Source organism: Ruegeria sp. CI1, from assembly GCF_056536925.1.
The window spans coordinates 1-52038 of the sequence record NZ_JBQFQP010000023.1 but is presented as its reverse complement, the minus strand read 5'-3'; the positions used below and the strand labels follow the sequence as shown (position 1 = coordinate 52038).

The 52038-nt window shown below is 61.4% G+C and carries 60 protein-coding genes and 1 pseudogene; 36 read left to right on the top strand and 25 right to left on the bottom strand.

The features are described 5' to 3' along the window. Positions 1–148 precede the first annotated feature (148 nt). From ACR0LZ_RS20605 to cobD, 3 genes are read right to left on the bottom strand one after another with little or no spacing between them, the layout of a single operon-like run. Positions 149–1315, bottom strand: coding sequence for a lytic murein transglycosylase (locus ACR0LZ_RS20605; protein WP_480752093.1), 1167 nt, complete (start codon positions 1313–1315; stop codon positions 149–151). A gap of 26 nt (positions 1316–1341) precedes the next feature. Continuing rightward, a complete protein-coding gene (gene cbiB / locus ACR0LZ_RS20600; RefSeq protein WP_480752091.1) occupies positions 1342–2262 on the bottom strand; it encodes an adenosylcobinamide-phosphate synthase CbiB in 921 nt (306 codons plus the stop codon). Next, positions 2259–3236, bottom strand: a complete 978-nt coding sequence (cobD, locus tag ACR0LZ_RS20595) for a threonine-phosphate decarboxylase CobD (protein ID WP_480752090.1) — start codon at positions 3234–3236, stop codon at positions 2259–2261. Before cobD ends, cbiB begins: the two co-directional genes overlap by 4 nt. Before the next feature lie 186 nt (positions 3237–3422). On the opposite strand from cobD, the gene ACR0LZ_RS20590 reads away from it, so the two are divergent. Then, a complete protein-coding gene (locus ACR0LZ_RS20590; protein WP_480752089.1) occupies positions 3423–3785 on the top strand; it encodes a response regulator transcription factor in 363 nt (120 codons plus the stop codon). Here ACR0LZ_RS20590 and ACR0LZ_RS20585 read toward each other — a convergent pair. Next, complete coding sequence (locus ACR0LZ_RS20585; RefSeq protein ID WP_480752087.1) at positions 3767–4756, bottom strand: glutathione S-transferase family protein; 990 nt, start codon at positions 4754–4756, stop codon at positions 3767–3769. The genes ACR0LZ_RS20590 and ACR0LZ_RS20585 overlap by 19 nt on opposite strands. A 212-nt stretch (positions 4757–4968) precedes the next feature. Between ACR0LZ_RS20585 and ACR0LZ_RS20580 the strand changes: the two genes are divergently transcribed. Further along, positions 4969–5322: a hypothetical protein gene (locus tag ACR0LZ_RS20580; protein WP_480752086.1), complete on the top strand. Its 354-nt coding sequence runs from the start codon at positions 4969–4971 to the stop codon at positions 5320–5322. A gap of 3 nt (positions 5323–5325) precedes the next feature. On the opposite strand, the gene ACR0LZ_RS20575 is transcribed toward ACR0LZ_RS20580, so the two are convergent. Together ACR0LZ_RS20575 and ACR0LZ_RS20570 are read right to left on the bottom strand one after the other, a co-directional pair. Then, positions 5326–5856, bottom strand: coding sequence for a L,D-transpeptidase family protein (locus ACR0LZ_RS20575; RefSeq protein WP_480752085.1), 531 nt, complete (start codon positions 5854–5856; stop codon positions 5326–5328). Between the two features lie 2 nt (positions 5857–5858). Continuing rightward, the gene (locus tag ACR0LZ_RS20570) at positions 5859–7031 is read right to left on the bottom strand and encodes a MalY/PatB family protein (protein ID WP_480752084.1); all 1173 of its coding nucleotides are present in this window, start codon (positions 7029–7031) and stop codon (positions 5859–5861) included. Positions 7032–7125: 94 nt separating this feature from the next. On the opposite strand from ACR0LZ_RS20570, the gene def (ACR0LZ_RS20565) reads away from it, so the two are divergent. From def (ACR0LZ_RS20565) to ACR0LZ_RS20535, 7 genes are all read left to right on the top strand, one after another. Further along, the gene (def, locus tag ACR0LZ_RS20565) at positions 7126–7644 is read left to right on the top strand and encodes a peptide deformylase (RefSeq protein WP_480752082.1); all 519 of its coding nucleotides are present in this window, start codon (positions 7126–7128) and stop codon (positions 7642–7644) included. After that, entirely contained in the window at positions 7641–8138 is a 498-nt protein-coding gene (def, locus tag ACR0LZ_RS20560) for a peptide deformylase (RefSeq protein WP_480752080.1), read from the top strand. The genes def (ACR0LZ_RS20565) and def (ACR0LZ_RS20560) overlap by 4 nt, the downstream gene beginning before the upstream one ends. Further along, complete coding sequence (def, locus tag ACR0LZ_RS20555) at positions 8135–8629, top strand: peptide deformylase (protein WP_480752078.1); 495 nt, start codon at positions 8135–8137, stop codon at positions 8627–8629. Before def (ACR0LZ_RS20560) ends, def (ACR0LZ_RS20555) begins: the two co-directional genes overlap by 4 nt. A 53-nt stretch (positions 8630–8682) precedes the next feature. Next, complete coding sequence (gene fmt / locus ACR0LZ_RS20550; RefSeq protein WP_480752076.1) at positions 8683–9588, top strand: methionyl-tRNA formyltransferase; 906 nt, start codon at positions 8683–8685, stop codon at positions 9586–9588. Positions 9589–9603: 15 nt separating this feature from the next. Beyond that, a complete protein-coding gene (locus tag ACR0LZ_RS20545; protein WP_480752075.1) occupies positions 9604–9840 on the top strand; it encodes a hypothetical protein in 237 nt (78 codons plus the stop codon). Between the two features lies 1 nt (position 9841). Then, positions 9842–10078, top strand: coding sequence for a GlsB/YeaQ/YmgE family stress response membrane protein (locus ACR0LZ_RS20540; RefSeq protein ID WP_480752074.1), 237 nt, complete (start codon positions 9842–9844; stop codon positions 10076–10078). A gap of 74 nt (positions 10079–10152) precedes the next feature. Beyond that, positions 10153–11727: a caspase family protein gene (locus tag ACR0LZ_RS20535; protein WP_480752072.1), complete on the top strand. Its 1575-nt coding sequence runs from the start codon at positions 10153–10155 to the stop codon at positions 11725–11727. On the opposite strand, the gene rnhA is transcribed toward ACR0LZ_RS20535, so the two are convergent. The 4 genes from rnhA to ACR0LZ_RS20515 form a co-directional block, all read right to left on the bottom strand. After that, positions 11712–12182, bottom strand: coding sequence for a ribonuclease HI (gene rnhA, locus ACR0LZ_RS20530; protein ID WP_480752070.1), 471 nt, complete (start codon positions 12180–12182; stop codon positions 11712–11714). The two genes, ACR0LZ_RS20535 and rnhA, sit on opposite strands and share 16 nt — an antisense overlap. Further along, on the bottom strand, positions 12175–12762 hold the full coding sequence (locus tag ACR0LZ_RS20525; RefSeq protein ID WP_480752069.1) for a class I SAM-dependent DNA methyltransferase: 588 nt from the start codon (positions 12760–12762) through the stop codon (positions 12175–12177). Before ACR0LZ_RS20525 ends, rnhA begins: the two co-directional genes overlap by 8 nt. 14 nt (positions 12763–12776) lie before the next feature. After that, positions 12777–13721: a 4-hydroxy-3-methylbut-2-enyl diphosphate reductase gene (ispH, locus tag ACR0LZ_RS20520; RefSeq protein WP_480752068.1), complete on the bottom strand. Its 945-nt coding sequence runs from the start codon at positions 13719–13721 to the stop codon at positions 12777–12779. 208 nt (positions 13722–13929) lie between these two features. Further along, the gene (locus tag ACR0LZ_RS20515) at positions 13930–14505 is read right to left on the bottom strand and encodes a LabA-like NYN domain-containing protein (protein WP_480752066.1); all 576 of its coding nucleotides are present in this window, start codon (positions 14503–14505) and stop codon (positions 13930–13932) included. A gap of 139 nt (positions 14506–14644) precedes the next feature. Between ACR0LZ_RS20515 and folK the strand changes: the two genes are divergently transcribed. The 7 genes from folK (at position 14645) to ACR0LZ_RS20480 (ending at position 20809) form a co-directional block, all read left to right on the top strand. Continuing rightward, positions 14645–15214 (top strand): 2-amino-4-hydroxy-6-hydroxymethyldihydropteridine diphosphokinase, encoded by a 570-nt coding sequence (folK, locus tag ACR0LZ_RS20510; protein ID WP_480752064.1) that lies wholly within the window; start codon positions 14645–14647, stop codon positions 15212–15214. 93 nt (positions 15215–15307) lie between these two features. Next, the gene (gene rpoZ / locus ACR0LZ_RS20505) at positions 15308–15661 is read left to right on the top strand and encodes a DNA-directed RNA polymerase subunit omega (RefSeq protein WP_480752063.1); all 354 of its coding nucleotides are present in this window, start codon (positions 15308–15310) and stop codon (positions 15659–15661) included. 26 nt (positions 15662–15687) lie between these two features. After that, complete coding sequence (locus ACR0LZ_RS20500; protein WP_480752061.1) at positions 15688–17820, top strand: RelA/SpoT family protein; 2133 nt, start codon at positions 15688–15690, stop codon at positions 17818–17820. 16 nt (positions 17821–17836) lie between these two features. Beyond that, the gene (locus ACR0LZ_RS20495; RefSeq protein WP_480752060.1) at positions 17837–18535 is read left to right on the top strand and encodes a DUF2062 domain-containing protein; all 699 of its coding nucleotides are present in this window, start codon (positions 17837–17839) and stop codon (positions 18533–18535) included. After that, entirely contained in the window at positions 18528–19274 is a 747-nt protein-coding gene (locus tag ACR0LZ_RS20490) for a pyridoxine 5'-phosphate synthase (RefSeq protein ID WP_480752058.1), read from the top strand. Before ACR0LZ_RS20495 ends, ACR0LZ_RS20490 begins: the two co-directional genes overlap by 8 nt. Beyond that, the gene (locus tag ACR0LZ_RS20485) at positions 19271–19891 is read left to right on the top strand and encodes a LysE family transporter (protein ID WP_480752056.1); all 621 of its coding nucleotides are present in this window, start codon (positions 19271–19273) and stop codon (positions 19889–19891) included. The genes ACR0LZ_RS20490 and ACR0LZ_RS20485 overlap by 4 nt, the downstream gene beginning before the upstream one ends. A 90-nt stretch (positions 19892–19981) precedes the next feature. Then, positions 19982–20809, top strand: coding sequence for an MBL fold metallo-hydrolase (locus ACR0LZ_RS20480; protein WP_480752055.1), 828 nt, complete (start codon positions 19982–19984; stop codon positions 20807–20809). Between the two features lie 9 nt (positions 20810–20818). On the opposite strand, the gene ACR0LZ_RS20475 is transcribed toward ACR0LZ_RS20480, so the two are convergent. After that, positions 20819–21694, bottom strand: a complete 876-nt coding sequence (locus tag ACR0LZ_RS20475) for a CE1 family esterase (protein ID WP_480752054.1) — start codon at positions 21692–21694, stop codon at positions 20819–20821. 97 nt (positions 21695–21791) lie between these two features. On the opposite strand from ACR0LZ_RS20475, the gene acpS reads away from it, so the two are divergent. The 5 genes from acpS to ACR0LZ_RS20450 all read left to right on the top strand — a co-directional run bounded on the left by acpS (position 21792) and on the right by ACR0LZ_RS20450 (position 25216). Then, positions 21792–22211 carry a holo-ACP synthase gene (gene acpS, locus ACR0LZ_RS20470; RefSeq protein WP_480752052.1) on the top strand — a complete coding sequence of 140 codons (420 nt, stop codon included), beginning with the start codon at positions 21792–21794 and terminating at the stop codon, positions 22209–22211. Between the two features lie 58 nt (positions 22212–22269). After that, positions 22270–23106, top strand: coding sequence for a signal peptidase I (gene lepB / locus ACR0LZ_RS20465; protein ID WP_480752051.1), 837 nt, complete (start codon positions 22270–22272; stop codon positions 23104–23106). Next, positions 23103–23786, top strand: coding sequence for a ribonuclease III (gene rnc, locus ACR0LZ_RS20460; RefSeq protein WP_480752049.1), 684 nt, complete (start codon positions 23103–23105; stop codon positions 23784–23786). The genes lepB and rnc overlap by 4 nt, the downstream gene beginning before the upstream one ends. 195 nt (positions 23787–23981) lie before the next feature. After that, positions 23982–24890, top strand: coding sequence for a GTPase Era (gene era / locus ACR0LZ_RS20455; protein WP_480752047.1), 909 nt, complete (start codon positions 23982–23984; stop codon positions 24888–24890). Beyond that, positions 24887–25216 carry a DUF1491 family protein gene (locus tag ACR0LZ_RS20450; RefSeq protein ID WP_480752045.1) on the top strand — a complete coding sequence of 110 codons (330 nt, stop codon included), beginning with the start codon at positions 24887–24889 and terminating at the stop codon, positions 25214–25216. The genes era and ACR0LZ_RS20450 overlap by 4 nt, the downstream gene beginning before the upstream one ends. Positions 25217–25307: 91 nt before the next feature. On the opposite strand, the gene ACR0LZ_RS20445 is transcribed toward ACR0LZ_RS20450, so the two are convergent. Then, positions 25308–26297 carry a nuclear transport factor 2 family protein gene (locus ACR0LZ_RS20445; RefSeq protein ID WP_480752044.1) on the bottom strand — a complete coding sequence of 330 codons (990 nt, stop codon included), beginning with the start codon at positions 26295–26297 and terminating at the stop codon, positions 25308–25310. Between the two features lie 298 nt (positions 26298–26595). On the opposite strand from ACR0LZ_RS20445, the pseudogene recO (ACR0LZ_RS20440) reads away from it, so the two are divergent. From recO (ACR0LZ_RS20440) to recO (ACR0LZ_RS20430), 3 genes and pseudogenes are all read left to right on the top strand, one after another. Next, positions 26596–26751: pseudogene (recO, locus tag ACR0LZ_RS20440) on the top strand (DNA repair protein RecO); the annotation flags it as partial. Between the two features lie 306 nt (positions 26752–27057). Beyond that, positions 27058–27537, top strand: coding sequence for a GNAT family N-acetyltransferase (locus tag ACR0LZ_RS20435; protein WP_480752097.1), 480 nt, complete (start codon positions 27058–27060; stop codon positions 27535–27537). A 68-nt stretch (positions 27538–27605) separates the two neighbouring features. Beyond that, a complete protein-coding gene (recO, locus tag ACR0LZ_RS20430; protein WP_480752096.1) occupies positions 27606–28331 on the top strand; it encodes a DNA repair protein RecO in 726 nt (241 codons plus the stop codon). Here recO (ACR0LZ_RS20430) and ACR0LZ_RS20425 read toward each other — a convergent pair. From ACR0LZ_RS20425 to ACR0LZ_RS20415, 3 genes are all read right to left on the bottom strand, one after another. After that, positions 28315–28707: an META domain-containing protein gene (locus ACR0LZ_RS20425; RefSeq protein ID WP_480752043.1), complete on the bottom strand. Its 393-nt coding sequence runs from the start codon at positions 28705–28707 to the stop codon at positions 28315–28317. The two genes, recO (ACR0LZ_RS20430) and ACR0LZ_RS20425, sit on opposite strands and share 17 nt — an antisense overlap. An 85-nt stretch (positions 28708–28792) precedes the next feature. Beyond that, on the bottom strand, positions 28793–31012 hold the full coding sequence (locus ACR0LZ_RS20420; protein ID WP_480752042.1) for an adenylate/guanylate cyclase domain-containing protein: 2220 nt from the start codon (positions 31010–31012) through the stop codon (positions 28793–28795). A 199-nt stretch (positions 31013–31211) separates the two neighbouring features. Next, the gene (locus tag ACR0LZ_RS20415) at positions 31212–32903 is read right to left on the bottom strand and encodes an acyl-CoA dehydrogenase family protein (protein WP_480752041.1); all 1692 of its coding nucleotides are present in this window, start codon (positions 32901–32903) and stop codon (positions 31212–31214) included. A 142-nt stretch (positions 32904–33045) separates the two neighbouring features. Between ACR0LZ_RS20415 and ACR0LZ_RS20410 the strand changes: the two genes are divergently transcribed. Then, positions 33046–33810 carry a sulfite exporter TauE/SafE family protein gene (locus ACR0LZ_RS20410; RefSeq protein WP_480752040.1) on the top strand — a complete coding sequence of 255 codons (765 nt, stop codon included), beginning with the start codon at positions 33046–33048 and terminating at the stop codon, positions 33808–33810. Between the two features lie 7 nt (positions 33811–33817). Here ACR0LZ_RS20410 and ACR0LZ_RS20405 read toward each other — a convergent pair whose 3' ends face one another. The 3 genes from ACR0LZ_RS20405 to ACR0LZ_RS20395 all read right to left on the bottom strand — a co-directional run bounded on the left by ACR0LZ_RS20405 (position 33818) and on the right by ACR0LZ_RS20395 (position 36646). Further along, positions 33818–34360 carry a hypothetical protein gene (locus tag ACR0LZ_RS20405; protein WP_480752039.1) on the bottom strand — a complete coding sequence of 181 codons (543 nt, stop codon included), beginning with the start codon at positions 34358–34360 and terminating at the stop codon, positions 33818–33820. Between the two features lie 18 nt (positions 34361–34378). Next, positions 34379–34672, bottom strand: a complete 294-nt coding sequence (locus ACR0LZ_RS20400) for a hypothetical protein (protein ID WP_480752037.1) — start codon at positions 34670–34672, stop codon at positions 34379–34381. 375 nt (positions 34673–35047) lie between these two features. Then, complete coding sequence (locus ACR0LZ_RS20395; protein ID WP_480752035.1) at positions 35048–36646, bottom strand: phosphoenolpyruvate carboxykinase; 1599 nt, start codon at positions 36644–36646, stop codon at positions 35048–35050. Positions 36647–36992: 346 nt separating this feature from the next. On the opposite strand from ACR0LZ_RS20395, the gene ACR0LZ_RS20390 reads away from it, so the two are divergent. From ACR0LZ_RS20390 to ACR0LZ_RS20360, 7 genes are read left to right on the top strand one after another with little or no spacing between them, the layout of a single operon-like run. Next, positions 36993–37697, top strand: a complete 705-nt coding sequence (locus ACR0LZ_RS20390) for a response regulator transcription factor (protein ID WP_480752033.1) — start codon at positions 36993–36995, stop codon at positions 37695–37697. Positions 37698–37731: 34 nt separating this feature from the next. Continuing rightward, on the top strand, positions 37732–39438 hold the full coding sequence (locus ACR0LZ_RS20385) for an ATP-binding protein (RefSeq protein WP_480752031.1): 1707 nt from the start codon (positions 37732–37734) through the stop codon (positions 39436–39438). A gap of 3 nt (positions 39439–39441) precedes the next feature. Beyond that, positions 39442–39912: an HPr kinase/phosphorylase gene (locus ACR0LZ_RS20380; protein ID WP_480752030.1), complete on the top strand. Its 471-nt coding sequence runs from the start codon at positions 39442–39444 to the stop codon at positions 39910–39912. Beyond that, complete coding sequence (gene rapZ, locus ACR0LZ_RS20375; RefSeq protein ID WP_480752028.1) at positions 39909–40790, top strand: RNase adapter RapZ; 882 nt, start codon at positions 39909–39911, stop codon at positions 40788–40790. Before ACR0LZ_RS20380 ends, rapZ begins: the two co-directional genes overlap by 4 nt. Continuing rightward, a complete protein-coding gene (locus ACR0LZ_RS20370; RefSeq protein ID WP_480752027.1) occupies positions 40787–41179 on the top strand; it encodes a PTS sugar transporter subunit IIA in 393 nt (130 codons plus the stop codon). The genes rapZ and ACR0LZ_RS20370 overlap by 4 nt, the downstream gene beginning before the upstream one ends. A gap of 16 nt (positions 41180–41195) precedes the next feature. Beyond that, positions 41196–41465, top strand: a complete 270-nt coding sequence (locus tag ACR0LZ_RS20365; RefSeq protein ID WP_480752026.1) for an HPr family phosphocarrier protein — start codon at positions 41196–41198, stop codon at positions 41463–41465. A 42-nt stretch (positions 41466–41507) separates the two neighbouring features. Next, on the top strand, positions 41508–42401 hold the full coding sequence (locus ACR0LZ_RS20360; RefSeq protein WP_480752024.1) for a lysophospholipid acyltransferase family protein: 894 nt from the start codon (positions 41508–41510) through the stop codon (positions 42399–42401). A gap of 10 nt (positions 42402–42411) precedes the next feature. On the opposite strand, the gene ACR0LZ_RS20355 is transcribed toward ACR0LZ_RS20360, so the two are convergent. Then, the gene (locus ACR0LZ_RS20355; RefSeq protein ID WP_480752022.1) at positions 42412–43287 is read right to left on the bottom strand and encodes a 3-hydroxybutyryl-CoA dehydrogenase; all 876 of its coding nucleotides are present in this window, start codon (positions 43285–43287) and stop codon (positions 42412–42414) included. Between the two features lie 165 nt (positions 43288–43452). On the opposite strand from ACR0LZ_RS20355, the gene ACR0LZ_RS20350 reads away from it, so the two are divergent. Continuing rightward, entirely contained in the window at positions 43453–44268 is an 816-nt protein-coding gene (locus ACR0LZ_RS20350; RefSeq protein ID WP_480752021.1) for a DUF6473 family protein, read from the top strand. 48 nt (positions 44269–44316) lie between these two features. Here the strand turns inward: ACR0LZ_RS20350 and ACR0LZ_RS20345 are convergent, their stop codons facing one another. From ACR0LZ_RS20345 to ACR0LZ_RS20320, 6 genes are all read right to left on the bottom strand, one after another. Beyond that, positions 44317–45246: an electron transfer flavoprotein subunit alpha/FixB family protein gene (locus ACR0LZ_RS20345; protein WP_480752020.1), complete on the bottom strand. Its 930-nt coding sequence runs from the start codon at positions 45244–45246 to the stop codon at positions 44317–44319. Then, positions 45246–46004, bottom strand: a complete 759-nt coding sequence (locus ACR0LZ_RS20340; RefSeq protein ID WP_480752019.1) for an electron transfer flavoprotein subunit beta/FixA family protein — start codon at positions 46002–46004, stop codon at positions 45246–45248. Before ACR0LZ_RS20340 ends, ACR0LZ_RS20345 begins: the two co-directional genes overlap by 1 nt. A 188-nt stretch (positions 46005–46192) precedes the next feature. Then, the gene (locus ACR0LZ_RS20335) at positions 46193–46765 is read right to left on the bottom strand and encodes a cob(I)yrinic acid a,c-diamide adenosyltransferase (protein WP_480752017.1); all 573 of its coding nucleotides are present in this window, start codon (positions 46763–46765) and stop codon (positions 46193–46195) included. A gap of 3 nt (positions 46766–46768) precedes the next feature. Next, positions 46769–46969, bottom strand: coding sequence for a twin transmembrane helix small protein (locus ACR0LZ_RS20330; protein ID WP_480752015.1), 201 nt, complete (start codon positions 46967–46969; stop codon positions 46769–46771). Positions 46970–47048: 79 nt separating this feature from the next. Continuing rightward, positions 47049–47876 carry an SDR family NAD(P)-dependent oxidoreductase gene (locus ACR0LZ_RS20325; RefSeq protein ID WP_480752094.1) on the bottom strand — a complete coding sequence of 276 codons (828 nt, stop codon included), beginning with the start codon at positions 47874–47876 and terminating at the stop codon, positions 47049–47051. Between the two features lie 68 nt (positions 47877–47944). Further along, positions 47945–48577, bottom strand: coding sequence for an SH3 domain-containing protein (locus ACR0LZ_RS20320; RefSeq protein WP_480752014.1), 633 nt, complete (start codon positions 48575–48577; stop codon positions 47945–47947). Between the two features lie 200 nt (positions 48578–48777). On the opposite strand from ACR0LZ_RS20320, the gene parC reads away from it, so the two are divergent. From parC to ACR0LZ_RS20305, 3 genes are all read left to right on the top strand, one after another. Next, the gene (gene parC, locus ACR0LZ_RS20315; protein WP_480752012.1) at positions 48778–51126 is read left to right on the top strand and encodes a DNA topoisomerase IV subunit A; all 2349 of its coding nucleotides are present in this window, start codon (positions 48778–48780) and stop codon (positions 51124–51126) included. Positions 51127–51225: 99 nt separating this feature from the next. Continuing rightward, positions 51226–51804 (top strand): hypothetical protein, encoded by a 579-nt coding sequence (locus tag ACR0LZ_RS20310; protein WP_480752011.1) that lies wholly within the window; start codon positions 51226–51228, stop codon positions 51802–51804. 124 nt (positions 51805–51928) lie between these two features. After that, the coding region (locus tag ACR0LZ_RS20305; protein WP_170611170.1) for a GTP-binding protein at positions 51929–52038 on the top strand (110 nt) is incomplete at its 3' end.

Here is a 52038-nt window from a genome sequence, read left to right as displayed (position 1 = left end):
ACACAAAGTCATCATCACAGCAGTCGCTAGAAAGCTCGTTACAATCGCGAACGCACTCCTAAAATCTCGGCAAAACTGGTCGGCTCAGACCGCCTGAGAAATACAGTTGCTAGAGACCGGCCCTCATCCGCCTGACACCACTTGTCCACTACAACCTGCGCAAAAGCTCTGCCGTCGGCCAGGCGTCAGCGGGCAAACCCACCCTTTCCTGCTCTGCCTGTACCGCCGCGCGGGTTCCGGCGCCCAGAATGCCGTCGATCTTGCCGACCTCGTGGCCGCGCGCCTGCAATTTCGCTTGCAGCTCTTTCATCTGCGGTCCTGACAATCCGGGCTCCGGATTACCGGCATCATAAATCGGACCACCCTCCAGCCGGGTGGCGAAATAGGCGGCGGTCAGGACATAGACGAAACTCTGGTTCCACTCGAAATAGACGTCGAAATTCGGATAGGCCAGAAAGGCTGGTCCTTTATGGCCCTGCGGCAGCAACAGCGACGCCTGCATTCCACCCGGCAACGACCCGCTCCGCGCGCGGACCCCCATCCGCTGCCACTCCGTGACCGCGCGGCCCTTGCCGGGCCCCGACAGCGACCAGTCCATATCCGCGGGCACGGTGACCTCCTGCAGCCATGGCTCACCCGCCCGCCAGCCCAGATGCGACAGCATCTTTGCCCCCGACATCAGCGCATCAGGGGCCGAGGTTTTCAGCGACACTTTGCCGTCGCCATCGGCATCGACGCCGTTGTCCAGAATGTCCTGCGGCAGCATCTGCACCATGCCGATCTCGCCTGCCCAGGCGCCGGTTGTGCGTTGCGGATCGAAGTTGCCACGGTCATACAGCGCGATGGCGGCAAATATCTGGGGCCGGAACAGATCGGGACGGCGGCAGTCATGCGCCAGCGTCACCAGCGCGTCGCGGGTGTTGAAATCTCCCTGAAAGCCGCCGTAGTCGGTTTCGAACGCCCAAAAGGCCAGCAGCACGCCGCGCGACACGCCGTATTCCGCCTCGATCCGGTCGAACACCGCATCGTGTTTCTGTGACATTGCCTGCCCCCGGTCGATCCGGTTCTGCGAAATCAGGTGCCGCGAGAAATCGATGAAGGGTTTCTGAAACACTCCCTGCGCCCGGTCGGCCTTCAGTACCTTGCCGTCCTGCCTGACGCCCTTGAAGAATGCGTTGACCCGGGCGCTGTCATGGCCTTTCGTCACCGCCTCCTGTTTCAGCGCCTGCACGAAGGCGTTGAAATCGCCTCCGCATTGGGCTTGGGCTGCGGTGGACAGCAGAAGGGCGAAAACGGCGGCAGAAAACAATCGCATCTTGCGGGTCAATCCCTCTTGTCGGGTCAGAATATCAATGTCAGCACAAACCACAGCAGAACGAGCGCAAAGACAAGGCCCCAAACGCGCCACAGCATGTCGACGGCGCGAGTGATCTCGAAAGCACCGATGGTTCTGCGCGCCGCGCCATTGACCCAGGCCAGATCGCGGATCTGACCGTGATAACTGCGCGGCCCGGCAAGGGCCACGTCCAGCGCGCGGGCCATCGCGGCCTCGGGCCAGCCCGCATTGGGCGAGACATGGCGTCGGGCGTCGGCAACGGTCTCGCGCCATTGGCCGAACCCACGGGCCAAGGCCACGATCATCAAACCGGTCAGCCGCGCAGGGATCAGGTTCAACAGGTCATCCAGCCGTGCCGAAGCCCAGCCGAATTCAAGATACTTCTCGGTGCGATAGCCGATCATGCTGTCCGCCGTGTTGATCGCCTTGTACACCAGCAGCCCCGGCAGACCGCCAACCAGAAACCAGAAGGCAGGCGCAATCACCCCATCGCTGAGGTTTTCTGACGCGCTTTCGATGGCCGACCGCGCGATCTGGCTTTCATCCATGGCCGAAGTGTCGCGCGATACGATCCGTGCCACCATCGCCCGCCCCTCGGGCAAGGACCGGCGCATGGCATCGGCCACGTCGGACACATGCGTCACAAGCGACTTCTGAGCCAGCAGAATGGCGCAGGCCAGGATTTCCACCACCGGCCCAAGCGCAGCCAGAACCTGACCCGCAATCACTGCCGCCGCGACCAGAAACAGGGCGACCGCAGCACCCTTGAGGCGCCGGTTGCCGCCCCGGTTCAGCCGCCTGTCCAGCGCTCCGATCAGATTGCCGATCAGCACCGCCGGATGCCGCACCCGCGACCACAGCCACTCGGGTTCTCCCAGCGCGGCGTCCAGCGCCATCGCCGCAGCCAGCAGAAACGCGGTGCTCACAGCGCAGCCTCCAGCCGGTCCCAACCCTGTGCAGGCGGCAGGCCCAGCCGCAGATAGGTCCGCGAATAGGGAAAGACGCGGCTCCAGATATGGGCACGCGCCAAACGGTCCTGCCATGCAGCAGCGTCATCGACCTCATAGAGCCGGAACAGGGTAGTGCCCCCGACAAGCTCGGCACCCTTTCCGGTGACAAGCGCATCCAGCTGGCTGGCCTCCTGCGCCAGGCGCGCGCGGGTGCGCGCCGCCCAGTCGGTATCGGTCAGGGCCTGCGCCCCGATCCGCAGCGCCGGCCCCGAAACCGCCCAGGGGCCGGTCAGGTCGTTGAGCCGGGCGATGGTGTCGGGTCGGGCGATGGCAAAGCCAAGCCGCAATCCGGCCAGCCCCCAGAACTTGCCAAAGCTCTTCAGAACCACCGTGCCGGGACGTTCGGCCAGATGGATCAGCGAGGTCGCAGGTGTCACATCGCAAAAGCTTTCGTCGATCACGGTCAAAGGCGCATCGGCTTCCGCTTCACGCCACAGGCGGCCATCGGGGTTGTTGGGATGCACGATGACCCGCGCCTGCGTAGGCCCAACGTCGCGGATGTCCCAGCCCTGCGCGGCAAAGGCGGCAGCATGTTCGTTATAGGTGGGGCGGGTGATCTGCACCGACCCGGCAGGAGCCAGCGCCGGAATTCGGGCAATCAGCGCCGACGCACCCGGCGCAGGCAGGATAGCGGCCTCAGCCGGCACCTGCCAGAATGTCCGCGCCGCCGACACCAGCGCCTCGAACGCGCCGTGATCGGGAAGCTCTGCCCAATCGGTCGCCTGCAAGCCGGACACCGGATAGGGTGACGGGTTGATACCTGTCGACAGGTCGATCCAATCCGCCCGCGCGCCGCCATAGCGCTTCATCGCGCCGTCCAGCCCGCCGCCATGGTCGCGTCGGGCGCGGGGGTCGATGGTGTTCTGGTCCATGTCCGGCGATTGCGCCATTGCGACTCTCTGCCTGAAAATGCTGCATTCTGCCCGCTTCAAGCGGATTCTTGCCGCCTGCACAAGCGAAACCGCCCGAAACAAGGGCCGCTTCGGGCATGTTAACATTTTGTTAAGCAATTGACCGGATCACGGGGCTAGGGGGACGGCACGAGATACATGCCAACCGTGCCAAGGGTGCCGCAAATGAAGGTTCTGATCGTTGAAAGCAACCCGGATCTTGGCCGGGTCTGGCAGCGTCACCTGCAACGGCAGGGGACCGAAGCCACCTTGGTTCTGACGCAGGAGGAGGCCATTCTGGCGCTCTATGGCACCGCCTTCGATATCATTGTCCTCGATCTCGTGCTGGAAAAGGGCAGCGCGCTTGCGGTGGCCGATTTCGCCAGCTATCGCCGCCCCGATGCGCGGGTGATCTTTGTCACCAACACCACCTTCTTTTCCGACGGATCAATCTTTGCCCACAGCTCAAACGCCTGCGCCTTTGTCCAAAGCGGCACCCCGCCCGAAGACCTGGCAGCCATGGTCGAGCATTACGCAGCCGGACGCTGATCGCGGCGATGCGGCTCCCGGTAATCCACAACCGGGTTGATCGGGATTATGCGGTGCGGATTGATGGTATTGTGGCTGAAATGATAGTGGCGCACGATATGCGCCATGTTCACCGTGTCCGCCACACCAGGCCATTGATATAACTCCCGCAGATAGGCCCAGAGGTCGGGATAATCGATTACCCTTTTGCGGTTGCACTTGAAATGCAGATGATACACCGGATCAAACCGCACCAGCGTGGTGAACAACCGCCAGTCGGCCTCGGTCAGGCGATCTCCCATCAGATAGCGCTTGGCTGACAACCTTTCCTCCAGCCACTCAAGCGTGTCGAACAGGGGATGCACGGCGGCGTCATAGGCCTCCTGCGTGGTGGCGAACCCGCATTTGTAGACGCCGTTGTTCAGCGTGTCATAGACGCGGGTGTTCACCGCCTCGATCTCGTCGCGCAGGGGCGCCGGCCAATAGTCATCCGTGTTCCCGGTGAGACCGTCAAAGGCGGAATTGAACATGCGGATGATTTCCGAACTTTCGTTCGACACGATGGTTTCCCGCTCGGTGTCCCACAGGATCGGAACCGTCACCCGCCCGGAATAGCCGGGATCGGCCTTGGTATATACCTGATGCGCGTGACTGAAACCATAAAGCGTGTCTCCGGTCGCGCCATGGGCGTCGGTCTCGAACGTCCAGCCCTGATCCAGCATGTCCGGATGCACCACCGACACCCCGACATGATCCGTCAGGCCCTTGAGGGCGCGAAAGATCAGTGTCCGGTGCGCCCATGGGCAGGCATAGCTGACGTAAAGATGATAACGTCCCGACGCCGCCTGAAATCCACCCTCGCCAGATAGGCCCGGCGCGCCGTCGGCGGTGATCCAGTTGCGGAACCGCGCCGCCGACCGCTTGAACGCGCCGCCGTTGGATTTCGTGTCATACCACTTGTCCTGCCATTTGCCGTCCACGAGCAGTCCCATGCGCTTACCTCCGGTTTCGAGAGACACTCCAAAAAATAGGGCCGCCCGCGCCGCCTGACCACCATCAGGCCCGCGCACGCTTTCTGCGCTCGCGCACATGGTGCGCATTCCTTGCGACACGATTGCAACGCAACGCCGTCACCGGAAATCTTTCATTGGATTTTTACAAAACCCATTGCAAACTTAAGGTTACGTGAGGGGGAAAGATTTTTATGACCACATACATTTCCGAGGAAATGCGCAAGGAATTGGATGCCGCGCGCATTGCAACACTCAAGAAAACAAGCCGTTTGCGGGTCGAAGCGGGGGAGGAATACTTTCGCGTCCTGCGTCTGTGGCAAAGCGGATTCGCGGTCGAGGCCGAAACGACTCCGCGTCTGCGCGGTCTCGTTGATCTCTACGATGGAACCAATCACCTTTATCAGTGCCTGATTGTTGCCGCAGAAGAAGAAGCCGGAGAGATGCGTTACGAGTTCAAACGCAACACTCTGGCCGCCGACAAGGCGCCTCTGGATTTCTATCGTTCGCCGGATGCGCCGATTGCGCTTCTGGGCAAGGACGACTGATCGTCAGGGCCGGATTTCGACGATCGTCCCGACGTCGGCAAGACGCCAAAGGCGCGTGATTTCGTCATTGGACACGGCGATGCAACCCAGGGTCCAGTCGCCCGGCAGGGTCATCCCGACGACACCGTTTGGTTGCCCGTGAATGAAGATATCGCCACCCGGATCGGTTCCGGCCTCGCGCGCCCGCGCGATGTCTTCAGGCTGCGGGTAGTCGATGCCCAGCGACAGGTGAAAGGCGCTTTGCGGGTTGCGGCGGTTGATCGTAAAGACGCCCTCGGGCGTGCGGCCATCGCCTTCGACCGCCTTGTCGCCTTCGGGGCTGAACCCCAGCGCAATATCGGCCTGCATCACCACAGCACCGTCCAGCGTCGCTGTCAGGCGGCGGGTGGATTTCTCGATCAGGATGCGATCGACCCGCTCGGCCTCGGGCGCCATCGGCGGCGCCACAGGGCGCGGGCCGAAACGCGCCCATCCGACCCAAAGCGCCCCGGCGACAAGGCACAACGCCAGCAGGACGGTCAGGCGCCGCAGCATGGCTATTGCAGATCGGCAAAGGCGCTGCGCAGCCGGGTGCAGGCCTCCTCGACACGCGCGCGCTGTGTTGCCAGGTTGAACCGCTCGAACGTCTCGCCCCCGGTTCCGAATCCGGGACCGGACGACGTGGCAATCCGCGCATCCTGCCGCAGGCGGCGGACGAACTCGTCATGGTTCATTCCGGTGCCCGAAAAATCGACCCAAGCCAGATAGGTGGCCTGCAACGGCATAGACCACAGGCCGGGGATTGATGCGATGGTGTCGTCGAACAGACGCCTGTTGCCGTCCAGATGCGCCATTTGGGCATCGACCCACGCGGCCCCGGCTGGCGAATAGGCGGCGGTGATCATTGCCACGCCAAGGGCGGCGGGCGCGTAATCCAGAGTCGCCAGCCGATGCCGCATCACCTTGCGCAATTCCGGGTCGGGAATGATCATGTTGCCGGTCCGCTGTCCGGCAATGTTGAATGTCTTGGACGCCGCCGTCAGGGTCACCGTCCACGCCCGCGCCTCGGGCGCGGCCACATCCATCGGTACGTATTTTTGACCAGCATAGACAAGATCGTGATGAATTTCGTCCGAGACCAGGATCAGCCCGTTTCGTTCCGCGAATGCCGCAACCGCGCGCAGCTCCTCGGGCGTCCAAACTCTACCCGACGGGTTCTGCGGCGAGCACCACAGCAGCAGCTTCTCCGAGCCGTCCAGCCGCGCCTGCGCGTCGTCCAGATCCAGCACATAGGTCTCGCCCTGCCGCACCAGCGGGCATTCCACCACCCGGCGACCCGACTTGTTCACCTTGTGCGCAAACTCGTGATAGACCGGGGTAAAGATCGCCACCCCGTCCCCCGGCGCGCTCCACACGTCCAGACACAGCGCAATCGCATTGCCCAGCCCCTGCGAGGTCAGCACCCAGTCGGTGTCGATGTCCCAGCCGTGCCGGGCCTTCATCCACCACTGCACCGCCTGCAGGTATTCGGGATGTTCCCAGGAATAACCGAACACGCCATGTTCCGCCGCCTTTTGCACCGCTTCGATCACGCAGGGCGCGGTCTTGTAATCGGAATCCGCCGTCCACATCGCCAGCCCGTCATCGGGCGAGACGCCATAGAGTTGCTCCATCTTGTCCCATTTTGAACTGTGGGTGCCGCGGCGGTCGGTAGGGTCGTTGAAAGTCATGTCTGCTCCGTTTGATCGCGGGAAAGCTAACCTCAATTCCGGCGGTTGCAAGGGGGGCGTTGCGGCGCGGCGCCGAATGACCTAAATCACCCTCATGAAACGCACTATTCTGATCCATCCCGACCCGCGCCTGAAGAAGGTCTGCGCGCCGGTGGCCGACATCACCGACGACCTGCGCAAGCTGGCCGACGACATGCTCGAAACGATGTATGACGCGCCGGGCATCGGGCTGGCCGCGCCTCAGATCGGCATGCTGGATCGGCTGATCGTGCTGGACTGCGTCAAGGAAGATGGCGAAGCGCCCCGCCCGCTGGTGATGTTCAACCCGCAGGTCATCGCGGCCTCGGATGAAACCAATGTCTACGAGGAAGGCTGCCTGTCGATCCCCGAGCAATATGCCGAGGTGACACGCCCCAAGGTGGTCGATGTGGCATGGATGGACCGGAACGGAAACCTGCAGCAGGAAACCTTTGACGGGTTGTGGGCCACCTGCGTCCAGCACGAGATCGATCATTTGGATGGCAAGCTGTTCATCGACTACCTCAAGCCGCTCAAGCGCCAGATGATCACCCGCAAGATGCAGAAGCTGAAGCGCGAGAAGGCCCGCGCGTGAGCGTCCTGCCGATCCTGACATGGCCCGACCCCCGACTGTCGCAGAAATGCGACCCGGTCGAAACCATCGTGCCGCAGGATCTGATCCGGTCCATGTTCGACACCATGTATGCCGCGCAGGGCCGTGGGCTGGCCGCGCCGCAGGTCGGGGTGATGCAACGGTTCTTTGTCATGGATTGCGGCTGGAAAGAGGGAGAGCCCGCGCCACTGGCAATGATCAATCCCGTCATCATGGCCGCCGAGCGTATCCCCGTGGTGATGGAAGAGGCCTGCCTGTCGATCCCCGGCATTGCGGTTGCGGTCGAAAGGCCAAAGGCTGTCACCGTGCAGTGGACCGCCCCCGAAGGCGATATCCACATGGCCGATTTCGACGGGTTTGAAGCGCGCTGCATCCAGCACGAGTTCGACCATCTGAACGGCACGGTCACGCTCGACCACCTGACCGGCGCGGACCGCGTGCGCGCCGAGGCCGAATACCTGGAGAAACATCAATGACCGTACGCCCCTGCCTGCCTTGGCCCGACAAGCGCCTGCGCAGCAAGGCCGCCGAAGTGCCCGAAATCACCGACGAGATCCGCGCGATCTGGGACGACATGATCGACACGATGGAGGCGATGCCGGGCGTCGGCCTTGCCGCGCCGCAGATCGGCGTGATGCTGCGACTGGCGGTGGTGGATGGTTCGGCCGAGCGGGGCCGGGCGGTGCGCCTTGCAAATCCGGAAATCCTGCACCGCTCGATCGAGCTGCGCGAGCATGAAGAGGCCAGCCCGAACCTGCCCGGCGTCGCGGCCACGATAAAGCGGCCCCGCGCGGTGACGGTCAAATACCTCAATGAACATGGCATCGTCGACCGCCGCGACTTCGTCGGCATCGAGGCGACCAGCGTGCAGCACCAGATCGACCATCTGAATGGCCGGATGTATTTCGACAACCTCAGCAAGGTCAAACGTGACATGCTGTTGCGCAAGGCGCGCAAACAAACCTAACGCCCGTAGGCCGGGCTTCAGCCCGGCACCCCGCCACAACCCCGGAGCAGATCATGCGCGTCATCTTCATGGGCACTCCCGATTTCTCTGTCCCGGTGCTCGACGCGCTGGTTGGTGCCGGTCACGACATCGCCGCCGTCTACTGCCAGCCCCCGCGCCCCGCCGGGCGCGGCAAGAAAGACCGCCCCACGCCGGTTCATGCCCGCGCCGAGGCGTTGGGCCTTGAGGTGCGTCACCCGGTTTCCCTCAAATCGCCCGACGAACAGGCCGCCTTTGCCGCGCTTCAGGCCGACGTGGCCGTCGTGGTGGCCTACGGCCTGATCCTGCCGCAAGCCATTCTGGATGCCCCCGCGCGGGGGTGCCTCAATATCCATGCCAGCCTGTTGCCGCGTTGGCGCGGGGCCGCGCCGATCCACCGGGCAATCATGGCCGGGGATGCCGAAACCGGCGTCTGCATCATGCAGATGGAGGCGGGGCTGGACACCGGCCCGGTGCTGCTGCGCAAAGCCACACCCATCGGCGCAGAGGAAACCACCGCCGAACTGCACGACCGCCTGTCGGCCATGGGTGCATCTCTGATCGTCGAGACATTGGCCAGCTTGCCCGAACTCGCCCCCGCCCCGCAACCGGATGCGGGCGTCACTTATGCCGCCAAGATCGACAAGGCCGAGGCACGGGTGGACTGGACCCGGCCCGCCGCCGAGATCGACCGTCAGATCAGGGGCCTGTCGCCGTTCCCCGGAGCCTGGACCGAAATCGAAGGCGAACGGGTCAAACTGCTGGCCTCGCGGCTGGCGCAGGGGCAGGGGGAACCGGGCGAGGTTCTCAACGACACCCTGCGCGTGGCCTGCGGGTCCGGCGCGGTCGATCTGCTGCGCTTGCAAAGAGCGGGCAAAGGCGCGCAGGATAATAAGACGTTCCTGCGCGGTTTCCCGGTTGGCGCGGGAACCCGGCTTTAGACGGAGGGCGCCCGCATGTTCATGATCCTGATGGGAACGGTCATCATTGCCGGGATCGTCGGATACCTGTCCGAGGCGACCGGCTTTACCCGCAACGGCTATGTGCAATCCATCATCATCTGTGTCGGCGGCGCGTTCATCTTCCATTTCTTCCGCATAATGTTCGGGATCGGCTTCGGCTCTCCGGGCCTGAACGCGGTGATTTCGTCCATAGGCGCGCTGATCATCGTGCCCACGCACTGGAGGAAATGACATGCCCGTCGTCGCCCTGATCGTCATCGGCGCCGCCGCCGGATTTCTCGCTACCCGCCTGATGCGGATCGAGGCCGACATTCCCACCACCATGGCCATCGGCATCGTCGGCGCGCTGCTCGGCGGCTTTGTCCTGCGCGGGCTTGCGACGATGATGGGCTGGCTTTCGGGCTTCGTCGGCGCGCTGCTGGGGGCCTTGCTGGTGATCTGGATCTGGCAAAAATACTTCCGCCGATAATCTGTGTGACCAGCATCCTTTGAGGCGGGCCAATTCTCGGATAAACTGTCCGTGACGTGTAACCCGAGGTGCCGATGAAGTTTCTGGCGGCCATTCTGATTATTCTGATCCTGCCGGTCTGCGCATGGGCCGACCGGGTGGCGCTGGTAATCGGAAACTCCGACTATCAGGCGGTCGCGCCGCTGGACAATCCCCGCAATGATTCCGCCGCCGTCTCTGTCCTGCTCGAAGATCAGGGGTTCGAGGTCGTCCGCGCCGACAACCTCAACCGCGTGCAGATGCGCGAAACGCTGCGCAATTTCCGCGCGATGGCGGATCGTTCGGAAATCGCCATGGTCTATTACGCCGGGCACGGGATCGAGATCGGCGGCACCAACTATCTGATGCCGGTCGATGCCCGCCTCGAAGATGTGCGCGACGCCGGTCTGGAAATGGTCGAGATGGATCTGATCCTGCGCCAGATCTCGGGCGCGCGGCGGATGAAGATGGTGGTGCTCGACGCGTGCCGCAACAACCCCTTCCTGGCCCGCATGAAACAGCAGGGCGGCACCCGCAGCGCCCGGCAGGGTCTCGCGGATGTCCAGACCAACGAATCCGACACGCTGATCGCCTACGCCGCCGCCGCTGGTGAAATCACGCCCGACGGACGAACCGGCGGCAACTCGCCCTTCACCGCCGCCTTCCTTGATGCGATGGCGGGGCCGCCGACGGATGTGCGCCAACTGCTGGGCCGTGTCCGCGACAGCATGCGCCAATCGGTGCCGGGGGCCGCGCCCTTCGTCTATTCCTCGCTCGGCGGCGGCGAATACGTGATCAACCCCGAAAGCGGCACGGGCCGGGCCGCGCCAGAACCACAACCAAGCGTGCCACCGCCCCCGACAGCGTCGATCTCGCAAGACTTCATCGAGGCCGACCGCGCGGGAAGTTTCGAAGCCTGGGATGCCTTCCTCATCAAGTTCGAGGATCAAAGCACGCATCCCCTCTATGCTTTCGCCCTGGAAAAACGCGAAGAACTCAGGCCTGCCAATCGTACGGCGATTTCTTCCGATGCCACCGCACCGGCGCCCCGATCCGAAGTGATCGCCGCGATGCCCGCCACCGAAGAACCGCAAACGCCGGCTTTGGCCAACCCGGAACCCGCAGCCGAACCGGAACCGGAGGCCGCGCAGAACCCAGAACCCGAGGTGAAACCGGAACCCGAGATGACCCTTGAAGAAGCGACGCGGCTGGCGCAGACGCGGTTGAAGGAAAGGGGATGTTACCTTGGGGCCATTGACGGCGATTTCGGGCGACGCTCACAGGCGGCCACGGCGGCGTTTCTCAAACAGGCGGGGATGCCGCTGACCGACAGCTATCAGGACGGCGTGCGCGGGTATCAGGAACTTGTCGCCGCGATCGAGGCCAAGCCGGGAATTGCCTGCCCCAAGGTGGCCCGTACATCGACACCGACCCGCACGACAAAGCCCAGGACACAGACGACCACACAGCGCACGACCCAGGCAGCCAAACCCGCCCAGACGGACGACAGTGATACAAACGAGGTCACAGGGGTTCCCGGATTCGTCACACGCAAGGACGCCACCAAGATGGTGCCCATCCGGCCATCCGACTGTATCGGCGGGCGCAAGAAATTCTATGACTGCGACTGAGCGGGCTTCTTGAACGGCTTCATGCCCGCGCGCGCCAGTTCATCGGCGCGCTCGTTTTCCGGATGTCCCGCATGGCCCTTGACCCATTCCCAGGTCACCTGATGACGGGCCTGCGCCTCGTCCAGCCGTTGCCACAGCTCGACATTCTTGACCGGCTTCTTGTTTGACGTGCGCCAGCCGTTTTTCTTCCACCCGAATATCCAGCCGGTGACCCCGTTCTTGACATAGGCGCTGTCGGTCACGACGGTGATTTGCGTGGGCCGCTCCAGCGTTTCCAGTGCGTTGATCGCGGCCAGCAGTTCCATCCGGTTGTTGGTGGTTTCTGCCTCGCCACCGCTCAGCTCGCGCTCCTTCAGGATACGCTCGCCGTCAACTGCGCGCAGCAGCACGCCCCAGCCCCCCGGGCCGGGATTGCCGGAGCACGCCCCGTCCGTATAGGCAAACAATTCAGGCATGAGCAGTGATTGCAATCCATTCCTCGACACGACCCGAAAACCCCGCGTCGGCCCCGGTCACATGCGAATGGACGGAAAAGCCCGCCTTGGCAAGCAGGTCTTCCAGCTCGGACCGCTCATAGTAGGCATAGAACCGGCCAAACTCGTCCACCTTCTCGCCTTGCCCCAGCTTCAGCACCAGATGCAGCCGCGCACCGGAACGCGCGGCCCGGTGCAGCGCCGCGAGATGCAGGGGTAACTTGGCCTTGGGCGCGTGCAACAGTGAAAAACTCGCCCAGATCCCGTCATAGATATCGACCCCGGCGATGTCGTCAAACACCTCCTGCCGCGCTTCGACACCCGGGTTTCGGGCCGCAAGCCGCACCATTTCGGCTGATCCGTCGGTCGCCGTCACGCGCAACCCCGCTTGGGCCATCATTGCCGCCGCATGGCCGGGACCGCAGCCCAGATCCAGCACATGCGCCCCCGCCGGTATCGCGGCGATGAAAGCGTCCAGACAGGGGTCGTTCCAGTCACTGACCATGTCCAGATAGGCCTGGCTTTTCGCGTCATAGACGGACAGGGTTCGGTCTTTGGTCATCGCGGCCCCCTTTCCTAAGCGCGCAACACGCGCGGAACCTTGAATTCGACACTCTCGGTGGCGGTTTCGATAATCTCGACCGTGACGGCATAGCGGTCCTGAAAGGCGTCGATCACTTCGTTGATCAGCTCCTCCGGCGCCGAGGCCCCGGCGGTGATGCCGACCGAGGCGATACCGTCCAGCGCCCGCCAGTCGATATCCGTGGCGCGCTGCACCAGCTGCGCATAGCGGCACCCGGCCTTCGAGGCGACCTCGACCAGACGGCGCGAATTGGACGAATTCGGCGCCCCCACCACCAGCAGCGCATCCGATTTCGGCGCGATGGCCTTGACCGCCTCCTGCCGGTTGGTGGTGGCGTAACAGATGTCTTCTTTGTGCGGCCCGACAATGGCGGGAAACCGCGCCTGCAGGGCCGCCACGATATCCTTGGTATCATCGACCGACAGGGTGGTCTGGGTGACAAAGGCCAGCCGTTCGGGATCGCGCACCGCAACCCGGTCCACATCCGCGACCGTTTCCACCAGCAGAACTTCGCCCTCGGGCAGCTGTCCCATGGTACCGACCGTCTCGGGATGACCCTTGTGGCCGATCATGATCATCTGCAACCCGGCCTCGGCATGGCGCTGCGCCTCGATATGCACCTTGGACACCAGCGGGCAGGTGGCATCGACATAAACCATGTTGCGCCGCTCGGCATCCGCGGGCACCGATTTCGGCACCCCATGCGCCGAAAAGATCACCGGGCGGTCGTCGGGACATTCTTCCAGTTCCTCGACAAACACCGCACCCTTTTCGCGCAGCCCGTCCACGACATACTTGTTGTGCACGATCTCGTGGCGCACATAGACCGGTGCGCCCCATTTCTCCAATGCCATCTCGACGATCTTGATGGCCCGGTCCACGCCCGCGCAAAATCCGCGCGGCGCGGCCAGATACAGGGAAAGCGGCGGTCTGGTCATGGTCGTCATCTCCTTGCCGCCGACACGTAGGAGATTTCGCCGGATACGACAAGTGACCAAGGTTTTGTCATCCTGCCGTCATCTTTGCGCGCTAGAACATGACTCGTTTCAGTACGAGTCATATTTAAAGCGACGCGGCCAGGCTCATCCGAACCTGGCCGCGCTTTTCCCTGACCGAACCCCCTGAATTCAGCCGATCGTGTGTCGCTCAGCGACCGCCTGCCGCGGCATAGTTCCGATCCTCGGCCGGAATGTCGCGCGGCGGGCGTCCGATCACGTCGCGCAGCTCTTCCAGCTCGATGAAGTTGTCGGCCTGGCGGCGCAGCTCGTCCGAGATCATCGGCGGCTGGCTGCGGATGGTCGACACCACCGAGACCCGCACGCCCTGGCGTTGCAGGCTGGCAATCAGCGGGCGGAAATCGCCATCGCCCGAGAACAGCACGATATGATCCACGCGCGGCGCCAGTTCCATGGCATCCACGGTCAGTTCGATATCCATGTTCCCCTTGACCTTGCGGCGGCCCATGCTGTCGGTGTATTCCTTCGCCGGTTTCGTGACCATGGTGAAACCGTTGTAATGCAGCCAGTCCACCAGCGGTCTGATCGGAGAATACTCATCGTTTTCAAGCAGCGCTGTATAGTAGAACGCCCTCAGAAGTTTCCCACGACGCATGAACTCCTGACGGAGCAATTTGTAGTCGATGTCAAATCCCAGAGCTTTTGCGGCGGCATATAGATTCGAGCCGTCGATGAACAGCGCTAGCCGTTCGTCTTTATAAAACATTAACTTTTTCCCTTCCGGTGCACCCTTTTCGCCGAGTATTTGCGTGAGTGAGTGGTGAGTGACCGGCGAAATGGTGATCTTAATGTAAGAATTTTGCGACTTATCGCAAGCATTCTGTGGGTCGAATATGGAGTATTTGATGAACAATAGCAGACAAGAAACCGTTATTGCACTGGGGGCGAACCTCAATTTCGACGGCTCCGACCCGCAGACGACCCTGCAACTTGCGCTGGACGTGCTTGCCGACGAAGGGGCGACGATTCGCGCCGCCAGCCGATTCTATGCCACGCCCTGCTTTCCGGCGGGGGCCGGACCCGATTACGTGAACGCGGCGGCGCTGCTGGAGACAGACCTTGCGCCCGAAGGATTGCTTGATCTTCTGCACCGGGTGGAACACCGCTTTGGGCGGGCACGCGAACAGCGCTGGGGCATGCGCACGCTCGACCTCGACATCGTCTGTTGGCAGGACAGTGTGCTGCCCGACGCGCGGGAATATGACCGCTGGTTCAACCTGCCACCCGAAGAGCAGGTCAGGGTCGCGCCCGAACAGCTGATTCTGCCCCATCCCCGCCTTCAGGACCGGGCCTTTGTCCTGGTGCCGATGGCCGATGTGGCCCCTGGCTGGCGGCATCCGGTTCTGGGCCGGACCGTCACAGAAATGCTGGCGGACCTGCCTCGGGGCGACGTGGCGGCGGTCAGACCGCTCTGATTGCCGATTTGTTGGTATTTCGCGCTTGTCAAGCCGGGGATTCCGCCTTAGATAAGCCCCTTCCTGACACGGTTTCTGATTGGAGAGTGCCTCATGGCCCGCGTGACGGTAGAAGACTGCGTAGACAAGGTTCCGAACCGGTTCGAGCTGGTGATGCTCGCCGCCCATCGCGCGCGCGAAATTTCCGCCGGCGCCGGGATCACCGTGGACCGTGACAACGACAAGAATCCCGTTGTGTCCCTGCGCGAAATCGCCGACGAAACCCAGACGGCCGACGAACTGCGTGAACGCCTGATCGAAGCCAACCAGACCCAGATCGAGGTCGACGAGCCCGAAGAGGACCAGATGGCCCTGCTGATGGGTGCCGAATCGGACAAGCCCGCCGCTGACGACATGTCCGAAGAAAAGCTCCTGCGCGCCCTCATGGAGGCTCAGGGCCAGGGGTAACCCGGATACGGGAAGGTGCGGACCGGATGATTTCTGCTGAAGACCTGATTGCGCTGGTCCGCAATTACAATCCAAAAACCAATTCCGATCGCCTGAAACGGGCCTACGAGTTCGGCGACAAGATGCACGAGGGGCAGTTCCGCCACTCGGGCGAGCCCTATTTCACCCATCCCGTCGCCGTTGCCGCCATTTTGACCGAACAGCGTCTGGATGACGCCACCATCATCACCGCCCTGCTGCATGACACCATCGAGGATACCAAGGCCAGCTATGGCCAGGTGGCCGAGATGTTCGGGGATGAGGTCGCCAAGCTGGTCGATGGCGTCACCAAGCTGACCAACCTGCAACTGTCCAGCCACGAGACCAAGCAGGCGGAAAACTTCCGCAAGCTGTTCATGGCCATGTCCAAGGACCTGCGGGTCATTCTGGTCAAGCTGGCCGACCGTCTGCACAACATGCGCACCATCAAGGCGATGCGCCCGGAAAAACAGGTGGTCAAGGCGCGCGAGACGATGGATATCTACGCGCCGCTGGCAGGCCGGATGGGCATGCAATGGATGCGCGAGGAACTCGAAGACCTCGCTTTCCGTGTCCTGAATCCCGAAGGCCGCCAGTCCATCATCCGTCGCTTCATCACCCTGCAACGTGAAACCGGCGACGTGATCCATCGCATCACCGGTGACATGCGGCACGAGCTGGAAAAGGCGGGCATCGAGGCCGAGGTGTTCGGCCGCGCCAAGAAACCCTATTCGATCTGGCGCAAGATGCAGGAAAAGGATCAGGGCTTCTCGCGTCTGTCCGATATCTACGGGTTCCGCATCATCACCCAGACCGAGGAAGACTGCTATCGCACGCTGGGCGCGATCCACCAGCGCTGGCGGGCGGTGCCGGGGCGGTTCAAGGATTACATCAGCCAGCCGAAATCGAACGGCTATCGCTCGATCCACACCACCGTGTCGGGCCGCGACGGCAAACGGGTCGAGGTTCAGATCCGCACCCGCCAGATGCATGACGTGGCCGAAACCGGTGTTGCGGCCCACTGGTCGTACCGCGACGGCGTGCGCTCGGAAAACCCCTTTGCGGTGGACCCGGCCAAGTGGATTTCCAGCCTGACCGAACAGTTCGACACCGAAGAGGATCACGAGGACTTCCTCGAAGCCGTCAAGCTCGAGATGTATTCCGACCAGGTGTTCTGCTTTACCCCCAAGGGCGACGTGGTGAAACTGCCACGCGGGGCGACACCCATCGACTTTGCCTATGCCATCCATACCCGCATCGGCCACGCCTGCGTCGGCGCCAAGGTCGACGGCATCCGGGTGCCGCTCTGGACCCGGCTCAAGAACGGTCAATCGGTCGATATCATCACCGCCGACGGCCAGACACCTCAGGTAACCTGGCTGGAAATCGCGGTGACCGGCAAGGCCCGCACCGCCATCCGCCGCGCCCTGCGCGAGGTGGACCGCGAACGCTTTGTCAAACTCGGCCACGAACTGGCGCGCGCCGCCTTTGAACATGTCGGGCGCAAGGCCACCGACAAGGTTCTGGATACCGCTGCCAGGCATCTGCGCCTCAAGGACCGCAGCGAATTGCTGGCCCGCCTTGGCAGCGCCGAGCTGACCGCGCATGACGTGATCGAGGCGGTCTATCCTGAACTCACCCGCGACGAGGGCGAAACCATCCCTCTGCGGCGCGCGGTGATCGGCCTGGAGGCGGGGCAAAGCTTCGAACGCGCGCCCTGCTGTCAGCCGCTGCCGGGCGAACGCATCGTCGGCATCACCTATCGCGGCAAGGGTGTGGTCGTGCACGCCATCGACTGCGCCCGACTCAGCGACTATGAAAACCAGCCCGAGCGCTGGGTCGACCTGCACTGGCATTCCGGCACCCACCCGGCGGTTTACGGCGCCACGCTCGACCTGACCATCGGCAACGATGCCGGCGTACTGGGACGTATTTGCACATTGATCGGCGAGAAAAAGGCCAATATCTCAAACCTTGAATTCGTGGATCGGAAACCGGACTTTTACCGCCTGCTGATCAACGTGGAACTGCGCGATGTCGAACAGTTGCATTCGTTGATGCTGACGCTCGAAGCGGAAAGCGACGTGGCGGCGGTCGAACGGTTCCGCGATTCCGATCTGGCAGCGGCGGAAACGGACTAAGAGGGGACGATCAGGAGTGGTTTTCAAGCGCCGAGATCGCCGCTCTCCCGTCCAGATCGCATCGGAGTTCGTCTACCCGCGCGGCGGCTGGACCCGCGCCTTTCACTACGTCAAGCACCGCATCCGTCGCTTGCCGGATTCGCCCGAGCGCATCGCGCGCGGCGTCGGCGCCGGGGTCTTCGCCTCGTTCACGCCGTTCTACGGGATGCACTTCGTCATCGCCGCCGTGGTGGCCCGGATGATCAACGGCAATTTTCTGGCCTCGCTCAGCGGCACCTTCTTTGGCAACCCGCTCACTTATGTCCCGATTGGCGTGGTCAGCCTGCAGACCGGCCATTTCCTTCTGGGCACCAAATTCGAAAAGGGGCACACTCAGGGGCTTATGGGCAAGTTCGCCAACGCCATGGCGGATCTCAAGGACAACTTCATCGCGCTCTTCACCGACCGAGATGCCGACTGGCACGGGCTGGGCGTGTTCTATGACGAGGTGTTCTTCCCCTACATGATCGGTGGCATCCTGCCCGGCATCATTGCCGGTGTCGTCTGCTATTATCTCAGCCTGCCATTGGTGCGCACCTATCAGCAGCGCCGCCGCACCAAGATCAAAAAGAAATTCGACCAAATCAAACGTTTGGCCCAGGTAAGGGCTGACGCGGTGCCGTCAAAGCCTCTAGGCTCGGCCACAGGGCAGGAAAAGGATTCTAACGATGTCTGACACCCATCTGCGTCTCGGCGTGAATATCGACCACGTGGCCACTGTGCGCAATGCGCGCGGCGGGGCCTATCCCGACCCGCTGCGCGCCGCCAGGCTGGCCGAAGAAGCGGGCGCCGACGGCATTACCGCGCACCTGCGCGAAGACCGCCGCCACATCTCGGACGCCGATATCGACGGCCTGATGGAGGTGCTGTCGGTGCCGCTCAACTTCGAGATGGCCGCGACCGACGAGATGCAGAAAATCGCCCTGCGCCACAAGCCGCACGCCGTCTGCATCGTCCCCGAAAAGCGCGAGGAACGCACCACCGAAGGCGGGCTCGAAGTCGCGCGCGAGGAAAACAAACTGGCCCACTTCATCGCCCCCCTGCGCGAGGCGGGCTGCCGCGTGTCGATCTTCATCGCGGCTGACATGAGGCAGATCGAGGCCGCTCACCGCATCGGCGCCGAGGTGATCGAACTGCACACCGGCGCCTATTGCGACGCCCATGCCGAAGACCGGATGGAAGACGCCGCGCGCGAGCTTGAATCGCTGCGCCAGATGTCCACCTTTGCCCATTCGCTGGGGCTCGAGGTCCATGCAGGCCATGGCCTGACCTATGACACCGTCAAACCCGTCGCCGCCTTCCCCGAGGTGCGCGAGCTGAACATCGGCCATTTCCTGATCGGCGAAGCGATCTTTCGCGGCCTGACCCCGGCAATTGCGGAAATGCGCAAACTGATGGATGAAGCGCGCGCGTGACCGACCTGCTGATCCCGCTCCCTGTCATCCTCACCGGCTGGGCACTGGCCGGGGGCAGCCCCGGTCCGGCGACGCTGGCCATATCCGGCACGTCGATGGCGCATGGCCGGGCGGCGGGCATGGCGATTGCGGCGGGTGTCGTGGCCGGCTCCGCGATCTGGGGCCTTGCCGCGGGGCTTGGCTTTTCCGCCCTGATGCTGGCCAATGCCTGGCTGTTCGAGGCGGTGCGCTATGCCGGTGCGGCCTATCTGTTTTATCTCGCGCTCAAATCGCTGCGCTCGGCATGGCGCGGCTCGGCGGTCGCTCCCGTTGCGGCCCCGCGCAAGGCGTTCTTCTTCAAGGGGCTGACCCTGCATCTGACCAACCCCAAGGCAATCCTTGCATGGGGTTCGATCTATGCCATTGCCCTGGTCCCGGCGGCGGGCACCCTGTCGGTCTGGTTATTGTTTGCGGCCCTGTCCGCCACGTCGGTCACCGTCTTCATCGGCTATGCCCTGCTGTTTTCGGCCCCGCCCATTGCCCGCGCCTATCTGCGCGCCAAGCGCGGGTTCGATCTGGCCTTCGGGCTTCTCTTCGGCGCCGCCTCGCTCAAACTGCTGACCGCACGGCTGATCTGATCCGGTTCACAATCATGTGAGCAGAGGCGCGTTGCCGTAACGGCAAGCCGGATGGCATCTTGGGGTATTCATAACACGGAGGATACTTCGATGATTGCAAGAACCCTCGTTTCCGTTTTCCTTTTGACAGTCGGCGGCGCGGCTCTGGCGCAGGACGCGCAGCGCGAACTGATCCCGGTCAAGGGCGATGTCTATCTCTTCCGCAACAATTTCCATCAATCCCTGATCGTCGCCACGCCCGAAGGCACCATCCGCGTCGATCCGATCAACGCCGGTGCAGGCGCGTGGCTGAACGAAAATCTGGGCCAGATCACCGACCAGCCGGTCACGCACCTGATCTATTCGCACAGCCATCTGGACCACGCCTCGGGCGGGTCCGCCCATGATGGCGCACAGGTGATCGTCCATGAAAACGCCCCCGACGCCATCGACGGCGTAACCCCGGATCTCCGCATCGGCGACAGCCACACGCTCGAACTGGGCGGCAAGACGCTGGAACTGACCTATCTCGGCCCGGGCCATGGCGAGGACATGCTGGCCGTCGTCGTCCGCCCCGAGAATGTGGGCTTCATCGTCGATGTCGCCGCGCCCGACCGGCTGCCCTATCAGACGCTGGGCGGCGCCAATGCGGATGACTGGATCAACCAGATCAAGACCGCCATGGCACTCGATTTCGAGGTGTTCGCTCCCGGCCACGGCAAGATCGGCACGCATGAGGATCTGGCCGAGCATCTGGGTTATTTCGAAACTCTGCGCGCCGGTGTGCTTGAAGGTCTCAAGGCAGGCAAGCCGGTCGCAGACATCCAGGCCGAACTGACGCTCGACGATTACAAGGACTGGGGCCAGTACGAAGCCTGGCGCCCGCTCAATATCGAGGGCATGGCAACCTACCTCACCAATGCGGGGCTTGTGAACTGAGCCGGGCTTTCAGTCGGGTGCGCGGTCAGGGGCCGAGAGGGTTGTAAACCACTCCGCCACACTGTCCGCCCAGTCCGGTTGCCGTCCATGCCCGTTTGGGCCAAGCGAGAATACCAGCGATCCGGCCTGGCACTTGGTCCACGCCTTGTTCCAGCGCGTGCCCTTGGCCGAAACGGTATCCGCCATCTGCCCGCAGCCATTGGTCTTGGCAAGGATCCCCAGAGACTTGAAAACACTGCCCTGTTCGAAATCCCAGCCGCCAAAGGTGACTTCCCGGCCTTCCAGCGGAACCGTCCGGTCGGCAAATCCGTGCGAGTGGTGCATGTGCACCGGCCCCTTGCAGCGCCGCCACATCGGCTCCCAGAAGGCACCCGAAGCCGAGGCGTAGCCGAGCGCGAAATCCGGGGTCTGGCAGGCGATATCCCAAACCATCGAGCCGCCGCGAGAGTATCCGGCCAGAAAGACCCGGTCGGGGTCGAACCCGAACCGGGCAAGTGCGTCCGCCCTGACCGCTTCCAGCGCGCCCTTGTCGTCGCGCGGCCAGCGGTGCCCGTCATGCACGCCCCAATCCAGCGCCTTGGGATTGCCGATATCGACCTGCCCCGCCGGGGCCACCACCGCAAACCCGCGCGCGGTAAACGCCCCGACCAGAGCATCATTTCCCATCACCGCTTTCGGTGTCGCCGCATAGCCGTGCAGAAAGATGACCACGGGCGCGCCCTGCACCCCGTCAGGCAGGGCCAGCAGATACTCGGTCTCGCCCGCGACACAGGGCGCATCCGGCCCGCCGCAGGTGCTTTCCTGCGCCTGTGCGCCCGATAGGAACGCCCCCAGATATAGCAGCAGTATCAGTCGGCGCATTTCGATCCTCGTTTTGTTGGTCATGCCTGTGACCGGAGTGTAGCACAGATAATTCCCGGCATCTGCTTGCCATATGGGGCCGTTTGGCGTTGATTGTGCCGACAGATTCCAGGGGGACCGCATGATTTTGGGAATTGGCACCGATCTCGCCAATATCGACCGCATCCAGCGAACGCTCGACCGGTTCGGCGATCGGTTCCGTGACCGCGTGTTCACCGAGACCGAACAGACCAAGGCCGAACGCCGCGCCGATACCGCCGGCACATATGCCAAGCGCTGGGCCGCGAAAGAGGCGTGTTCCAAGGCGCTGGGCACCGGTCTGCGCATGGGCATCGCCTGGAAGGACATGGCGGTGACGAACCTCCGCTCGGGTCAGCCGGTCATGCACGTCACCGGCTGGGCGGCGGAGAGGCTCAGGGAAATGACGCCCGCAGGCCACGAGGCGATCATCCACGTAACCCTGACCGATGATCACCCCTGGGCGCAGGCCTTTGTGGTGATCGAGGCGCGGCCCCGTCACGAAGCCGCCGCACGGCCTTGACTCGGCCCCACCGGCCCCGCATGTAGCACCCAATCAGACAAGGACTGGAGAGAGCAGTATGGCCGAGAAAGCCAAAACCGGCGGCGCCCTGTGGGAGACGATCAAGACCATCGTCTATGCCCTGTTGATCGCGGGCGTCTTCCGCACCCTGTTCTTTCAGCCATTCTGGATTCCATCCGGTTCGATGAAACAGACGCTGCTGATCGGCGATTTCCTGTTCGTCAACAAGATGGCCTATGGTTATTCCTACGCCTCATGTCCCAGCCTGATCCTGCCCCGTTTCGGCATCAACATAGATGCCGATGATATCTGCGGCTGGATGAAGGGCGACAATACCCGCATCCTGGGCGGCGAACCGGAACGCGGCGACGTGATCGTCTTTCGCCACCCGGTTTCGGGACGCGACTATATCAAGCGCCTGATTGGTCTGCCCGGTGACAAGATCCAGGTGCGCGATGGCGTCCTGATCATCAATGGCACGCCGGTCAAGCTGCAGGATGACGGCGTGTTCGAAGAAATCGAAGCACCTCAGGGGCCGCAGGGCCTGCGCCCGCGCTGCGAAAACGGGCCGGTCGGCACCGGCGGCATCTGCATCAAGTCACGCAAGATCGAAACCCTGCCGAACGGCGTGTCGCACACGATCCTGAATATCGGCGACCAGTCCTCGGATCACACCGGCATCTACGCAGTGCCCGAAGGCCACTATTTCTTCATGGGCGACAACCGCGACAATTCCAGCGACAGCCGCCTGCCGCAATCCGCCGGCGGCGTGGGGTTCGTGCCCTATGAAAACCTGATCGGGCGCGCCGACCGGATCATGTTCTCGTCCGCGGGCCGCTCGATGCTGTTCTTCTGGACCTGGCGCGGCGACCGGTTCTTCGAAGGCGTTCAGTGAAACTGTCAGCCGAAATAAAGGCCTTCGAACAGCGCATCGGCCACCGGTTCGAACGTCCCGAGCTTTTGCTGCGTGCGCTTACGCACGGCTCGGTCTCGGCGCCGACCCGTCCCGACAACCAGCGGCTCGAGTTTCTGGGTGACCGGGTGCTGGGTCTGGTGATGGCAACCGCGCTGCTGGAGGCGGACAAGACCGCGGCCGAAGGCCAGCTGGCCCCCCGTTTCAACGCGCTGGTGCGCAAGGAAACCTGCGCCGATGTCGCCCGCCAGGTCGATCTGGGCGCGGTGCTGAAACTCGGACGCTCCGAGATGCTGTCGGGCGGGCGGCGCAAGCAGGCTCTGCTGGGCGACGCGATGGAAGCGGTCATTGCCGCCGTCTATCGCGATGCCGGGTTCGAAGCCGCCCGAGACGTCATCCTAGCCCTCTGGGGCGACCGTATCCATAAGGTCGAGGCCGACGCCCGCGACGCCAAAACCGCGCTTCAGGAATGGGCCCAGGCGCGCGGCCAGAAACCACCCAGTTATGTCGAGGTCAAACGCAGCGGCCCCGACCACGCCCCCGTCTTCACCATCGCCGCCCGGCTGCAGGACGGAACCGAAGCGCAGGCCACAGCGGGTTCGAAACGCCAGGCCGAACAGGCCGCGGCCAAGGCGTTGCTGGATCGCCTGAGCCAGTCGTGAAGTTGGGCGCCTCCGGCGCGCTCTTTTTGACTTTCGATTGAGGGACGCAGTCCCTCAAAATACCCCGGGGTGAATTGCCCGCAGGTCAAGAGGGGCAGCGCCCCTTTTTCTTTGCAGTCGCGCGGCGCGAATCCCTCTGGTCCGCCACGGCAAACTCCTGTAGGGGTGCGGCCCTGCTAGCAGGATAGAAAACTGATGACCACACGCGCCGGATTTGTTGCCCTGATCGGTGAGCCCAACGCGGGCAAGTCCACTTTGTTGAACCGCATGGTCGGGGCCAAGGTCTCGATCGTGACGCACAAGGTTCAGACCACCCGCGCCCGCATTCGCGGCGTCGCGATGGAGGGCGAGGCGCAGCTTGTCTTTGTCGACACGCCAGGTCTGTTCAAGCCGCGCCGTCGGCTCGACCGCGCGATGGTCGCGGCCGCCTGGGGCGGGGCAGCGGATGCCGATATCGTCGTGCTGATGGTCGAGGCCCATCGCGGCATCACCGAAGGGGTGGAGCGCATTCTGGAGGGTCTGGGCGAGATCGGCCAGGGCCGCAAGGTCGCGCTGGCAATCAACAAGATCGACAAGGTGCAATCGGACGTGCTGTTGGGCCTGACCAAGGATCTGAACGACCGTTATCCCTTTGCCAAGACTTTCATGATCTCGGCCGAGCGCGGGTATGGCGTCGAGGATCTGCGCAAATGGCTGGCCCAGCAGCTGCCCGAAGGCCCATGGCTGTATCCCGAAGATCAGATCGCCGATCTGCCGATGCGCATGATCGCCGCCGAAATGACGCGTGAAAAGCTGACCCTGCGCCTGCATCAGGAACTGCCTTATCAGCTGACGGTCGAGACGGAAAGCTGGCAGGAACGCAAGGATGGCTCGGCCAGAATCGATCAGGTCATCTATGTCATGCGCGACGGTCACAAGGGCATCGTTCTGGGCAAGAAGGGCGAGACGATCAAGGCCGTCAGTCAGGCCGCGCGGGCGGAACTGGAAGAGTTCCTCGACCGCAAGATCCACCTGTTCCTGCAAGTGAAAGTCCGGCCCAACTGGCTGGAGGAATCCGAGCGCTATTCGGAAATGGGTCTGGATTTCAAAGACGGCAACGCATGACCCGCCTGACCGCCGATTTCTGGGTTCACGCCTATCTGGCGCGGCTGCGGTTTTTGGAAATCCCCGCCTTTGTCGTGGCCCATGGCGACGACACCGCGGGCGCGGTTCTGGTCAAGCTCAACACGCTCGACGGGCAGGCCACCGCCTTTCAGCGCAGCTTTGATCTGATGAGCGGCGAACGCACATGGGTCGAACTGTCCTCTGGTCCCGAGGGCGACGTGGATCACGCCATCCAGCGCCAGCGCAGCTTTGACCCCGACCTCTGGGTGATCGAGGTCGAAGACCGGCAAGGCCGGCACCTGCTGGGCGAAGAGGGGCTGGAGTAGCGGGCCAGATGCATGTCGGTTTTGAGCCCCAAAACCGCCTTTTTACTTCGTCACAGTTTCGCTGGTTTGTCTTGGCTGTGAATTTCCAATTTCAGGAGCCATCACGCCAGTCCAGTTTGAATATCGAGTGTTCCCCATCCAGACCTTTGAGTGGAACTGTCATCTGGTCGCCAAAATGAAATTCAGTTGATCCACCTACCATGATCCGGGTTGCATCCGAGACACAGATATCACTCGGTGCTGCAAGTGCAGCTATCCGGGCAGCTTTGTTTACCACCGTTCCGAAATGATCCGCGTCAGAAGTAATCACTTCACCAGTGTGCAAGCCAATGCGGACTTGCAGTTTGGGTTCTGCTGTTTGCGCTGCGTTCTTTTGCTGAATATTCTTCGCTGCCAACAATGCTGCCCGTGCGGATGCGAATGATGACATCATGCCGTCCCCGAGTGATTTCACCATTTGCCCCCCGCTCTCCACGATCTGGTGTTCGACCAGTCTCAGGTGTTTATGAACAGCGTCCGTCCAGAGTGTATCCCCTATTGCTTCGGCAATCGTTGTACTGTCCGCGATATCTGTGAACATCACCGTCGCTATGCCGCTTTGGCCGAGTTCATAGGGTGTAGAGAGCGCGGCATCGAGCAGTTCTTCAAAGCCTCTGGCTTGGTACCCGAAACCCTCGACATTGTTGACCGGTATCGAATTGTGAACGTGCACTATCTTCCAAGAACCCTTGTCGAGGTTCAGAATGACGGTGGAGCGCAATTGTGCGGATTGTCCAGTTTCGATCCCGTCAATGGTCGCTTCCCACTCCACCCATCCAAGTGATCCGCATTCAAATCCGCGAAGTTCTTGTGGGTTCCATTCGAAACGTGGGACCTCTCCGATGTATTGCTCCATGCCGCGACGCAATGCATCACCCCTCCAGGACTCACCTTGGGCTGAGCCAAAGTACGACAAAGCAGCATCGTCGGAGAAAAGATGTCCAACGGTTTCGCCATCACCCCGACCGTACGCTTTGATCCATCGTTCCACAATAGCTGCCAGTTCAGGCGATGAGCGTATTTTATTTGTCATGTCAGCCATGATAAGAACTTTTTGTCTTAGCGCATATCCCCGAAAATTCACGTTCTCGGGCGACCAAATACAGGCATCTAAGAACGGTATTAACAGACTGTTTTGGTACGCGAAGCGGTCATAAAATTGGGTCGCGAGTTCTGCACAGCAGCGAACGGCGGCTCCGTCCGCTTAGATCACTAGTCCCCTGCCGTCGGACCAAGCGATTCACCTATCTTTCCGCGTTTGATGTGTAAAACCATTGCAGAACGGAACCCTTCACGATTTTCTGGGAACACCACAACTTAATCACCGACAGGACCCCGAATTGGACTGGCGCGATCACGGCATCCTACTGACCTCTCGCCGCCACGGCGAAACCTCGGCGATTATCGAGGTCTTTACCGAATCCCACGGGCGTCATGCCGGTGTGGCGCGGGGCGGGACCAGCCGCAAGATCGCACCGATCCTGCAACCCGGCGCGGCCAAGCAACCGATCAACTGCGCCACCGCCCAGGGCGACATTCGCGCGCTCAATTCCGAGCTAGAACATGTCAACAAACAGCAGGCGCTCGACATTGCCGCCGTCACGCCCGCAGGCGCACTGATCGGGTTTGTGGCCGGCACCGAAAAGAAGCGCTTTGAAATGCTGACCGGTGAATATCAGCAAAGGCTCGAGGCGCGGATCGCCGCGATAAAAAAAATGCAAATGATGCCTATGTGATTTGCCGTGGCCGGTGTAATGGGGCACGGCAGGCTTCATTCCCTGTTCAACGGCACCGGGTACCTGATGGCGCGCGAAAAACCGATTTCATTTGCAAGGCTCTCCGAGGTTCCGCTTGGCGACATCGTGGCGCATATGTCCGATCCCCGCATGGCCGAACACATGCCGTTGCTGACATTTGCCTGGGATGACGCAGTGGCGCGGGAATTCGTCACCACCAAAGAGGCCTGCTGGCAGCGCGACGGGCTGGGGCATTGGGCGATCCTGCTGGACGGGGCCTATGCCGGCTGGGGCGGATTTCAGAAAGAAGAAGGGGAGTGGGATTTCGGCCTGGTGCTCAAGCCCGACCGTTTCGGGCTTGGCCTTGCGATCACGGCCAGAATGCTCGCCTTTGCCCGGCATGACCCGCGCATTCCCCATGTCACCTTCCTGCTGCCGCCCTCGCGGCGGCACCTTGGCGCGCTGCGGCGGTTGGGCGCGGAATACGTGGGAGAGGTCGACCATGCCGGCGCCCGGTTCCGCAAGTTCCGGCTGGACACCGACTGAACCGGTCCCTTGCCGCGCCGAGGCGTTTGAGGGCAAGGTGGCGGCGACGGCAACGGCAGGGATGGGCGATGGACTGGCGGGATCACGGCATATTGCTGAGCACGCGCCGCCATGGCGAGACCTCGGCCATCATCGAGGTCTTCACCGAAACCCATGGCCGTCACGCGGGCGTGGTGCGGGGCGGCGCCAGCCGCAAGATCGCCCCCATCCTGCAACCCGGCGCCCAGCTGGATGTTACCTGGCGCGCCCGGCTTCAGGAGCATCTGGGCGCCTTCCATGTCGAACCCCTGCGCTCGCGCGCGGCGGCGGCGTTCTCGGGGCGTCTGCCGCTGGCGGGGCTGAACGCGGTGGTGGCGCTGCTCTCGTTCTGCCTGCCCGAACGCGAACCGCACCCCGGCCTCTACAAACACTCGGAACAGCTGATGGACCTGCTGGGTCAGGATGAGGTCTGGCCGCTGGCCTATCTGCGCTGGGAGCTGGCGCTGCTCAAAGAGCTGGGCTTCGGCCTCGATCTTGGCCGCTGCGCGGTGACCGGCGCGACCGAGGGGCTGGTCTATGTCTCGCCGAAATCGGGCCGCGCGGTGACCGCGCAGGGGGCGGGCGAATGGGCCGACCGCATGCTGCCGCTGCCGCCCTGCCTGCGCGGGCAGGGGCCGTCGCCCGATGCCGAGGTGGCGCAGGCGCTGACAACAACCGGGCATTTCTTCGAACACCACGTTGCGCCCGCGCTGGGCCATCACCCCCTGCCCGAGGCGCGCTCCCGCTTTGTCGATCTCTTCACTCGGTCGCTGTGAACACCATCTCGTGCCCCGCATCGTTGCGCAGGATCAGCACCTCGCCCGACACCTCCGACAGGGTCATCGCCATCAGCGCCGCGAAATAGGTGCCCTCGGCCTCAAGGTCCGGGCAGGCCTTGCGCGTCGCCGCGATATCGCGCACCTCGAACCAGGGATAGGGCGCATCCAGCACGCCGGAATAGGCGTTGCAGGGGGCCTGACCGGCAACCTTTCCCGGTTCGGGAAAGGTCAGCGTCGCCGTGGCGGCAAAAACCTCGCCGTTGATTTCCTGCAACCCCCATGTCCGGTCCGCCGCACCATAGGCGGCAACGGATTCGTCACGCTGGCACTGCCAAAGCCCCAGCAGGGGAAAAATCAGGACAAGACGCAGCATATACCCTCCTCTTGCGCATCGGTCCCACAGGCAGAACCAGCAATCCGCGATCGGGTCAAGGCCGGCGACCTGCCGGAACCAGCCCTCATTCCGCCAGATCGCCCTCGATCTGTTCGATCGCCCGGGCCGCGACCCGGCCGGACAAAGACGTATCGACATGCGCCGCCAATGCGGGCAGCGCGGGGGCCGCCGCCGCGCCGATCTGACCCAGCGTTGCCGCCGCTTCCTTGCGCACAAAAACCGAAGGGCCTTCCAGCAGGTTGATCAGTTCGGGAACGGCAGGCGCGGCATCCGCGCCGAAAAGCGCCAGCGCCCGGGCCGCCGACCGCTGCTCGCGCGCGTCCCCGCGCGCCAGATCCGCCTTGAGGCTTGCAACCGTTGTGCCCACGGGCAAGGCCGCCAGTCGCAACCCATCGGTCAGACGCTGATTCAGATGGCGGTCATTCCCGTCCCAGCGCACAACAAAGAAATACTCATTCACGGCTTCTTCGAGAGCGCCCGCATTTTCCCCCGTCTGCCAACGGTCGATCATCGCACGGCCCGCGCGCCGGTCGCCGTTCAGCGCCAGGAGCGAGGCCGCCAGCGGCATCAGCTCCTTGGCTTGCGGGTTGCGCTCCAACTCGGCACGCAGCACCTCGCTGGCCTGATCAAGATCACCCATCGCATAAAGCGCCGCCGCCTCAAGCAGCACATAATGGCTGGGATGTTCGGGATCGAGGCGCATCGCCGCCTGCACAAAGGCCAACCCTTCTTCGGGCTTGCCCGCCGCAATCATCGCCCAGCCCATGGCCAGATGCGCCTCGGGGTCGCTGGGTTGCAGCGCGATGGCCTTTGCCGCCTCCTGCCGCGCTTCGTCCACGCCCCGCCCGGTGCCATCGGCGTTGCCCCAGTCGCGCAAGTTCAGGCTGACCATGGCACGGATGACATGGATCAACGAAGTCTCGCGTTTCGAGGTTTCCTGCAGGTACTTGTAGAACAACCCGATATGAAGCTGATCCCGGTCACTGGTGAATGCGTTCCAGTGGTGAAAGATATGCGGGCGCAGATGCGCCAGCGCCAAGGCCGCCCAGGCGCGCGCATAATCCGGGTCCAGCGCGACCGCCTGTTCGAAATGCGGTATCGCGGCCAGATTGTCGCGTTCGTTAAAGCGTGAATACAGCTCCCAGCCCCGCTGAAACGCCTCCCGTGCCGCAACGGTTTCCGTCTCGACCTTTTGGATCGTCGCCTGTTCCTGCGCATCCAGCGACACGTCCAGCGCCTCAGCAATCGCCAGCACGACACGCTTTTGCACGGCGAAAATATCCTCCCCCTCGCCGTCGAAACGCTCGGCCCACAGCAGCCGCCCGTTTGACGTGTCGGTCAGGCGGATATTGACCCGAAAAGTCTCGCCGGTGCGCCGCAAACTGCCATCGACCACATATCTGACACCCAGTTCCTCGGCAAAACGCGCAATGTCGATATCCCGGTCCCGATAGGCGAACGAGGTATTTCCCGCGATCACGAACAGGCCCGATATCCGGGACAGATCGGTGATCAGGTCTTCGGATATCCCGTCCACCAGCATCTCGTTCGCACGGTCTTCGGAATAGTTGGAAATCGGCAGCACCGCGACCGAGGGCAGGTCGGGCAACGGAAAGGCCATGCGCGTTTCCGAGGCGCGCAACTGGTTCGAGGTCCACGGGGCGGCCCAATAGACGCCTGCCGCCACAAGCGCCACAATGATCAGTGCCGCCGCAATCATTCTCGCCCGGCTTATCGGTTTCCTTGCAATTTCCAGCGCGTCGGACACGACCCGGAACGCCTCGACCGGCTCGGTGATGTTCTTGACCTTTTGCGGTCCCATCGGAACAAAGCCCGCCGTTACATTTGCGCGCGCATAGGTAACCACCGCCTGCGAGGCGACGATGCCCCCCGGTTCCGCCAGCGCCTCCAGCCGCGCGGCGACATTCACCCCGTCGCCCAGGATGTCATCCCCGTTCGAAACCACATCGCCCACGTTCAGGCCGATGCGCAGCGCGATGGCGCGATCCGGGTCCTGACCGGCGTTGCGGTCTTTCAGGCGGGTCTGGATTTCCACCGCCGCGCGAACGGCATCGACGGCGCTGCGGAACTCGATCAGGAAACTGTCGCCGGCGGTATTGGCGATCCGCCCGCCATGTTGATCAACCAGCGGCTCGATCACCTCATTGCGTAGCCTGCGCAACGCGGCGATGGTGCCCTCCTCATCGACGCCGACCAGACGGGAATACCCCGCCACATCAGCGGCCAGGATCGCCGCCAGGCGCCGGTTTGAGCTGTTCTCCATGAGGTCGAAGGTTAACAGTTTCGAAATATCGTGGGAACCGGTTTCCCGTGCATCAGGGCACGTATCGCGCTCAAAGTCTTGTACAAAATGAACAACAGGGGGTCACGGACCGGTACATTTCGCACAGTTCGAAGGTACATCAACAAAAGACCCGGCACGAGGCCGGGTCGAGTTGGGGAATGAGGTAAACTCCCGAGGGTCATCCAAGCAGGCGACGTGCAATCACCTGCGCTTGAATTTCTGCAGCGCCTTCAAAGATGTTCAGAATACGCGCATCGCACAACACGCGGCTGATCTTGTATTCCAGCGCAAACCCGTTGCCGCCATGAATCTGCAGCCCGTTATCCGCCGCGGCCCAGGCCACCCGAGCGCCAAGCAGCTTGGCCATCCCGGCCTCAAGGTCGCAGCGGCGGTCATGATCTTTTTCCCAGGCAGAGAAATAGGTTAGCTGCCGCGCGATCATGATCTCGACCGCCATCATCGCCAGTTTTCCCGACACACGCGGGAAGTTGATCAGCGCTTTTCCGAACTGCTTGCGCTCAAGCGCGTATTGCATGGCGATATCCAGCGCCGACTGGGCCACGCCGATGGCGCGGGCCGCGGTCTGGATGCGGGCAGACTCGAAAGTTTGCATCAACTGCTTGAAACCCTTGCCTTCTTCGCCGCCAAGCAGGTTCTCGCCCTTGACGTGAAAGCCGTCGAAACCCAGCTCGTACTCCTTCATCCCGCGATAGCCCAACACCTCGATCTCCCCGCCGGTCATACCCGGTGTGGGGAAGGGGTTTTCGTCGGTTCCGGGGGTCTTCTCGGCCAGAAACATCGACAATCCGCGATGATCCGTCGTGTTCGGATCGGTGCGCGCCAACAGCGTCATCACATGGGTCCGCGCCGCATGAGTGATCCATGTTTTATTGCCGGTGATCTTGTAATCGCCGTTCTCGTCCCGAACCGCGCGGGTGCGCAGCGATCCCAGATCGGACCCGGTATTGGGTTCGGTGAACACCGCCGTCGGCAGGATTTCGGCACTTGCGATCTTCGGCAGCCAGTTTGCCTTCTGCTCGTCCGTACCTCCCGCGATAATCAGCTCGGCGGCGATCTCGGACCGGGTGCCCAGCGAGCCAACGCCGATATAGCCCCGCGACAGCTCCTCGGACACCACGCACATCGACGCCTTGCTCAACCCGAAGCCGCCGAATTCTTCGGGAATGGTCAGGCCGAAAACGCCCATTTCGGCCAATTCTTCAATGATTTCAATGGGGATAAGCTCATCTTTGAGATGCCAGTCATGCGCGTTCGGTTCCACATTTTCCTGTGCATAGCGGCGGAACTGGTCACGGATCATTTCCAGCTCTTCTTCCAGCCCCGATGCCCCGAACATGGTGGCGCCGGCCTGAGCCTCCATCAATTCGACCAGACGCGTGCGCGCCGCCTGGCTGTTGCCTGCGCGCATCAGGGTCTGAACCTCTTCGCACTGAAAGCCGGACAAAGCATCCCAGCCCAGGCCAAGCTCCTGCAATCGCACGACTTCGCCCTGGTTCATCGGGATGCCGCCCGCGATCTGGTGGAGGTATTCGCCGAACGCGATCTGGTGGATCAACTGCTCCATCTCGCCGAACTTGCCGTCGGCCTCCAGCGCTTCGGCCCAACGCTGCATCTGTCGCAGCGACTGGTGATAGGTCGCCATCCACGACAAGCCATGCGCGGCGGTCTGGTTCGCTTCGATCAATGCACCCGAGATCTTGCCATCCGATGTCACCATGGCGCGCACCGATTCCAGCGCACGGGTGAACACGGCTTCGACCGGGGCAAGCGCCGCGCCGGTCAGCCGCAAAAGGTCGGGCAAAATTGCGGTATTGGTCATTGTCGTCACGTCCTGTCCGTCATGGGCCATGAATCACGTCCTCTTTTTCGTTGCTTGGTCATATCATTTCGCACATGCAGCGCAACAAAAATACACAATTACACCTGAAAAAGTTCGAAAATTACGCAGAGATTTTTGCAGTGCAGAGAAAATCGCGGTGTTATCAAGGGGCATGATGGACCTGATTCTTCTAACGCCAGAAAATCTGGCACTGGCTTGTGCGATTGCCGTGTTGGCGGGGCTGGTCAAGGGTATGGTGGGGTTTGCCATGCCGATGATCCTGGTTTCCGGATTGAGCATGATACTGCCACCGGATCTCGCGTTGGCCGGATTGATCCTGCCGACCCTGGTCACGAATGTGATGCAGGCCTTGTGGCAAGGGGCAAGCGCCGCAGTTGCCACGACAAAGAAATTCAGGGTGTTCCTGATCGTTGGATTGGTTTGTCTGCTAATCAGCGCGCAACTGGTTGCGCGGGTTCCGGCGTCAACCTTTCTTGTGATGATCGGCGTGTCAGTTTGTTTCTTTGTGCTGATCCAATTGTTGGGCATATCCCTCACGCTCAAGCGGGACACGCCCCGGGGGCAGGCGGTGGCAGGCGCGGTCGCGGGGGCAATTGGCGGGATGTCTGGCGTGTGGGGGCCGCCCACGGTGGCATATCTGACGGCATTGAACACGCCAAAACGTGATCAGATCCGGATTCAAGGGGTTATCTATGGATTGGGCGCTCTGGCACTGTTTGGCGCGCATTTCGGTTCCGGGATATTGCGCAAGGATACGATTGGTCTGTCCATGGCTTTGATCGTTCCTGCCGTGTTGGGAATGTGGATCGGGATGAGGCTGCATGACCGCATCGATCAGGCCACTTTTCGCAAGGTGACGTTGCTTGTTCTTCTGGTTGCCGGACTGAACCTTTTGCGCCGGGGGCTGTTGGGATGAAACTGGCCTAGCGTGTTCGGTTCTGAAGACGAAATACGAAAAGCAAGCCGAGCATTAGAAAGAACAGCCCAAAGACATCTCCGATCAAAAAGGCGACGTATTCGACGGGAGTGCTGCCGAATGCCATGTTCGTCAGCAAAGACGAAAGAACCGAAGTCGTCACTCCCGCCGCCATGACGCAGATCCAACAGGCCGGCCGCGCGGGATCAGGATAAATGTCCCAACCGAGCGCCTTGAAGAATTGGAACATCAGTGGCGCGGCTGAGACTGCGACCAGTATGGCCCAGATGCGGCTGAGCATGAATACGTCGGTTCCGCCCAGATACACGAACACCACTAGAACACCGGGAAACAGGGCTGGAATTGCGCGCCACTTCAGCATCCAGGCTGTAAGTACTTTGACACCATGCGGCAGGAACAGCAGGCTTGCCCGGCTCGGATAGTCCGGAAAGAAGATGTTCTGCAGAGGCATTAGAAATTCGAACGTCACGATGGCGGCTGCGACATAGGCGAGCGAGGCAGTAACCGTTTCTTGGACCGAAATACGCAACCTACTATCGGAAAGAGTTTATTGTCGTGGCGCGTGCACGACGTACCGACCCCGGTTCGTGGTTTCGCACTGCGAAAGATACCCTTTCTCTACCAGAGATTTCAGGGCCCGAAAAAAAGTCGGGCGCGAGATGGATTGTACAAGGGCATGCCCGATTAATCCGTTCGTGCGGACTTCTTCCCCGGCCTTCGACAACTCTCCGGCGGCGTAATAGATGTCGCGTTCGATCGGAGACAACTCTTCTAGCCCCAGTGTCTGTTCCATGCTTTGCATCAGCTTGCGGAGTTCTGCGAGTTTCGAGACTTCGAGCATTCGGTCTAGTATCCTGGTTGCATACTTTTTTAGCGCTTTAGCGGAATCGATGCGCGCGGTTACGTTTTTTTGGCCCTCAGGGATTGTCTCATATTGACACAAGTCACGTTGTTCACTTTGGTTAAGGTCTGATTAGGCTGCCGATATCGCGAGAATGAGTGAGTGGCGCATTCGCAGCCCCAAGCTACTTTCAGTCAAGGCCCGGCGCAATTGTGCCGGGCCTATTTTTTTCACGGCACGCGAAATTTTGATCGCCAGTGAAGATCACGATTTCGCGATTTCACTTATGGGTGGAAGTTTCCTGAAAAGTTTCTCGCTAAGCGAAAGCACCCCCTGTGCGGAACAGGGGGGTGTTGCAGAATCAGCCTGGCCTATTCAACCGATTGCGACGGCTTTGACGTCTTCGTCGATGAAAGGCAGGTATTGTTCGAAATTCTCTGCGAACATCTGAACCAGTTTTTCGGCCTGTTTGTCGAATGCGGCCTGATCGTCCCATGTGCGGCGCGGATCAAGAAGAACCTCAGCCACCCCCGGTACCGAAACCGGAACGTCAAAGCCGAAATTGGCGTCCTTGCGGAACTCGGCTTCGGCCAGTGAGCCGTCCAGCGCGGCCGTCAGCAAGGCGCGGGTGGCCTTGATCGGCATCCGGCTGCCAACGCCATAGGCACCGCCGGTCCAACCGGTGTTGACCAGCCAACAGGTGGCGCCGTGTTGAGCGATCTTGTCGCGCAGCAGGTTGCCATAAACTTCGGGACGGCGCGGCATGAACGGGGCGCCGAAACAGGTTGAAAATGTGGGTTGCGGCTCGGTCACACCACGCTCGGTTCCAGCCACTTTCGAGGTGAAGCCCGACAGGAAGTGGTACATGGCCTGCGCCGGGGTCAGCCGTGCGATCGGGGGCAGAACACCAAATGCGTCACAGGTCAGCATGATGATGTTCTTGGGGTGCCCGCCAAGCGCTGATTTGGACGCGTTCGAGATGTATTCCAGCGGATAGGCACAGCGCATGTTCGCAGTCAGGCTGTCATCGTTGAAATCCAGCTTTTTGGTTTCGGGGTCGAACACCATGTTTTCGATCACGGTGCCGAACTTCTTGGTGGTCGCATAGATTTCCGGCTCGGCCTCGGCATTGAGGTTGATGGTCTTGGCATAGCAGCCACCTTCGAAGTTGAAGGTGCCGCGATCCGACCATCCATGTTCGTCGTCACCGATCAGAACCCGCGCTGGATCTGCCGACAGGGTCGTCTTGCCGGTGCCGCTGAGGCCAAAGAACACGGCGGTGTCAACCGGGTTTCCAACCGCGTGGTTGGCCGAACAGTGCATCGGCATCACGCCTTTTTCCGGCAACATGTAGTTCAGCAGGGTAAACACCGATTTTTTGTTCTCGCCCGCATATTCGGTGCCGCCAATCAGGATCAGCTTGCGGTCAAAGTTCAGCGCAATCACCGTCTCGCTGCGGCAGTTGTGCTTTTTCGGGTCCGCCTTGAAACTGGGGCAGTTGATCACCGTGAAATCAGCGGTGAATTCGTCCAGATCCTCGCGATCCGGGCGGCGCAGGAGGTGACGGATAAACAGATTGTGCCAGGCAAGCTCGGTCACCATGCGCACGTTGATCGAATAGGTCGGGTCGGCGCCGCCAACGAGGTCCTGCACGAAATAATCGCGGCCCTTCATGTGCTCGAGCATGTCCAGATAGAGCGCGTCAAAGCCTTCGGGACTCATTTCGGCGTTGTTTTCCCACCAAATCTTTTCCGCGACGCTCTCGGTCTTTACGACGTGCTTGTCCTTGGGGGAACGCCCGGTGAATTTCCCGGTCGTAACCAGGAAAGCCCCGCCATTGCCCAGCGTGCCTTCGCCACGCTTCAACGCCTCTTCGATCAGCGCCGGTTCCATGAAGTTGTAAAAGACATTGCCCAGACCCTCGATGCCCTGATCCTCGAGGCGGAATTGCGGGTTAACCCGTCCAGATGTCATGCGATTTCTCTCCTATGGCGGCGCGGCGGCGCGCTTGGCCGTTTGCGCTCTTGGGGCAGTTTACCGGCAGAAATGACCGGCGGTCGCGGGGGTCTTATCACGCTAGTTTAGAGCATGAACAGGACGGTTTGGCGCAGTTAGCGCCACCAAGGCGAGGTTTAGCGCAACCATGTATTTAGCGCTCAATTAGGTGGCATCGATTCAATCGGGTTAAGGGTTCTTTGTCTCCAATTGAGCAACAGTTTTTAAGTGATTCGTAGATATGCATTGATTCGTGGTCACAAAAACGCCAAAAATGCATGAAAACTTACGAAGATTGAGCAGTAGAGCAGTAGGGGCACTCCCAATGTCAAAGATTGCACTGGTGGATGACGACAGAAATATTCTGACGTCCGTATCCATGACACTCGAGGCCGAAGGGTTCGAGGTCGAAACATATAACGATGGGCAGGCGGCGCTGGATGCCTTCAACAAGAGACTGCCGGACATGGCGGTTCTGGATATCAAGATGCCACGAATGGATGGCATGGATTTGCTTCAGCGGCTTCGCCAGAAAACCCAGATGCCGGTGATCTTTCTGACGTCGAAAGACGACGAAATAGACGAGGTTCTGGGCCTGAGAATGGGCGCGGACGACTATGTGAAAAAGCCATTCTCGCAACGCCTTCTGGTCGAACGGATTCGTGCGCTTTTGCGTCGGCAGGAGGCCAATTCGGGTGAAGCGATCGAGGTCGGCAATGGCGACGCCAAGGTGATGGAACGCGGACATCTACGGATGGATCCGTTGCGGCATGCGGTCAGTTGGAAGGGAACGGATGTTTCATTGACGGTGACCGAATTCCTTCTTTTGCAAGCGCTGGCGCAGCGGCCGGGTTTCGTCAAGAGCCGCGATCAGCTGATGGATGTCGCTTATGACGATCAGGTCTATGTCGATGATCGCACGATCGACAGCCACATCAAACGCCTGCGCAAAAAAATGCGTATGGCTGATTCGGATTTTTCGGCAATCGAAACGCTGTATGGAATAGGGTACAGATACAACGAAGAATAATCGCCCTTTTGTGGGGGAAGGCGAAGGGATTCTCGTGCGCGACACAGGATCAGCGAACGGGCCACGCGACGGGGATGTGGTTCTTGGGGACGATTGGGTTATCCCGATTGATCCCAATTCACCGGATATGCGTTTTGTCCGTCCCCGGCGGCGCCTGCTGGCGCTGCACAGCTCGACACTTGCGCGCAAGATTATCACGTTCAACCTGATTGCCCTGATCATTCTGGTTGCAGGGCTCTTATGGCTGGATGACACCCGCGAAGACCAGGTGTTGCAGCGGGCAAGTGCCCTGATCAGCGAAGCGGAACTGGCCGGGGACGTATTCGAGGCCAGAATCGCCAGCGATCCAGCCACGATCAACGACAGCGACGAGCTTGATATCGAGGCGACGCTGGCGGGTTTGAGCCTTCGTAATGGCGTCGAGGTTTTCGTTTTCGACCCTCTGGGTGATCTGGCGGGGTGGGTGCGCGGCTCGACCCAGTTGCCCGCGACCGTTTTAAATAGCCGTTTCGACACCGGGCCAACAATTATCAGTGATGGTCTGAACGCGGTCTGGAACGGCATGGCGTCGATTCTGAATGGCAGTCAGTCAAGGCCCTCGCCGGACCTGGCCGAGCAGGTGGGCGCGATGGTACCCGTAACGGTCGAGTCCGGCTCTCGGGTTCGGGCGCTTACCGACGCCCGAGGAGGAACGGTCATTGTGGCCACAACTCCGATACAGCGAGCTGGGCAGACAATTGCGGTTCTGGCGATGGCCGGGCCAGCCGGAGAAATCGACGCACTGGCCCGGCAGGAACAGGAACGTGTCCTGCAGATGTTCGTTGTCGCGCTGCTGGTTTCGGTCGGCCTCAGCCTGGTGTTGGCTTCCACAATCGCCAACCCGCTTGCCGATCTGGCCGAGGCCGCCGAGATGGGCAACGATCATCACAACCAGCGCATCAACCCCGGGCGTATCCGCATACCGGATCTGAGCGCGCGGCCGGATGAGATCGGCCGGCTCAGTCGTGCACTGCGCGGCATGGTGGCGGCGCTCTATAACCGGATCGAGGGCAACGAACAGTTTGCTGCGGATGTTTCGCACGAAATCAAGAATCCGCTCGCCAGTCTGCAATCGGCGGTTGGCACGTTGCGCGTGGTCAAGAAGGAAGAACAGCGCGAAAAGCTGCTGGAGATCATCGAGCACGATGTGCGTCGACTGGATCGCCTGGTCAGCGACATATCAAACGCATCGCGGCTGGATGCCGAACTGGTGAAAGAAGACGAAGAACCGTTCGATATGCTTGCGATGCTTGACAACCTGGGTCAGTTCCTGGGCGAAGACGCACGTTCGAAAGGGATAGATTATATAACGGACATGCCCAACGAACCCATTACAATTCGGGGGCTGGAAGCGCGATTGGCGCAGGTGTTCGTCAACCTCATCACCAACGCGATTTCCTTCTGTGGCGAAGGCGATGCCATTCGCGTCTGGGCGCGGCGTCGGGATGGCCGCGTGCTGATCGTGGTCGAGGATACCGGGCCTGGAATTCCCGATCAGGCGCTGACAAAGATCTTCAAGCGGTTCTATTCGCAGCGTCCCGAGGAGCATTTCGGCAATAATTCTGGGCTGGGGCTGGCCATTTCGAAACAAATCGTCGAGGCCCATGGCGGCGTCATCTGGGCCGAGAACATCCGGCCCACGGATGCCGACGTCACCTCGGACCCACTTGGCGCCCGCTTTGTCGTGGCGCTACCGATCTGAGTTATGAGCGTCGATGCGCTGTCCCGCATGGCCGAAAAGCGCAATGCCACGATCCACGGAAGTTGCGTGGCGGTCGGTGGCAATGGGCTGTTGATCGTCGGGTCCTCCGGATCCGGCAAGTCGTCACTGGCCTTAACTCTTGTTGGATATGGCGCGGAACTGGTTGCCGATGATCAGGTCGAACTCCGAATGGAGAACGACCGGGTTCTGGCGCAATCGCCTGCCGCCATTTCCGGCCTGATCGAGGCGCGCGGCCTCGGCCTGATCCGATGTCCGCCGACCGGGTCGGTACCGTTGGCTTACGTGGTGGATCTGGATCAGATCGAAGAAGATCGTTTCCCCGAACACAGGACGGTCCGGGTGCTGAGGCAATCTGTGCCCTTGCTTCGAGCTGTCAAGGCCCCACACTTCGCTCCATCTCTGATGCAACTTCTCAAGATAGGGCGTGTCGACCCGGAATGGCCCAGCAAATGACTCCGCAGCAACGTATCGTGTTGGTCACGGGACCATCCGGAGCGGGCCGTTCGACCGCTATCCATGTGTTGGAAGATCTGGGGTTCGAAGCCATCGACAATCTGCCCATGGGATTGCTGACGCGGCTTCTGGACGGGGGGGAGCAGTCGCGTCCTATGGCGCTGGGCATCGACGCGCGGAACCGCGATTTCTCGACCATCGGGTTTCTGGAACTGATCGAACGGCTGGGCCGGATGGAAAGTATCGATCTGACGACGCTGTATCTGGATTGCAGCGAAGAAGTTCTGCTGCGCCGGTTCTCCGAGACCCGCCGACGTCACCCGCTTGCGCCCGGTGCCAGCCCCGAGGCGGGTATCCTGCAAGAGTTGGAGGTGCTGCAACCAATTCGCGAAATTGCAGATTCTCTGATCGATACAAGCAACCTGAATATCCATCAGTTGCGAGAAGAGGTGGAAAGGTGGTTCGCACCAGAGGAAGGGCGGCATTTGGCGGTATCCATCGAATCCTTTTCCTATAAACGCGGCCTGCCGCGGGGACTCGATATGGTGTTCGATTGTCGGTTTCTGGCCAATCCCTATTGGAAGCCTGAGTTGAGGGCCGCCGACGGTCGCAACGCGGATGTTGCCACCTATGTCGCGACCGACCCGAACTATGCCCCGTTTTTCGAGCGCGTGGTCGACCTCCTTTGGACGCTTCTTCCGGCCTTTCGGGCGGAAGGCAAGGCGCATCTGTCGGTGGCCTTTGGCTGTACTGGTGGACAACACCGTTCAGTCGCATTAGCGGAAGCTGTTGCAAAGGCCCTTGCAGAAAAGGGGCAGCAGGTGTCAATTAGGCACCGCGAAATGGAACGTCGCGCAGCGAAGGTAAGACCGGGTTGATCGGGATCGTAATCGTAGCACATGGGGGGCTGGCCAAGGAGTATCTGGCCGCGATGCAGCATGTCGTGGGCAAGCAGCCTGGATTGGCCGCGATCTCTATCGAGGCGGATCATGATCGCGACGAAAAACAACGCGAGATCTGTGCCGCCGCCGATGAGGTGGATACTGGCGACGGGGTTGTCGTGGTCACCGACCTGTTCGGCGGCAGTCCTTCGAACCTCAGCTTGCGGGCCTGTGCGCCTCAGGATCGGCGAATCCTATATGGCGCAAATTTGCCGATGCTGATCAAACTGGCCAAAAGCCGACACCTGCCCGTGGGGGATGCCGTCCGGCAGGCCATGGAAGCGGGCAGAAAATACATAAACACCAAAAATGTGACCCTCGATTGAATCTGGACAGATTGAAATGGCGACGCGAAGTTTAAAGATTGTAAATGAAAAAGGCCTGCACGCGCGCGCCTCGGCCAAGCTGGTTGAGGTTGTTGAAGGGTTTGACGCTACGGCAGAAGTGTCAAAAGACGGACTTTCCGCCTCGGGCGACAGTATCATGGGCCTTTTGATGTTGGCAGCGTCGAACGGAACAACTATTGACGTTGAGACGTCCGGACCTGATGCTGAGGCGTTGGCGGAAGCGTTGGAGTCCCTGGTGAACGACAAGTTCGGCGAAGGGTACTGAGCGCGCCGCGCTTTGCGACGTGAAGAACGGGAAGACCAAGACTTGGCGGAAACCGCGCACAACAGCAAAGTCGACCCTGTGGTTGATGGGGCCACTGAACAGGGCGAAATCTACGACCGTAGAACCTTGACCTATGCCAACTCGTTTGATGATCTGTGGACGGCAACGGCCATTCGAGCCATCGAATGGTTCACGGGCAAGCTGACGATTTTGCGGATGGTCAGCAAGTTCGAGAAGAAGAACGAGCAATATCGCGGCCAGAGGTTTTGGGGCGGTGCGCTTGAAGTGATGGGGATCGATCTGTTGACCCCGGACGAGCAGATAGCGCGCATCCCGAAAAAAGGGCCGGTTGTCGTTGTCGCTAACCATCCACACGGCATGGTTGACGGCATGATTCTGGCCGAGTTGATTGGGCGGGTTCGGCAAGATTATCGAATTCTGACCCGATCGGTACTGACCGGGCTGGATGAGGCGGCGACCTCGTTCATGATCCCGGTGCCTTTCCCGCACGATCCCGAAGCGCAGTCCAAGATGATCGAGATGCGGGCCAAGGCGATGACGCACTTGAAGGAAGGCGGCGTCGTGGCGCTGTTCCCGTCGGGCGTCGTGATGTCATCCGACAACTGGTTCGGCCCTGCAATTGAACGGGAATGGAACGTCTTTACCGCACAAATGATCCGCCGATCAAAGGCGCGCGTGGTCCCCATCTATTTCCCGGGGCGCAATTCGCGCGCCTATCAGATCGCCTGCCAGGTCTCGCCGATCCTGCGTCAGGGTCTTTTGCTGCACGAGATCGTGCGATCCTGCAAGAAACCGCAGGCCCCGGTTATCGGCCATCCAATCCCGGATGAGGACATGGAGCTGCTGGAAAAAGACCCGCGCGGGTTTATGGCCTGGTTGAGGGATCACACCATGGGCCTTGTGAAGGGCGGCTGACCGGTTCCGGTTATCTGGTCGGAACCGGAACTTCCCCGCGATAGTCATAGAACCCGCGTTCGGTCTTGCGGCCAAGCCAACCGGCCTCGACATATTTGGTGAGCAAGGGACAGGGACGATACTTGGTATCCGCCAGTCCTTCGTGCAGCACGTTCATGATCGCAAGGCATGTATCGAGGCCGATAAAGTCGGCCAGTTCCAGCGGACCCATTGGATGATTGGCGCCCAGCTTCATCGATTGGTCGATGGACTGAACGCTGCCGACGCCTTCGTAAAGCGTATAGACCGCTTCGTTGATCATCGGCATCAGGATGCGGTTGACGATGAAGGCGGGAAAATCTTCGGCGCTGGCGGCCGTTTTGCCCAGCTTGTCCACCACCGCTTTGCATGCACTGAAGGTTTGTTCGTCGGTTGCGATGCCGCGGATCAGTTCGACCAGTTGCATCACGGGAACCGGGTTCATGAAATGGAAACCCATGAACCGCTCGGGCCGGTCGGTGCGGCTGGCCAGACGTGTGATCGAAATCGACGAGGTGTTCGACGTCAGGATCGTATGGGGTAACAAGTGCGGTTGCAGATCTTCAAAGATCGCTTGCTTGATTGCTTCGCGCTCGGTCGCGGCCTCGATCACCAGATCGGTTTGGCCCAAATCGGGTAGGTTTAGCGTGGTTTTGATGCGTTTTAGCGCTGCTTGCATGTCGTCGTCGGATATTTTTCCGCGCGAGGCTTGACGGGCCATATTTGCCTCGATCGTCTCGATGGCCTGATCCAGTGCCTGCTGGCTGACATCGGTCAGCAGCACCTCGTAATCGGCCAGCGCCATGACGTGCGCGATGCCGTTTCCCATCTGGCCTGCGCCAATCACTCCGACCGTTTTGATGTCCATCTCTGTGGTGCCTTTCTCGCGGGTTACGTGGACATTACCGGCAGGGTGGGGGGGGCGGCAAGAGGGGGTGAAGCACTGCTTTTGCTTCAAATGCGCGCATTAAAACTTTTGCAAGGCCTGCGGCGTCATGGTGTCGGTCGGGTGAAGAAAACAAGGGTGATGAACATGGGCTTTGACAGATTGGGTGTGAATGCGCCGGAGGATCCGAGTTGCCAATACGAGGCGGGGGGGCTCCATTTTCGGGGGCCCAAACGGGAATTTGGCGCGAACTGTGCGATTTGTACCGGTGGAACAGAGACCTTTGGACGATTTGTACAGGAGCCATTCCCCGCCTTGCTGGAAAAACGGCTGGGTCAACCTTGTGTCAATCTGGGGTCTGTCAGCTGTGGGTTCGAAGCGCTGGCCGCCACTCCCTTCGTTCGGGCGCGGATCAATGAGGCGTCGTTTTGCGTGGTCCAGTTGCCGGGCGTTCAGGTGCTGTCGAACCGGCTTTATCGCGTGCACCCGCGCCGAAACGACAGGTTCCTGGAGCCATCGGAAGACTTGAGAGATTTGTACCCCGAGGTCGACTTTGCCGAGATCCATTTCACACGGCATCTTCTGGATACATTGCGAGCGCAGGATGATGCGCGGTTCGAAGTCGTAAAGCAGGATCTTCAGGAGGGCTGGGTCGAGCGGATGAGACGTTTCCTGACCGGAATCGAAGTTCCCGCACTCTCGCTCTGGCTGCGCTATGAAAGGTCGGACGATGCCAGTGACGAGCCGGAGCCATATCTGGTCGATGAGGCGATGGTGGCGCAACTGAATGGGTTTTGCGCGACGGTGGTCGAGGTGCCGGTGCGTACCTGCGGCGATTCCGAGGAACTGGCGGATGCCCTGTTCGGAACATTGCAGCAACCGATGGCGGAGCATTTGATCGGTCCGGCAACGCATCAGATCATCGCTGACAGGCTGTATCGTGCGGTGATGGACCTGCAATGAAAAAGGCCCGCCGGTTGGGCGGGCCTTTGAATTTCTGCCAGAGCCGTTTCAGCCCAGCTTTTCGGTCAGTTCCGGGACGGCCTGGAACAGGTCGGCGACGAGGCCGAAATCGGCAACCTGGAAAATCGGTGCTTCTTCGTCCTTGTTGATCGCGACGATGATCTTAGAGTCCTTCATGCCGGCCAGGTGCTGGATCGCGCCCGAGATGCCCACTGCGACATAGAGGTTGGGGGCGACGACCTTGCCGGTCTGACCCACCTGCCAGTCGTTCGGTGCATAGCCCGAGTCGACCGCCGCGCGCGAGGCGCCAACGGCTGCGCCCAGCTTGTCGGCCAGACCTTCGATCAGTTTGAAGTCTTCTTCCGAGCCAACGCCACGACCGCCCGAGACGACGATGCCGGCCGAGGTCAGTTCCGGACGGTCGCTGGCAGCAACCTTGTCCTCGACCCAGGACGACAGGCCGGGGTTTTCGCCAACCGAAATGGTTTCGACCGGGGCCGAGCCGCCTTCGCCAGCGGCGTCGAAAGTCGAGGTGCGGATGGTGACAACCTTTTTGGCGTCCGACGACTTGACGGTCTGGATCGCGTTACCCGCGTAGATCGGGCGTTCGAAGGTCGAGCCGTCAACCACGCCCGAGACATCCGAGATCACCATCGCGTCCAGCAGGGCCGCAACGCGCGGCATCACGTTCTTGGCGTCGGTGGTGGCAGGAGCAACGATATGCTCGTACCCATCGGCCAGCGACACGATCAGGGCTGCGGTGGATTCGGCCAGGCGGTGGCCCAGCGACGCGTCTTCGGCAACCAGCACCTTGGACACACCTTCGATCCTGGCGGCTGCTTCGCCCGCGGCGGCGGCTGATGCACCAGCGGCCAGCACGGTGATGTCACCCAGAGCTTTCGCGGCACTCACGGCCTTGGCGGTGGCGTCGACGCTCAGTTCGCCATTGTTGACTTCGGCAAGGAGAAGAACAGCCATTACACAGCCCCCGCTTCTTTCAGTTTCGAAACCAGTTCGTCCACCGAGCCGACGATGATGCCAGCGGCGCGTGCCGGCGGCTCTTCGGTCTTGACGATCTCGAGGCGCGGCGTGACGTCGACGCCGTAATCGGCGGCGGTTTTCTCGTCCAGCGGCTTTTTCTTGGCCTTCATGATGTTGGGCAGCGATGCATAGCGCGGCTCGTTCAGGCGCAGGTCAACGGTCACGATGGTCGGCATCTTGACGCTGATGGTCTGCAGACCGCCGTCAACCTCGCGGGTGATCTTCGCGCTGTCGCCTTCGATGTCCAGTTCCGAGGCAAAGGTGCCCTGCGACCAGCCCAGCAGGGCCGACAACATCTGCCCGGTTGCGTTCATGTCGTTGTCGATGGCCTGCTTGCCGCAGAGAACGATGCCGGGCTGCTCTTCCTCGACAACCTTGGCGAGGATCTTGGCGACGGCCAGCGGTTCGATATCGGTGTGCACGTCATCGGCGGCGACAACCAGAATGGCGCGGTCGGCGCCCATGGCCAGCGCGGTGCGCAGGGTTTCCTGCGCCTGCTTGACGCCGATCGAAACGGCCACGACCTCGTCAGCCTGACCTTTTTCCTTCAGGCGGATGGCCTCTTCGACTGCGATCTCGTCGAACGGGTTCATCGACATTTTGACATTGGCGAGATCAACTCCGCTTCCGTCCGCTTTCACGCGAACCTTCACGTTGTAGTCAATCACGCGCTTGACAGGCACAAGTACCTTCATCTCTGCGTTTTCTCCTTACAAAACGGCAAGCCGCGTTGCGACTCCACCAATGCTCTCGCCGCGTTAGATAACGAGTCATGCCACGTCGCAACAGAGCAAAATCGTCACGTCATGGTCTTGAGACGTCGCGTTTCGCGAATTTGCGGCGATAAGGCGCAACAAAGTTTCGTGTCGAAGCCGCCTTTGCGTCAGCGGTTTGCACCCGGAACCCAAAGAACGTCGTCCTTGCCACCATTATTGGCGACGCGCGCTGCGACGAAAAACCAGTCGCTGAGGCGGTTGAGGTATTTCACCGCGGCCTCGTTCACCGGTTCCATGTTCGAAAGCTCCACCGCCAGTCGTTCGGCCCGCCGCGACACGGTGCGGCAGACATGCAGCTGGGCTGCCAGCCGCGAGCCGCCGGGCAGGATGAAACTGCGCAGCGGTTGCAGGTCGGTGTTCATCGCGTCGATTTCCGACTCCAGCCGTTCAATCTGGCTTTGGATCATGCGCAGAGGCGGGTATTCAGCTTCGGCATCCTTGTCCATGTCCGGGCGGCACAGGTCGGCGCCAAGATCGAACAGGTCGTTCTGAATGCGCGACAGGGCGGCGTCGATGTCGCCTGCGGCCTCGAGCCGGGCAACGCCGACAAAGGCATTCAACTCGTCCACCGTGCCATAGGCGGCAACGCGGCCCGAGTATTTCGCGACCCGTTCGCCGTTGCCAAGGGCAGTTTTGCCGCCGTCGCCGGTGCGGGTGTAGATCTTGTTCAGGACGACCATCGGTTATCCCCCCTGTCCGCGCAGATAGACGAAGAGCACGATCAGAACCACCGCGATGAACTGGAACAGGATGCGCAGGCGCATCATCTTGTTGGATCGCATGGCGGCGTCGGCGCCGCTTTTGCCGAAATTGGCGATACCAAGGATCAGAACGACGACCACGGCCGCCATCGCCAAAAGCAAGATCACCATGAGAAGGTCCATGAAGCCCCCTTGCGCGTTTGAGGTTGCGTTCGGCCTGATCTAGCCGGGTTGGGCTAAAAAGCGAACCGGTAATTTCGCTTCAGACGCGGGAGAGGATGCGATCGACCGCCCCGGTCGGCAGCACCCGGCGCAGATATCCGGCGATATAGGTTGGCGTGGTCACGTAGTAACGGGCGCGGGGATATTTCGCGCTGACTGCGTGGGCCAGTTTTTCTGTGACGGCCGAGGCGGGGAGTTCGAAACGGTCAGGCCCTTTCCCTTCGTAAAGCCTTTTGAGTAGTGAGTTTTCGTATTTGTCGCGCAGGGCGGAGTTTTCCCAGTCGATGAAGCGTTCGAAGACGGGGATCGCTTTCTCGCGCAGTTTCGACGTGATCGGGCCGGGTTCGATCAGGATCACCTTGATGCCGGTGTCGCGCAATTCCAGCCGGAGCGTGTCGCTGAGCCCCTCGACCGCGTATTTGGTGGCGACATAGGCGCCGCGCCACGGGAAGGCGACGAGGCCCAGCACCGAGGAGTTCTGAACGATTCGCCCGTGCCCCTGCGTCCGCATGACCGGAATTACCTGCCGGGTCAGCTCGTGCCAGCCAAAAACGTTGGTCTCGAATATGTGGCGCAGACCGTCCAGTGGGACGTCCTCGACCGCGCCGGGCAGGCCGTGTGCGCCGTTGTTGAACAGCGCGTCCAGCGTGCCGCCGGTGGCGTCGAGCACCTCAAGCAGCCCGGTACGGATGTTGTCGGCGTCGGTGTAGTCGATTCGCGGGCTGTCGAAGCCCTGCGCCCGCAGGCGGTCGCAATCCCGCTGTTGCCGGCACGACGCGAAGACCCGCCAGCCCCTTGCGCGCATACCGTGCGCCGCGTCCAGACCGATACCAGAGGAGCAACCCGTGATGAGAATGGATTTCTGCATGGCAATCCCAACGATGAACTTCGCCAATAGCTATTGCGAGGTTCCCTGCGGGGCAATGCCGCCTGACGTCAGTTTGACTTTTTGCTGATCAGTGAGGTGGAAATCCAGCCCATATGTTGCTCGGGCAACACGCGCAGGCGCAGCCAGCCGGTTCCCGAATCGTCGAGCACTTCGACCTGATGTCCGATCGTGAGGCGCGAGATCACGGGATAGATGGTGCCCGGACCGCTGCGCATGTTCACGCGCGCGCCGGTGATTTCGCGAATGTCTCGGGAAGGTTCCGCCGGTTCGGCGGGCTGAACTATCTCAGGCTCGGATGGGGCCACGTCCTGACGCATTCCGGTCGCGCCCTCCTGCAGCGAGGCGAGGGTGATGGGGGCGTCTTGTGTCTGGAACAGGGAGCCATTCGCATTTACCCCGAACGAGGCCTGCGACAGCAGTGCGCGGGATTCTTCGGCCGAGAGCGTGATTTCCGTGTCCTGTGGGGCCTGAACGGTCTTGACCTGACCCAGCGCCGCCTTGGTGACCAGCTCCTCGGCGTTGATCGGGAAGACCAGCGATTTTGGTTCTGCAGGCCGCGCCGTGGCAACGCGTTCGGGTTCCGGGGCGCGTACGCCGCGCGGTTCGAAATCAGCGCCGCCGCTCATTTCATAAAAGGCCCAGCCCAGAAAGGCGAAAGTCAGAACAATCAGGCGCGTCATGGCGCATCCCCCAGGAAATCGTTAAAGCAAAAATTTGCAGTGAGTCTATGGATGAAAGCCTAGCATAAATTCACCCCTGAGTCGAAAAACGGGGAAAATCCGCCGGTTACCTCCCCCTTGTTGCAAAAGACCGACTTGTCCCCAGCAAAATGCGCTCTGCTTGCTTTACCAGCGTGTCTTTGCGTCGTATCACATCATCTATGAACGATATCGTTGACGACCCCAATATGGAGACCCCCGAAGGCGGGTCAGAGGTGGCAGAACCGCTGCGCCGCGCGATTGGCGAGCGCTATCTGACTTATGCGCTGTCCACCATCATGCACCGGGCTCTGCCCGATGCGCGGGACGGGTTGAAGCCGGTTCACCGACGAATCCTCTATGCGATGAGAGAGTTGCGACTCAGCGCAACCGGAGGTTTCCGAAAGTCTGCCAAGATTTCAGGCGACGTGATGGGCAACTATCACCCGCACGGCGATGCCGCGATCTATGACGCGATGGCGCGTCTGGCGCAGGATTTCAACGTCCGCTATCCGCTGGTCGACGGGCAGGGGAATTTCGGCAATATCGACGGCGATAACCCGGCAGCCTCGCGCTATACCGAGGCGCGGATGACCATCGTGGCCGAAGCGCTGCTGGAAGGGTTGAACGAGGACGCTGTCGATTTCCGCGACAACTATGATGGCACGCTGACCGAACCTGTTGTGCTGCCCGCACAGTTCCCCAACCTGCTTGCCAACGGCGCCAGCGGTATCGCGGTGGGGATGGCGACGAATATCCCGCCGCACAACATCGCGGAGCTGTGTGATGCCTGTCTGCATCTGATCAAGACACCGGACGCGCGCGACGACACATTATTGAACTATGTGCCGGGGCCGGATTTTCCGACGGGTGGTGTCATTGTCGAGCCGGCCGAGAATATCGCGCAGGCCTATCGCACCGGGCGCGGTTCGTTCCGGTTGCGCTGCAAATATGAAGTCGAGGATCTGGGCCGGGGTCAGTGGCAGATCATCGTCACCGAGATTCCCTATCAGGTTCAGAAATCCAAGCTGATCGAAAAGATCGCGGAACTGATCCAGACCAAGAAAATCCCGATCCTCGCCGATGTGCGCGATGAATCCGCCGACGATATTCGCCTGATCCTCGAGCCACGCTCCAAGAACGTGGACCCCGAGGTGCTGATGGGCATGCTCTATCGCAACTCGGATCTTGAGGTGCGGTTCAGCCTGAACATGAACGTGCTGATCGACGGCGTGACGCCCAAGGTCTGCTCGATGAAGGAGGTGCTGCGCGCCTTCCTTGATCACCGGCAAGAGGTGTTGCTGCGCCGGTCGCGCCACCGTATGGCCAAGATCGACCACCGGCTGGAAGTATTGGAGGGCTTTATCGTTGCCTTCCTCAACCTCGACCGGGTGATCGATATCATCCGTTACGACGACGACCCCAAGGCCGCGCTGATGCGCGAGAACTGGGGCGTTGATCACGCCCGCGCCACCAGCGAGGCCGACTATATCGCTCCGGCGCGGGGCGAGGGCGAGTTGTCGGAGGTGCAGGCCGAGGCGATCCTCAACATGCGTCTGCGCAGCCTGCGCCGCCTGGAAGAGATGGAGCTGGTGCGCGAGCGGGATGCGTTGATGGAGGAGCGCGCCGGGCTTGAGGACCTGCTGGCCGACGAAGGCCTGCAATGGGCCAGTATTGCCGAACAGTTGAAAGAGACGAAAAAGACCTTTGGCAAGGAGTATGAAGGCGGTGCGCGCCGCACGCGGTTCGCCGAAGCAGGCGAGGTCGAAGAAGTGCCGCTGGAGGCGATGATCGACCGCGAACCGATCACGGTCGTCTGTTCCCAGATGGGCTGGATCCGCGCGATGACCGGCCATATCGGCCTGACCCGCGAATTGAAGTTCAAGGATGGCGACGGCCCGCGTTTCATCTTTCACGCGGAAACCACCGACCGGCTGCTGGTGTTCGCCTCGAACGGGCGGTTCTACACCCTCAGCGCCGCCAATCTGCCCGGTGGGCGCGGCATGGGCGAGCCGCTGCGCCTGATGGTGGACCTGCCGAACGAGGCGCAGATCGTCGATATCCTGATCCACAAGCCGGGGCGCAAGCTGTTGGTGGCCTCGGATGCGGGCAACGGTTTCATGGTGCCCGAAGAGGACGTGGTGGCGCAGACGCGCGCGGGCAAGCAGGTGCTGAACGTCAAGGACGACGAACGGGCGTTGATCTGCAAGCCGGTCGAAGGTGATCACGTGGCGGTGGTGTCGCAGAATGGCAAGTTCCTGGTCTTCCCGATCGGCGACCTGCCCGAGATGACGCGCGGCAAGGGCGTGCGGCTGCAGAAATACAACATGGCGCGGGGTCGTCAGGGGACGCTGGAGCTGGATGGTGGGCTGAGCGACCTGACCACGTTCAACTGGGCCGATGGGTTGAAATGGTCGATGGGCGGGGACAAGACGCGGCACGAGCCGGACCTTGGTCAATGGTTGTCGAAACGTGCCGGTGTCGGCAAGAAACCGCCCTATGGCTTCCCGCGTGATTACAAGTTTTCCTGATCCGATGGCCGGAAGTTGCGATATCGGGCCGATACGGCTTGGCATGGGCGGCATGGGTGCGATACATCGGTTGAAACCGAGGCTTATCGAGAAGACGCAATGATCCGCATCCTGACCGTTGTCGCAGGCCTGACCCTGCTTGGCGCCTGTACCGAAACGCTGGTGGATGAAGCGCCCGAAGAGTTGGGCGAGTTCAAGTTGCGGGTCAACTATGCCTACGCGGACAAGGCGGTGCAGGGGCCGATCTCGCGCGATGCGACGCCCAAGGAATGGACCGATGCGATCCAGAAGGCGGTCGATATCCGGTTGGGCCGATACGAAGGGTCGCAGGAATACGATATCGGCATCAGCCTCGAAGGGTACATGCTGGCGCCGCCGGGCGTGCCGGTGATCTATAACCCCAAGAGCACGGCCATCGTTCTGGTGAATGTCTATGACGTCGGCAAGAAGGAATATCTGGCCAAGGCGCACCAGATGCAGGTTCTCGAAGATACCACCAGCGAAAGCGCTCTGGTGGGATCGGGCAATGCCCGCACCAAGGAAGAGCAGATGAGCGGGCTGGCTCTGAAAGTGGCTGACCGGGTGGAAGAGTGGTTCGCCGATGAGCACCGCAAGAACGGCTGGTTCGACAAGCGTCCCGAACCAGTCGATGGCGAGGCGGTCGCCGAGGCGGAATAAAACGGGGCATTTGCCCGCCTTTCTTGCAGGATGCGCTTGATTTTCCCCTTTGAACCAAATATTCCGCGCGCGCAGAGGAAACCGGGACCAAGGGTCCCCCAAACCACAAAAGGGCGCCTGAGGAATGGCAAAGGAAAAGTTTGAGCGTAACAAACCGCACGTCAACATCGGCACGATCGGCCACGTTGACCACGGCAAGACGACGCTGACGGCGGCGATCACCAAGTATTTCGG

What these genes read in the sequence shown, in the direction of transcription:
- ACR0LZ_RS20330 (WP_480752015.1), bottom strand. Translation starts at nt 46,969, where the DNA reads ATGGACCTTCTCATGGTGATCTTGCTTTTGGCGATGGCGGCCGTGGTC.
- ACR0LZ_RS20350 (WP_480752021.1), top strand. Translation starts at nt 43,453, where the DNA reads ATGGGCTTTGACAGATTGGGTGTGAATGCGCCGGAGGATCCGAGTTGC.
- ACR0LZ_RS20355 (WP_480752022.1), bottom strand. Translation starts at nt 43,287, where the DNA reads ATGGACATCAAAACGGTCGGAGTGATTGGCGCAGGCCAGATGGGAAAC.
- ACR0LZ_RS20390 (WP_480752033.1), top strand. Translation starts at nt 36,993, where the DNA reads ATGTCAAAGATTGCACTGGTGGATGACGACAGAAATATTCTGACGTCC.
- ACR0LZ_RS20435 (WP_480752097.1), top strand. Translation starts at nt 27,058, where the DNA reads ATGGCGCGCGAAAAACCGATTTCATTTGCAAGGCTCTCCGAGGTTCCG.
- parC (WP_480752012.1), top strand. Translation starts at nt 48,778, where the DNA reads ATGAACGATATCGTTGACGACCCCAATATGGAGACCCCCGAAGGCGGG.
- ACR0LZ_RS20500 (WP_480752061.1), top strand. Translation starts at nt 15,688, where the DNA reads ATGATTTCTGCTGAAGACCTGATTGCGCTGGTCCGCAATTACAATCCA.
- ACR0LZ_RS20320 (WP_480752014.1), bottom strand. Translation starts at nt 48,577, where the DNA reads ATGACGCGCCTGATTGTTCTGACTTTCGCCTTTCTGGGCTGGGCCTTT.
- acpS (WP_480752052.1), top strand. Translation starts at nt 21,792, where the DNA reads ATGATTTTGGGAATTGGCACCGATCTCGCCAATATCGACCGCATCCAG.
- ACR0LZ_RS20410 (WP_480752040.1), top strand. Translation starts at nt 33,046, where the DNA reads ATGATGGACCTGATTCTTCTAACGCCAGAAAATCTGGCACTGGCTTGT.
- ACR0LZ_RS20590 (WP_480752089.1), top strand. Translation starts at nt 3,423, where the DNA reads ATGAAGGTTCTGATCGTTGAAAGCAACCCGGATCTTGGCCGGGTCTGG.
- fmt (WP_480752076.1), top strand. Translation starts at nt 8,683, where the DNA reads ATGCGCGTCATCTTCATGGGCACTCCCGATTTCTCTGTCCCGGTGCTC.
- ACR0LZ_RS20475 (WP_480752054.1), bottom strand. Translation starts at nt 21,694, where the DNA reads ATGACCAACAAAACGAGGATCGAAATGCGCCGACTGATACTGCTGCTA.
- ACR0LZ_RS20580 (WP_480752086.1), top strand. Translation starts at nt 4,969, where the DNA reads ATGACCACATACATTTCCGAGGAAATGCGCAAGGAATTGGATGCCGCG.
- ispH (WP_480752068.1), bottom strand. Translation starts at nt 13,721, where the DNA reads ATGACCAGACCGCCGCTTTCCCTGTATCTGGCCGCGCCGCGCGGATTT.
- rapZ (WP_480752028.1), top strand. Translation starts at nt 39,909, where the DNA reads ATGACTCCGCAGCAACGTATCGTGTTGGTCACGGGACCATCCGGAGCG.
- ACR0LZ_RS20605 (WP_480752093.1), bottom strand. Translation starts at nt 1,315, where the DNA reads ATGCGATTGTTTTCTGCCGCCGTTTTCGCCCTTCTGCTGTCCACCGCA.
- ACR0LZ_RS20525 (WP_480752069.1), bottom strand. Translation starts at nt 12,762, where the DNA reads ATGACCAAAGACCGAACCCTGTCCGTCTATGACGCGAAAAGCCAGGCC.
- ACR0LZ_RS20545 (WP_480752075.1), top strand. Translation starts at nt 9,604, where the DNA reads ATGTTCATGATCCTGATGGGAACGGTCATCATTGCCGGGATCGTCGGA.
- rnhA (WP_480752070.1), bottom strand. Translation starts at nt 12,182, where the DNA reads ATGCCTGAATTGTTTGCCTATACGGACGGGGCGTGCTCCGGCAATCCC.
- ACR0LZ_RS20490 (WP_480752058.1), top strand. Translation starts at nt 18,528, where the DNA reads ATGTCTGACACCCATCTGCGTCTCGGCGTGAATATCGACCACGTGGCC.
- ACR0LZ_RS20540 (WP_480752074.1), top strand. Translation starts at nt 9,842, where the DNA reads ATGCCCGTCGTCGCCCTGATCGTCATCGGCGCCGCCGCCGGATTTCTC.
- ACR0LZ_RS20420 (WP_480752042.1), bottom strand. Translation starts at nt 31,012, where the DNA reads ATGGAGAACAGCTCAAACCGGCGCCTGGCGGCGATCCTGGCCGCTGAT.
- ACR0LZ_RS20415 (WP_480752041.1), bottom strand. Translation starts at nt 32,903, where the DNA reads ATGGCCCATGACGGACAGGACGTGACGACAATGACCAATACCGCAATT.
- ACR0LZ_RS20570 (WP_480752084.1), bottom strand. Translation starts at nt 7,031, where the DNA reads ATGACTTTCAACGACCCTACCGACCGCCGCGGCACCCACAGTTCAAAA.
- ACR0LZ_RS20400 (WP_480752037.1), bottom strand. Translation starts at nt 34,672, where the DNA reads ATGCTCGAAGTCTCGAAACTCGCAGAACTCCGCAAGCTGATGCAAAGC.
- cobD (WP_480752090.1), bottom strand. Translation starts at nt 3,236, where the DNA reads ATGGCGCAATCGCCGGACATGGACCAGAACACCATCGACCCCCGCGCC.
- ACR0LZ_RS20395 (WP_480752035.1), bottom strand. Translation starts at nt 36,646, where the DNA reads ATGACATCTGGACGGGTTAACCCGCAATTCCGCCTCGAGGATCAGGGC.
- ACR0LZ_RS20480 (WP_480752055.1), top strand. Translation starts at nt 19,982, where the DNA reads ATGATTGCAAGAACCCTCGTTTCCGTTTTCCTTTTGACAGTCGGCGGC.
- ACR0LZ_RS20425 (WP_480752043.1), bottom strand. Translation starts at nt 28,707, where the DNA reads ATGCTGCGTCTTGTCCTGATTTTTCCCCTGCTGGGGCTTTGGCAGTGC.
- rpoZ (WP_480752063.1), top strand. Translation starts at nt 15,308, where the DNA reads ATGGCCCGCGTGACGGTAGAAGACTGCGTAGACAAGGTTCCGAACCGG.
- ACR0LZ_RS20345 (WP_480752020.1), bottom strand. Translation starts at nt 45,246, where the DNA reads ATGGCTGTTCTTCTCCTTGCCGAAGTCAACAATGGCGAACTGAGCGTC.
- def (WP_480752078.1), top strand. Translation starts at nt 8,135, where the DNA reads ATGACCGTACGCCCCTGCCTGCCTTGGCCCGACAAGCGCCTGCGCAGC.
- ACR0LZ_RS20335 (WP_480752017.1), bottom strand. Translation starts at nt 46,765, where the DNA reads ATGGTCGTCCTGAACAAGATCTACACCCGCACCGGCGACGGCGGCAAA.
- ACR0LZ_RS20450 (WP_480752045.1), top strand. Translation starts at nt 24,887, where the DNA reads ATGACCCGCCTGACCGCCGATTTCTGGGTTCACGCCTATCTGGCGCGG.
- ACR0LZ_RS20575 (WP_480752085.1), bottom strand. Translation starts at nt 5,856, where the DNA reads ATGCTGCGGCGCCTGACCGTCCTGCTGGCGTTGTGCCTTGTCGCCGGG.
- ACR0LZ_RS20380 (WP_480752030.1), top strand. Translation starts at nt 39,442, where the DNA reads ATGAGCGTCGATGCGCTGTCCCGCATGGCCGAAAAGCGCAATGCCACG.
- ACR0LZ_RS20535 (WP_480752072.1), top strand. Translation starts at nt 10,153, where the DNA reads ATGAAGTTTCTGGCGGCCATTCTGATTATTCTGATCCTGCCGGTCTGC.
- folK (WP_480752064.1), top strand. Translation starts at nt 14,645, where the DNA reads ATGAACAATAGCAGACAAGAAACCGTTATTGCACTGGGGGCGAACCTC.
- ACR0LZ_RS20515 (WP_480752066.1), bottom strand. Translation starts at nt 14,505, where the DNA reads ATGTTTTATAAAGACGAACGGCTAGCGCTGTTCATCGACGGCTCGAAT.
- recO (WP_480752096.1), top strand. Translation starts at nt 27,606, where the DNA reads ATGGACTGGCGGGATCACGGCATATTGCTGAGCACGCGCCGCCATGGC.
- ACR0LZ_RS20340 (WP_480752019.1), bottom strand. Translation starts at nt 46,004, where the DNA reads ATGAAGGTACTTGTGCCTGTCAAGCGCGTGATTGACTACAACGTGAAG.
- ACR0LZ_RS20445 (WP_480752044.1), bottom strand. Translation starts at nt 26,297, where the DNA reads ATGGCTGACATGACAAATAAAATACGCTCATCGCCTGAACTGGCAGCT.
- ACR0LZ_RS20365 (WP_480752026.1), top strand. Translation starts at nt 41,196, where the DNA reads ATGGCGACGCGAAGTTTAAAGATTGTAAATGAAAAAGGCCTGCACGCG.
- ACR0LZ_RS20310 (WP_480752011.1), top strand. Translation starts at nt 51,226, where the DNA reads ATGATCCGCATCCTGACCGTTGTCGCAGGCCTGACCCTGCTTGGCGCC.
- ACR0LZ_RS20585 (WP_480752087.1), bottom strand. Translation starts at nt 4,756, where the DNA reads ATGGGACTGCTCGTGGACGGCAAATGGCAGGACAAGTGGTATGACACG.
- def (WP_480752082.1), top strand. Translation starts at nt 7,126, where the DNA reads ATGAAACGCACTATTCTGATCCATCCCGACCCGCGCCTGAAGAAGGTC.
- era (WP_480752047.1), top strand. Translation starts at nt 23,982, where the DNA reads ATGACCACACGCGCCGGATTTGTTGCCCTGATCGGTGAGCCCAACGCG.
- ACR0LZ_RS20325 (WP_480752094.1), bottom strand. Translation starts at nt 47,876, where the DNA reads ATGCAGAAATCCATTCTCATCACGGGTTGCTCCTCTGGTATCGGTCTG.
- lepB (WP_480752051.1), top strand. Translation starts at nt 22,270, where the DNA reads ATGGCCGAGAAAGCCAAAACCGGCGGCGCCCTGTGGGAGACGATCAAG.